The 56825-nt window shown below is 66.3% G+C and carries 51 protein-coding genes, 1 tRNA gene and 1 pseudogene (1 of these 53 running past the window's edge); 11 read left to right on the plus strand and 42 right to left on the minus strand.

Going from position 1 to position 56825, the window contains the following annotated elements:
• From HV783_RS10150 to HV783_RS10185, 8 genes are all read right to left on the minus strand, one after another.
• Positions 1-1139: type IV pilus assembly protein FimV (locus tag HV783_RS10150; RefSeq protein WP_175189074.1), on the minus strand; the 1139-nt coding region annotated here is incomplete at its 3' end.
• A gap of 250 nt (positions 1140-1389) precedes the next feature.
• On the minus strand, positions 1390-2520 hold the full coding sequence (asd, locus tag HV783_RS10155; RefSeq protein ID WP_049075090.1) for an aspartate-semialdehyde dehydrogenase: 1131 nt from the start codon (positions 2518-2520) through the stop codon (positions 1390-1392).
• Positions 2521-2751: 231 nt separating this feature from the next.
• Positions 2752-3828, minus strand: a complete 1077-nt coding sequence (leuB, locus tag HV783_RS10160) for a 3-isopropylmalate dehydrogenase (protein ID WP_144655225.1) — start codon at positions 3826-3828, stop codon at positions 2752-2754.
• Positions 3829-3865: 37 nt separating this feature from the next.
• Positions 3866-4516, minus strand: a complete 651-nt coding sequence (gene leuD / locus HV783_RS10165) for a 3-isopropylmalate dehydratase small subunit (protein WP_054417925.1) — start codon at positions 4514-4516, stop codon at positions 3866-3868.
• 22 nt (positions 4517-4538) lie between these two features.
• A complete protein-coding gene (gene leuC / locus HV783_RS10170) occupies positions 4539-5942 on the minus strand; it encodes a 3-isopropylmalate dehydratase large subunit (RefSeq protein WP_054503887.1) in 1404 nt (467 codons plus the stop codon).
• Positions 5943-6139: 197 nt separating this feature from the next.
• A complete protein-coding gene (locus HV783_RS10175; RefSeq protein WP_144655226.1) occupies positions 6140-6979 on the minus strand; it encodes a M48 family metallopeptidase in 840 nt (279 codons plus the stop codon).
• A 42-nt stretch (positions 6980-7021) separates the two neighbouring features.
• Complete coding sequence (aroC, locus tag HV783_RS10180; protein ID WP_054503889.1) at positions 7022-8089, minus strand: chorismate synthase; 1068 nt, start codon at positions 8087-8089, stop codon at positions 7022-7024.
• 36 nt (positions 8090-8125) lie between these two features.
• Positions 8126-9535 (minus strand): putative bifunctional diguanylate cyclase/phosphodiesterase, encoded by a 1410-nt coding sequence (locus HV783_RS10185; RefSeq protein WP_421420109.1) that lies wholly within the window; start codon positions 9533-9535, stop codon positions 8126-8128.
• Between the two features lie 590 nt (positions 9536-10125).
• On the opposite strand from HV783_RS10185, the gene HV783_RS10190 reads away from it, so the two are divergent.
• On the plus strand, positions 10126-12099 hold the full coding sequence (locus tag HV783_RS10190) for a bifunctional diguanylate cyclase/phosphodiesterase (protein WP_254603861.1): 1974 nt from the start codon (positions 10126-10128) through the stop codon (positions 12097-12099).
• Positions 12100-12263: 164 nt separating this feature from the next.
• Entirely contained in the window at positions 12264-13646 is a 1383-nt protein-coding gene (locus tag HV783_RS10195; RefSeq protein ID WP_244976914.1) for a sensor histidine kinase, read from the plus strand.
• Here HV783_RS10195 and HV783_RS10200 read toward each other — a convergent pair.
• Positions 13628-14284: a response regulator transcription factor gene (locus HV783_RS10200; protein ID WP_240317399.1), complete on the minus strand. Its 657-nt coding sequence runs from the start codon at positions 14282-14284 to the stop codon at positions 13628-13630. The two genes, HV783_RS10195 and HV783_RS10200, sit on opposite strands and share 19 nt — an antisense overlap.
• Here HV783_RS10200 and HV783_RS29435 point away from each other — a divergent pair.
• Positions 14168-14575 (plus strand): hypothetical protein, encoded by a 408-nt coding sequence (locus HV783_RS29435; RefSeq protein ID WP_240317403.1) that lies wholly within the window; start codon positions 14168-14170, stop codon positions 14573-14575. The genes HV783_RS10200 and HV783_RS29435 overlap by 117 nt on opposite strands.
• Here HV783_RS29435 and HV783_RS10205 read toward each other — a convergent pair.
• Both HV783_RS10205 and HV783_RS10210 read right to left on the minus strand, forming a co-directional pair.
• Positions 14567-16054: a protein adenylyltransferase SelO gene (locus HV783_RS10205; RefSeq protein ID WP_064523260.1), complete on the minus strand. Its 1488-nt coding sequence runs from the start codon at positions 16052-16054 to the stop codon at positions 14567-14569. The two genes, HV783_RS29435 and HV783_RS10205, sit on opposite strands and share 9 nt — an antisense overlap.
• A complete protein-coding gene (locus tag HV783_RS10210) occupies positions 16051-16422 on the minus strand; it encodes a DUF2069 domain-containing protein (protein WP_054503895.1) in 372 nt (123 codons plus the stop codon). Before HV783_RS10210 ends, HV783_RS10205 begins: the two co-directional genes overlap by 4 nt.
• A 17-nt stretch (positions 16423-16439) precedes the next feature.
• On the opposite strand from HV783_RS10210, the gene HV783_RS10215 reads away from it, so the two are divergent.
• Positions 16440-17753: a YihY family inner membrane protein gene (locus tag HV783_RS10215; protein WP_054503896.1), complete on the plus strand. Its 1314-nt coding sequence runs from the start codon at positions 16440-16442 to the stop codon at positions 17751-17753.
• 31 nt (positions 17754-17784) lie between these two features.
• Positions 17785-18243: a CBS domain-containing protein gene (locus tag HV783_RS10220; RefSeq protein WP_006387928.1), complete on the plus strand. Its 459-nt coding sequence runs from the start codon at positions 17785-17787 to the stop codon at positions 18241-18243.
• Between the two features lie 108 nt (positions 18244-18351).
• On the opposite strand, the gene dusA is transcribed toward HV783_RS10220, so the two are convergent.
• Positions 18352-19368: a tRNA dihydrouridine(20/20a) synthase DusA gene (dusA, locus tag HV783_RS10225; protein ID WP_081273381.1), complete on the minus strand. Its 1017-nt coding sequence runs from the start codon at positions 19366-19368 to the stop codon at positions 18352-18354.
• Between the two features lie 185 nt (positions 19369-19553).
• Between dusA and HV783_RS10230 the strand changes: the two genes are divergently transcribed.
• Both HV783_RS10230 and HV783_RS29440 read left to right on the plus strand, forming a co-directional pair.
• Positions 19554-20522, plus strand: coding sequence for a homoserine kinase (locus tag HV783_RS10230; protein ID WP_054503898.1), 969 nt, complete (start codon positions 19554-19556; stop codon positions 20520-20522).
• 65 nt (positions 20523-20587) lie between these two features.
• Complete coding sequence (locus HV783_RS29440; protein WP_054503899.1) at positions 20588-21391, plus strand: BPSS1780 family membrane protein; 804 nt, start codon at positions 20588-20590, stop codon at positions 21389-21391.
• Between the two features lie 6 nt (positions 21392-21397).
• Here HV783_RS29440 and HV783_RS29445 read toward each other — a convergent pair.
• The 10 genes and pseudogenes from HV783_RS29445 to HV783_RS10280 all read right to left on the minus strand — a co-directional run.
• Positions 21398-21562, minus strand: a pseudogene (locus HV783_RS29445) (DUF192 domain-containing protein); the annotation flags it as partial.
• A gap of 65 nt (positions 21563-21627) precedes the next feature.
• Positions 21628-22533 (minus strand): type II secretion system F family protein, encoded by a 906-nt coding sequence (locus HV783_RS10240; protein WP_054503900.1) that lies wholly within the window; start codon positions 22531-22533, stop codon positions 21628-21630.
• A 12-nt stretch (positions 22534-22545) separates the two neighbouring features.
• A complete protein-coding gene (locus HV783_RS10245; RefSeq protein WP_175189077.1) occupies positions 22546-23391 on the minus strand; it encodes a type II secretion system F family protein in 846 nt (281 codons plus the stop codon).
• Positions 23388-25049, minus strand: coding sequence for a TadA family conjugal transfer-associated ATPase (locus tag HV783_RS10250; RefSeq protein ID WP_175189078.1), 1662 nt, complete (start codon positions 25047-25049; stop codon positions 23388-23390). Before HV783_RS10250 ends, HV783_RS10245 begins: the two co-directional genes overlap by 4 nt.
• A 4-nt stretch (positions 25050-25053) precedes the next feature.
• Positions 25054-26415 carry a type II and III secretion system protein family protein gene (locus HV783_RS10255; protein WP_054503902.1) on the minus strand — a complete coding sequence of 454 codons (1362 nt, stop codon included), beginning with the start codon at positions 26413-26415 and terminating at the stop codon, positions 25054-25056.
• Positions 26412-27245, minus strand: coding sequence for a Flp pilus assembly protein CpaB (gene cpaB / locus HV783_RS10260; protein WP_254603866.1), 834 nt, complete (start codon positions 27243-27245; stop codon positions 26412-26414). Before cpaB ends, HV783_RS10255 begins: the two co-directional genes overlap by 4 nt.
• Positions 27242-27901: a hypothetical protein gene (locus HV783_RS10265; protein ID WP_254603862.1), complete on the minus strand. Its 660-nt coding sequence runs from the start codon at positions 27899-27901 to the stop codon at positions 27242-27244. The genes cpaB and HV783_RS10265 overlap by 4 nt, the downstream gene beginning before the upstream one ends.
• Before the next feature lie 110 nt (positions 27902-28011).
• Complete coding sequence (locus HV783_RS10270) at positions 28012-28614, minus strand: TadE family protein (protein WP_175189079.1); 603 nt, start codon at positions 28612-28614, stop codon at positions 28012-28014.
• Positions 28611-30029: a hypothetical protein gene (locus tag HV783_RS10275; protein ID WP_175189080.1), complete on the minus strand. Its 1419-nt coding sequence runs from the start codon at positions 30027-30029 to the stop codon at positions 28611-28613. Before HV783_RS10275 ends, HV783_RS10270 begins: the two co-directional genes overlap by 4 nt.
• Positions 30026-30256, minus strand: a complete 231-nt coding sequence (locus HV783_RS10280; RefSeq protein WP_006393994.1) for a hypothetical protein — start codon at positions 30254-30256, stop codon at positions 30026-30028. The genes HV783_RS10275 and HV783_RS10280 overlap by 4 nt, the downstream gene beginning before the upstream one ends.
• 507 nt (positions 30257-30763) lie before the next feature.
• Between HV783_RS10280 and HV783_RS10285 the strand changes: the two genes are divergently transcribed.
• Positions 30764-31900, plus strand: a complete 1137-nt coding sequence (locus HV783_RS10285) for an acyltransferase family protein (protein WP_254603863.1) — start codon at positions 30764-30766, stop codon at positions 31898-31900.
• 13 nt (positions 31901-31913) lie between these two features.
• Here the strand turns inward: HV783_RS10285 and mdtD are convergent, their stop codons facing one another.
• Positions 31914-33302 carry a multidrug transporter subunit MdtD gene (mdtD, locus tag HV783_RS10290; RefSeq protein ID WP_175189082.1) on the minus strand — a complete coding sequence of 463 codons (1389 nt, stop codon included), beginning with the start codon at positions 33300-33302 and terminating at the stop codon, positions 31914-31916.
• Between the two features lie 122 nt (positions 33303-33424).
• On the opposite strand from mdtD, the gene HV783_RS10295 reads away from it, so the two are divergent.
• On the plus strand, positions 33425-34345 hold the full coding sequence (locus HV783_RS10295; protein ID WP_054503907.1) for a glycosyltransferase family 9 protein: 921 nt from the start codon (positions 33425-33427) through the stop codon (positions 34343-34345).
• Positions 34346-34470: 125 nt separating this feature from the next.
• On the opposite strand, the gene HV783_RS10300 is transcribed toward HV783_RS10295, so the two are convergent.
• The 3 genes from HV783_RS10300 to HV783_RS10305 all read right to left on the minus strand — a co-directional run bounded on the left by HV783_RS10300 (position 34471) and on the right by HV783_RS10305 (position 37029).
• Positions 34471-35613, minus strand: a complete 1143-nt coding sequence (locus HV783_RS10300; RefSeq protein WP_064523227.1) for a glycosyltransferase family 4 protein — start codon at positions 35611-35613, stop codon at positions 34471-34473.
• A gap of 535 nt (positions 35614-36148) precedes the next feature.
• A complete protein-coding gene (locus tag HV783_RS29600; protein WP_276608450.1) occupies positions 36149-36283 on the minus strand; it encodes a hypothetical protein in 135 nt (44 codons plus the stop codon).
• A 137-nt stretch (positions 36284-36420) separates the two neighbouring features.
• Positions 36421-37029 carry a hypothetical protein gene (locus HV783_RS10305; protein WP_054503909.1) on the minus strand — a complete coding sequence of 203 codons (609 nt, stop codon included), beginning with the start codon at positions 37027-37029 and terminating at the stop codon, positions 36421-36423.
• 282 nt (positions 37030-37311) lie between these two features.
• Here HV783_RS10305 and HV783_RS10310 point away from each other — a divergent pair, with 282 nt between their 5' ends.
• Together HV783_RS10310 and HV783_RS10315 are read left to right on the plus strand one after the other, a co-directional pair.
• Positions 37312-37593, plus strand: coding sequence for a hypothetical protein (locus tag HV783_RS10310; protein WP_175189083.1), 282 nt, complete (start codon positions 37312-37314; stop codon positions 37591-37593).
• Between the two features lie 3 nt (positions 37594-37596).
• On the plus strand, positions 37597-38439 hold the full coding sequence (locus HV783_RS10315) for a DUF2243 domain-containing protein (protein ID WP_054503911.1): 843 nt from the start codon (positions 37597-37599) through the stop codon (positions 38437-38439).
• An 82-nt stretch (positions 38440-38521) separates the two neighbouring features.
• Here the strand turns inward: HV783_RS10315 and HV783_RS10320 are convergent.
• From HV783_RS10320 to hisS, 16 genes are all read right to left on the minus strand, one after another.
• Positions 38522-38600, minus strand: a tRNA-Ile gene (locus tag HV783_RS10320).
• 7 nt (positions 38601-38607) lie between these two features.
• Positions 38608-40875 (minus strand): RNA polymerase sigma factor RpoD, encoded by a 2268-nt coding sequence (rpoD, locus tag HV783_RS10325; RefSeq protein ID WP_064523216.1) that lies wholly within the window; start codon positions 40873-40875, stop codon positions 38608-38610.
• A gap of 718 nt (positions 40876-41593) precedes the next feature.
• Positions 41594-43660, minus strand: coding sequence for a DNA primase (gene dnaG / locus HV783_RS10330; protein WP_064523213.1), 2067 nt, complete (start codon positions 43658-43660; stop codon positions 41594-41596).
• Positions 43661-43679: 19 nt separating this feature from the next.
• Positions 43680-43892: a 30S ribosomal protein S21 gene (gene rpsU / locus HV783_RS10335; protein ID WP_006218592.1), complete on the minus strand. Its 213-nt coding sequence runs from the start codon at positions 43890-43892 to the stop codon at positions 43680-43682.
• 484 nt (positions 43893-44376) lie between these two features.
• Positions 44377-44919 carry a phosphoribosyltransferase gene (locus HV783_RS10340; protein WP_006387865.1) on the minus strand — a complete coding sequence of 181 codons (543 nt, stop codon included), beginning with the start codon at positions 44917-44919 and terminating at the stop codon, positions 44377-44379.
• A gap of 82 nt (positions 44920-45001) precedes the next feature.
• Complete coding sequence (locus HV783_RS10345; protein WP_054417791.1) at positions 45002-46297, minus strand: adenylosuccinate synthase; 1296 nt, start codon at positions 46295-46297, stop codon at positions 45002-45004.
• Positions 46298-46373: 76 nt separating this feature from the next.
• Positions 46374-47531: an ATP phosphoribosyltransferase regulatory subunit gene (locus HV783_RS10350; protein ID WP_175189084.1), complete on the minus strand. Its 1158-nt coding sequence runs from the start codon at positions 47529-47531 to the stop codon at positions 46374-46376.
• Positions 47532-47800: 269 nt separating this feature from the next.
• Positions 47801-48703, minus strand: a complete 903-nt coding sequence (gene hflC, locus HV783_RS10355) for a protease modulator HflC (protein WP_054434291.1) — start codon at positions 48701-48703, stop codon at positions 47801-47803.
• Positions 48704-48721: 18 nt separating this feature from the next.
• Complete coding sequence (gene hflK / locus HV783_RS10360) at positions 48722-50026, minus strand: FtsH protease activity modulator HflK (RefSeq protein ID WP_064523207.1); 1305 nt, start codon at positions 50024-50026, stop codon at positions 48722-48724.
• The gene (gene hflX / locus HV783_RS10365; protein WP_054503916.1) at positions 49992-51098 is read right to left on the minus strand and encodes a GTPase HflX; all 1107 of its coding nucleotides are present in this window, start codon (positions 51096-51098) and stop codon (positions 49992-49994) included. Before hflX ends, hflK begins: the two co-directional genes overlap by 35 nt.
• Positions 51099-51182: 84 nt before the next feature.
• The gene (hfq, locus tag HV783_RS10370) at positions 51183-51419 is read right to left on the minus strand and encodes an RNA chaperone Hfq (protein ID WP_006218585.1); all 237 of its coding nucleotides are present in this window, start codon (positions 51417-51419) and stop codon (positions 51183-51185) included.
• A gap of 161 nt (positions 51420-51580) precedes the next feature.
• Entirely contained in the window at positions 51581-52648 is a 1068-nt protein-coding gene (gene hisC / locus HV783_RS10375) for a histidinol-phosphate transaminase (RefSeq protein WP_054503917.1), read from the minus strand.
• A 3-nt stretch (positions 52649-52651) separates the two neighbouring features.
• The gene (der, locus tag HV783_RS10380; protein ID WP_054417793.1) at positions 52652-54007 is read right to left on the minus strand and encodes a ribosome biogenesis GTPase Der; all 1356 of its coding nucleotides are present in this window, start codon (positions 54005-54007) and stop codon (positions 52652-52654) included.
• A 25-nt stretch (positions 54008-54032) separates the two neighbouring features.
• Complete coding sequence (bamB, locus tag HV783_RS10385; protein ID WP_054503918.1) at positions 54033-55190, minus strand: outer membrane protein assembly factor BamB; 1158 nt, start codon at positions 55188-55190, stop codon at positions 54033-54035.
• A 5-nt stretch (positions 55191-55195) separates the two neighbouring features.
• Positions 55196-55834, minus strand: coding sequence for a YfgM family protein (locus HV783_RS10390; RefSeq protein ID WP_054503919.1), 639 nt, complete (start codon positions 55832-55834; stop codon positions 55196-55198).
• Between the two features lie 3 nt (positions 55835-55837).
• Positions 55838-56825 carry the 3' portion of a histidine--tRNA ligase gene (gene hisS, locus HV783_RS10395; RefSeq protein WP_116793158.1) on the minus strand. 299 nt of this gene lie beyond the right edge of the window, so 988 of the gene's 1287 nt are visible here — the last part of the coding sequence; its start codon lies beyond the right edge, outside the window — the gene reads right to left on this strand; its stop codon occupies positions 55838-55840.

A 56825-nucleotide genomic window follows, 5' to 3' on the forward strand; every position in this document is an offset into this window, starting at 1 on the left:
CCAGCCGCTCCGGCCGCGCCCGTGGCCCCAGCAGCGCCGGTCGCCCCCGTGGGGCCCGATGCCCCGGCAGCGCCAGAGGCGCCGCCGCCCGACCCGGACGCGCCCTGCCCGCCCACGGCCTTGTTCAATTCATCGACGTTGCTCTGCAACTGATTCACGCGCCCCTCGGCATCCGCCATGGCGCGCTGGTTGGACGTGCGCTGATCCGCCTGCGCATCGGCCTGCGCCGCCGCGCCATCCTGCGCCTGGCCCGAGGACAGGCGCACCCGGTCCTGCGGCGGCGAGGCGCTCGCCACGCCGGTGTCGCCGGGCTTGGTCACCGTGCCGGACGCCGCGTCCTGCCCCTTGACCACCGACGGATTGGCGCCGGCCGCCGCGCCGATGCGCGCGCGGTAGCGGGCGAACGCCTCGGCATGTTCATTGAAGATGCGGCGCGCTTCGGCCGGATCCACCGCGCGGACCGTGGCCGCATCGGGGATCACCAGTTTCTGACCCGCGCGCACCAGATTCATGTTGTTCTGGATGAAGGCGTCGGGATTGGCGCGCCACAGCGCCACCAGCATCTGGTAGATCGAGGCGTTCGGCACCGCATTGCGCTGGGCGATGGCGAACAGCGTATCGCCCGACTTGACGTTGACCGCCCCCGCCGCGCCACCCGCCCGGCCCGGCGTGCCCACGGCGGCCGGCGTGACGTCGGCGCCCGCGCCGCGCAGCGGCACCAGGATGCTGACCTGCACCTGCCGCTGGCCCGAACTGGAACTGATGTCGAGCAGCAGGTCGACCGCGCCGCCGGCCGGCGCCTGCGTCGACCGCACCCGCAGGTTCTTGCGGGTCGGGTCCAGGCCATCCTCGACCCGCACCACCAGACTGGCCAGCGGCGCCGGTGGCTTCAGGCCGGCGCGTTGCCAGGCGGCCTCGTCGGCCACCGACACCCGCAGCGACGACACCTCGTCGGGCGTCAGTTCCTGCAGCCCGACCAGCGCCTGCAACGGCGTGCCCGGCGCCGACACCACCCGCGAATGCCCCACCCGCATCGCCAACGCCGGACTGCAAGCGCCCGCGCCGATCGCCAGCGCGATCGCCCACTGGAGGGCCTTCAAACGGCGGGCATGCTTCACTTGGCGCGAACGCTGGGTCATAAGCTGGAATTCCGTTCTTATCGTCGATTTTCGGGCGGGACCTGTTCGTCGCCATTACGTGAGAACAAGCCTCAATTCACCGGAAAAGTGTAATGGATCGAGCGCGTTTCACAAACCTGAAAGGCGCATCGGCGTTGGCTGGCGGGCACATTGGCGCCCGGTCCGATACGCTGCAAACGACAAAGGCACCCGCGGGTGCCTTTGTCGAAGCGGCCTACGGGGCAGGACGGCATGCGCCGCCCGCCAGGCCTCAGGCTTCGGCCAGCGCGATGCGCAGCATGCGGCGCAGCGGCTCGGCGGCGCCCCATAGCAACTGGTCGCCGACGGTGAAGGCGCTCAGGTATTGCGGGCCCATCGACATCTTGCGCAGGCGGCCCACCGGAATGTCCAGCGTGCCCGTGACCGCGACCGGGGTCAGCTCGCGGATGGTTTCTTCCTTGGTGTTGGGGATCACCTTGGCCCACTGCGTGCCTTGGGCGATCAGCGCTTCGATCTCGTCCAGCGGCAGGTCGCGCTTGAGCTTGATGGTCAGCGCCTGGCTGTGGCAGCGCATCGCGCCGATGCGCACGCACAGGCCGTCGATCGGGGTGGCGGCGGTGCCGAAGGCGGCGCCGCGGCCGAGGATCTTGTTGGTCTCGACCTCGCCCTTCCACTCTTCCTTGGACATGCCGTTGCCCAGGTCCTTGTCGATCCACGGGATCAGGCTGCCGCCCAGCGGCACGCCGAAGTGCTCGTGGGGCAGCGCCGCGTCCTTCTGCTTGGCCAGGATGCCGCGGTCGATTTCCAGGATGGCCGAGGCCGGATCGTCCAGCAGCGGCTTGACGGCGTGGTTCAGCTCGCCGAACTGGGTCAGCAGCTCGCGCATGTGCTGCGCGCCGCCGCCGGAGGCGGCCTGGTAGGTCATGGTGGTCATCCACTCGACCAGGTCGTTGTTGAACAGGCCGGCCAGGCCCATCAGCATGCAACTGACCGTGCAATTGCCGCCGATGAAGTTGCGCACGCCGCGCTTGAGCGCCGCGTCGATCACGGGACGGTTGACCGGGTCCAGCACGATGATGGCGTCATCGGCCATGCGCAGCGTGCTGGCGGCGTCGATCCAGATGCCATTCCAGCCCGCGCCGCGCAGCTTCGGGTAGACCTCGGAGGTGTAGTCGCCGCCTTGCGCCGTCACGATGATCGGCAGTTTTTTCAGAGCGTCGATGTTGTAGGCGTCTTGCAGCGGGCCCGCGCCAGTCGCCCAAGTGGGGGCGGCGCCGCCAGCGTTGCTGGTGGAGAAAAACACCGGTTCGATCAGTGCGAAGTCGTTCTCGTCGCGCATGCGTTGCATGAGCACCGAGCCGACCATACCGCGCCAGCCGACAAGGCCTACTGCTTGATTCATTTCAATCGCTCTTTAAAGGTGGGGACAAGGTGTGGTGAAAAAACGTGCAGGAATCCAACAATTTATCAGAATGCACGCAGGGATGTTGCGGCGCAGCTTGAAAAAACGGGGCCACAATGAAAGCCAACCCGCTTTCGCGGCGCGGCGGCAACACCGGCATGAAAAAAGGGCCGCCCCGCGGGCGGCCCCTGGAATCGGGACCGCGCCGCAAGGGCGCGTCCCTTGCAGGCATCAGGCCAGGGCTTTGAGGACGGCGTCGCCCATGCCCGAGGTGCTGACTTTGGTGGTGCCGGGTTCGAAGATGTCGGCGGTGCGCAGGCCATCGGCCAGCACGCGGCGCACGGCGGCTTCGATACGGTCGGCCTGCGGCGCCAGGTTCAGCGAGTAGCGCAGCAGCATGGCGGCTGACAGGATGGTCGCCAGCGGATTGGCGATGCCCTGCCCGGCGATGTCCGGGGCCGAGCCGTGGCTGGGCTCGTACAGGCCCTGGCCGCCGGCATTCAGCGAGGCCGACGGCAGCATGCCGATGGAGCCGGTCAGCATGGCGGCCTCGTCCGACAGGATGTCGCCGAACAGGTTGCCGGTGACGATCACGTCGAACTGGCGCGGGTTGCGCACCAGTTGCATGGCGGCGTTGTCGACGTACATGTGCGACAGCTCGACGTCCGGATACTCGCGCGCCACTTCGATGACGATGTCGCGCCAGAACTGCGAGGTCTCGAGCACGTTGGCCTTGTCCACGCTGCACAGCTTCTTGTTGCGCTTCTTGGCGGATTCGAAGCCGATGCGGGCGATGCGGCGCACTTCCGATTCAGCGTAGCGCATCGTGTCGTAGCCTTCGCGTTCGCCGCTGAAGGCGCCATCCGGCGACGAGCGCACGCCGCGCGGCGTGCCGAAATAGATGTCGCCGGTCAGTTCGCGGATGATCAGGATGTCCAGCCCGGACACGATCTCGGGCTTGAGCGACGAAGCGCTTGCCAGCTCGGGATACAGGATGGCGGGACGCAGGTTGGCGAACAGGCCGAGCGCCTTGCGCAGGCCCAGGATGGCCTGCTCGGGGCGGAATTCGCGCGGCAGGCTGTCGTACTTCCAGTCGCCGACGGCGCCGAACAGCACGGCGTGCGATTCCTTGGCCAGCTTCAGCGTGGCCGGGGGCAGCGGGTGCTCGAACTCGTCGAACGCCGCGCCGCCGACGGCGGCCTGCTTGATGTCGAACGGCACGTCCAGCGCCTTCAGGACGCGCACGGCCTGCTCGACGATTTCGGGGCCGATGCCGTCGCCCGGCAGGACTGCGATGTTGTGAGTCATGGAAAAAACGATCCTATGGTCGATGGGATGAGTCGGATCAGGCGATCGGACGGCTTTCCAGCCAGGGATGACGGGCCAGGCGCTCGGCCTCGAAGGCGCGGATCTTGTCCGAATGGCGCAGGGTCAGGCCGATGTCGTCGAAACCGTTCAGCAGGCAGTACTTGCGGAACGGCTCGATGTCGAACTTCATGGCGCGGCCGTCGGCCGCCACCACCACCTGGCGATCCAGGTCGATGTTGAGCTTGTAGCCCGGGAAGGCCTTCACTTCGTCGAACAGGCGCGCCACTTCGAGCTCGGACAGCACGATCGGCAGCAGGCCGTTCTTGAAGCTGTTGTTGAAGAAGATGTCGGCGTACGACGGCGCGATGATGGCGCGAAAGCCGAACTGCGTCAGCGCCCAGGGCGCGTGCTCGCGGCTCGAGCCGCAGCCGAAGTTCTTGCGCGCCAGCAGCACCGAGGCGCCCTGGTAGCGCTGCTGGTTCAGCACGAAATCGGGGTTGAGCGGACGCTTGCTGTTGTCCATGCCCGGCTCGCCGTGGTCCAGGTAGCGCAGCTCGTCGAACAGGTTCGGGCCGAAGCCGGTGCGCTTGATGGACTTGAGGAACTGCTTGGGGATGATGAGGTCCGTGTCGACGTTTTCGCGGTCGAGCGGAGCCACCAGGCCTTCGTGAGTGGTGAATGCTTGCATGATGTCGGTACTCGGTGGGCGCTTAACGGAACGTGCGGACGTCGACGAAATGGCCGGCCACGGCGGCGGCGGCGGCCATCGCCGGGCTGACCAGGTGGGTGCGGCCACCCTGGCCCTGGCGGCCTTCGAAGTTGCGGTTCGAGGTCGAGGCGCAGCGCTCGCCCGGCTCGAGCCGGTCGGCGTTCATGGCCAGGCACATCGAGCAGCCCGGCTCGCGCCATTCGAAGCCCGCCTCGATGAAGATCTTGTCCAGGCCTTCGCGTTCGGCCTGCTGCTTGACCAGGCCGGAGCCCGGCACCACCATGGCCTGGCGCACGTTGGAGGCCACGCGCTTGCCGCGCGCCACGACGGCGGCGGCGCGCAGGTCCTCGATGCGCGAGTTGGTGCAGGAGCCGATGAAGACGCGGTCCACGCGGATGTCTGTCAGCGGCGTGTTGGGCTTGAGGCCCATGTATTCCAGCGCGCGCTCCATGCCGCTGCGGCGCACGTCGTCTTTTTCGCGGTCGGGGTCCGGCACGCGCGAATCGACCGGCAGCACCATTTCGGGCGAGGTGCCCCAGGTGACCTGCGGCTTGATGTCGCGGGCGTTGACGTTGACCACGGTGTCGAACCTGGCGCCTTCGTCGGTGTGCAGCGTGCGCCAGTAGGCCACGGCGTGATCCCACAGCACGCCCGACGGCGCGAACGGACGGCCGCGGAAGTATTCGATGGTCTTGTCGTCGACGGCGACCATGCCGGAGCGGGCGCCGGCTTCGATGGCCATGTTGCAGACCGTCATGCGGCCTTCCACCGACAGCGCGCGGATGGTGCTGCCGGCGAACTCGATGGCGTGGCCGGTGCCGCCGGCGGTGCCGATGATGCCGATGATGTGCAGGACGACGTCCTTGGCCGTACAGCCGAACGGCAGCTCGCCTTCGACCTTGATCAGCATGCTCTTGGCTTTCTTCATGAGCAGCGTCTGCGTGGCCAGCACGTGTTCGACTTCGGAGGTGCCGATGCCGAACGCCAGCGCGCCCAGCGCGCCGTGCGTGCTGGTGTGCGAGTCGCCACAGACCACGGTCATGCCCGGCAGGGTGGCGCCCTGCTCCGGCCCGATGACGTGGACGATGCCCTGGCGCAGGTCGTTCATGCGGAATTCGGTGATGCCGTACTTGTCGCAGTTGGCGTCGAGCGTGTCGACCTGCAGGCGCGAGATCGGATCGTCGATGCCCTGGGCGCGGTTCATCGTGGGCACGTTGTGGTCGGCCACCGCCAGGTTGGCGCCGTTGCGCCACGGCTTGCGCCCGGCCATGGCCAGGCCCTCGAACGCCTGCGGGCTGGTCACTTCGTGCAGCAGGTGGCGGTCGATATAGAGCAGACAGGTGCCGTCTGATTCCTGGTGGACGATGTGGGCGTCCCAGAGTTTGTCGTAAAGGGTTTGGGCCATGGATGCGCTCAGCAAATAGACAATCCGGCTCGTGCCTCGCATGGAGCGAATCCCTCGCATCCACGCCGGCCGCTGCGGCATGTGAGGCATTATGCCCAGCCTCTGAACCTAGTACAATCACACCAAATATACTAGTACTGGCAATACCATGGTGAGTCCCCGAGACGGCAGGACGCCGCCCGGGGCGCAACCAATGCCTAGCGCGACGCGCGGCCCTTGGATTGCTCGTACAGCGGCAGCACCTGTTGCGCCGCCGCCTGCAGGTCGGTGATACGCGAGGCGGCCGACGGGTGGGTCGAGAGGATCTCGGGCGGTGCGCTGCCGTTGTCCGCGGCCCCCATCTTCTGCCACAGCGTGACCGCGGCGCGCGGATCGAAGCCGGCCCGAGCGGCCAGTTCCACGCCCATGCGGTCGGCTTCGGTTTCGTGGGTGCGGCTGTTGGGCAACGTGAACATCACGTCGCTGAGCTTGCCGCCCAGGTCCGAGGCGGCGCTCGATCCGGTGGCGATCGACAACACCTGCAACCCGAGGTTGGTGGCCATCTGCTGCGAGACGCGCTCGCGCGCGTGCTCGCGCAGCGCGTGAGAAATCTCGTGGCCCAGCACCGCGGCCAGCTCATCATCCGTCGGCCTGATCTTGTTGATCAGGCCAGTGTAAACGGCGATCTTGCCGCCCGGCATGCACCACGCGTTGATCTCGTCGCTGGTCAGGACGTGCACTTCCCATTTCCAGCCGGACGCGTCGGGGCGGAAAACGCCGGTCTGCGCGATCAGGCGCTGCGAGATCGCTCGCACCCGCGCCACCTGCTGAGCGTCGCGGTCCAGCAGGTTCTTGGCCTGCGCCTGCTTGAGGATGTCGGCGTACTGCTGGTTCGCTTCCTGCTCCAGCGCCTGAGACGGCACCATGCTGGACATGTACTGCGTCCGGTTGACGCCGATGGCGCCCGACTGGGTGGTGTTCATCCCGGTGCAGCCCGCCAGGGCAGCCAGGAACAGCGCCGCCGCCAAGCGGCGCAACGGATAGCGATTACGGCTCATGTCAGCCTCCAACAGTCAGGAACAACGGGACGCGCGCAGGCCTCAACCCTGATCGCCGCACTGGCCGCGGTGGCGCAGGGCGTGGTCGATCAGCACCAGGGCCAGCATGGCCTCGGCGATTGGCGTGGCGCGAATGCCGACGCAGGGGTCGTGGCGACCGAGCGTCTGCACCATCACCGGCTCGTTGGCGCGGTTCACGGAACGGCGCTCGACCCGGATGCTGGACGTGGGCTTGATGGCCAGCGACACCGTCACCGGCTGGCCCGTCGATATGCCGCCCAGCACGCCGCCGGCGTGGTTGGTGACGAAGCCGTCGGGGGTGATCTCGTCGCCATGCTCGGAACCGCGCTGCGCGATGCAGTCGAAACCGGCGCCGATCGACACGCCCTTGACGGCATTCAGGCCCATCATCACGTGCGCGATGTCGGCATCCAGGCGGTCATAGATGGGCTCGCCCCAGCCGGCCGGCAGGTTCTCGGCCACCACCTCGATACGCGCGCCGACCGAATCGCCGTCGCGGCGCAACTGGTCCATGTAGGCCTCGAGCTCCGGCACGATGTCGGCGTTGGGCGCGTAGAAGGGATTGTTCGGCACCTCGTCCCAAGAGACGAAGGGAATCGGGATCGGGCCCAGTTGGCTCATGTAGCCGCGCACTTTCACGCCGTATTGCTCGGCCAGCCACTTCTTGGCCACGGCGCCCGCGGCCACCGTCGGCGCGGTCAGCCGCGCGGACGAACGGCCGCCGCCGCGAGGATCGCGCAGGCCGAACTTGCGCCAGTAGGCGTAGTCGGCGTGGCCCGGCCGGAACGTGTCGGTGATATTGGAATAGTCCTTGCTGCGCGCATCGGTGTTGCGGATCAGCAGCCCGATGGGCGTACCCGTGGTCAGCCCCTCGAACACGCCGGACAGGATCTCGACCTGGTCGGCTTCCTGGCGCTGGGTGACGTGACGCGAGGTGCCGGGGCGGCGGCGGTCCAGTTCGTGCTGGATGTCGGCCGCTTCCAGCGGCAATCCGGGCGGGCAGCCATCGATGACGCAACCGATCGCCGGCCCGTGGGATTCGCCAAAATTCGTGACGGTGAACAGGGTACCGAGGGTATTGCCGGGCATAGGAAATCAACAGGTGGGGTTTGCAAGCAACCCCGATTATGACACCGCCGACGCCAAAGCCTGAATTTCCGCGGCGGGCGCGGGACGTCCCAGCAGGAAACCCTGCATCACGCGGCAACCCAGCGACTTGAGGATCTCGCGCTGCCCTTCGGTCTCGACGCCTTCGGCGACCACCGGCAGGTGCATCGCCTGGCACAATCCGAACAACGCCGACACCACCTCGCGGCTGCCGGCATCGGATTCGAGAGCGGAGATGAAGCTGCGGTCGATCTTGACCCAGTCGATCGGCAGGTGCCGCAGATGGTTCAGGCTGGAATAGCCGCAGCCGAAATCGTCCAGCGCCACGCCGATGCCCTTGGCCCTCAGAGTGTTCAGGATCTTCACGTGGCGCTCGTAGTGCAGGATGAAGATCGATTCGGTGATCTCCAGCACCAGCTTGCGCGGCGCCAGCTTGGTCGCGGCCAGCACGTCGGAGACCAGTTGCACCAGGCCGTCCTCGTTCATCTGCTTGACCGACAGATTCACGTGCACGCGCCACGCCGCCGGCCACAGCGCCGCCTGTGAGCAGGCGCGTTCCAGGATCCAGGCGCCCAGGGGCACGATCAGCCCGCTGCGTTCGGCCAGCTCGATGGTCACGGCCGGCGATACGCTGCCCAGCTCGGGGTGATGCCAGCGCAGCAACGCCTCGCAGCCCTGCACCACCCCGGTGCCGCTGTCGCAGACAGGCTGGTAGTACAACTCGAATTGGTCCATCGAGGCAGTCGTCAAGGCCAGCCGCAGGTCATTCTCCAGACCCTGCTGGTCACGCTGACGCGCCAGCATGCGGAAGTCGAACATGTTCCAGCCGGGGCCGCCACGCTCCTTGAGCGGCACCATGGCCACCTGCACGCAACGTTGTAATTCCTCGACACTGCGACCGTGGTCCGGATACAACGCCGCCCCCACGCGGAACACCGCGATCAGGGGGCGGCCACCCAGCTCGTAAGGCACGGAAAGGTCCTCGAGCAGCTTGGCCGAGACCTGGGCCGCGCCCTCCTCATCGACGTCGGGAATGCACACGGTGAAGGTGTCGGTGCCCGTGCGGGCCACCATGCCGCCCAGCGCGCGGGTCAACAGGCTGAGCCGATCGGCCACCATCACCAGCAGGGCCTGGTCTTCGCCGGCCCGCAGCATCGCGCTGATCTCGGCGTACTGGTCAAAACTGACCAGGAAAAACGCGCCAATGCCGCGCGAGCCCGAACGGGCGCGCGCGATACCCAGGGAGTCCTGGTGGTCCTGCGCCGGTCCGCCAGGGCCGAACACCCCCCGGCCAGCCTGCCGCTCCGACTGGACCAGCCACGCGCGCGCGCGGCGATGCAGCTCCCGCTGGCTCAGGACGCCGGTCAATTCATCACGCGTCAATCGCCCGCGCAGGACGCGTTCCCGGCGGACGAAAAACAAACTTATCGCTGCAAGTGCGCCCACGAGCGTCAGGCACAGTGCGAGCAGGTAACTCTCACGCACGGAGCCCCCTATCTAGAAACCCTTGGCGTTGTGGTCCGGAAAGAAACCCAAGGGCTGTAACATTTTTTAAATTATGCATTATTTTCGCAAAAAAACGCCACACTTCAGGAGCAACGCGCTCCCTTTCCTTCGATTCCTGCCCTGATCTGGTTGCTCGTTGGGGGTCATGACGGTCCTTGGATAGCAGTCGCTGGCCGGTCCTTTGCGCCATGCCGTGCCCTTACTACGACAGCCGAAGCCCGAAAATTAATACGGCCTGTCTCAATAGTTATCATCCGGGCAATTATCACGAGCGAAATAATTGCACAGGTTGTCTGATATCGCAGTTGATTTCGTAATATTCTGTATGTTCTGTGACATACGGAATTACAGCGTGCGCGGCGACACTGAGGTATTAGTAACGTGTGTCACGTTTCTTATCCAGCATTTTTCCCGTCAGGGCACTTGCGCTGCCCGACGTCTCCCCTTTCACTGGCAGGCCGGCATTGCACGGCACCGGCAACGGTGCGGGCCACGAAGGGAACCTCTAATCCATGTCCACACTACGCCGGCTGATCCTCTGCACCGCTCTCCTGACTGCCTTCATCCTGCTTGGCGCACAGGCGCTGGGGATGCTGGCCGCCCACCGTTATCTCAACACCCAGTTGGCCCAGCAGGGCCAGGCCGGCGCCAGCGCGCTGGCCTGGGCGCTGTCGCACGATCCGGGAGGCGTGCAGGACAAGCGTCAGTTGGCCGACGAGCTGTTCGGGGCCGGGATGTATGCGCTGGTGCGCATTTCCGGTGAGAACGGGGACACGGAGGCCGAACGCCGCGAACCCGCGCAGAAAGGGCAAGCGGGGGCTGCGCGCGACTGGCGCGACACCTGGCTATCCATGGACGCCCCCGCGGCCACCCGCCCCTATCTGGGGCCGGATGGCCGGCGCCTGGGCACGGTCACGGTGCAGGCGGACGCGCGGCCGGCGCGCGACACCCTGTGGCAAGGCGGCGTCCGTGTCATCGGCCTGAGCCTGGCCGCTGGCGTGTTCTGGACACTGTTCGCCGCCAACCTGATGCGCTGGCTCGAGGCGAAGACCGGGCGGCACGGCCTGGGCCGCGCCGGCCCACTGGCGCGGGGCGAAGCGGATAACCCGCAACCGCGCGGGCCCGCCGGCATCGACGAGGCGCTGCTCGATGCCCAGCGCAAGGCCGCCGCCACGGTGCAGGAACAGAACGCCCGCATCGAATCGCTCGAAAGCGAAATCCAGCGCGACGCCGTCACCCGGTTGCCAAACCGCAAGTATTTCATCGACCACTTCCGCCAGGCGCTGACCGGCCAGGCGGCCGATACCGGCGGCCACATCCTGATGTTCCGGCAACGCGATCTGGCGCAGATCAACCGGCACCTGTCGCGCGCCTTCACAGACCAGTGGCTGCGCTCATCCGCCGACCGGCTGCGCAGGCTGGTGGACGCCAACGGCGGCGGCGCCATGACGCTGGCGCGGATCGGCGGTTCCGACTTCGCCCTGTTGATGCCGCGCACGTCCGCCCCCCAGGCCGGCCTGCTGGCCGAACGGGTCCGGCATGAACTGCGCTCCTTGCGCGTGCCCATGGACAAGCACGGCTGGTGCCGCTGGGCGCTGGCGATGGCGGCCTTTACGCCCGACGACAACGTCAGCGACACGCTGGCCAGGCTCGATCACGCCCTGATGTGCGCCGAGAGCGCCGACGATGACCAGATCGCCCCCGCCAGCCAGGCGCCCGACAGTACCCGCATCGGCGAATACAGTTGGCACGATGCGCTCTCCACGGCTCTGGAACAGCACCGCTTCTCGTTGACGGTGCAGGCGCTGACGGACGTGCGCGGGGATGTGCTGCATTACGAAGCGAGCCTGACGCTGCACGATAGCCGCGGCGCCGATCCGGTGCCGGCCGCGATCTTCATGCCGCCCGCGGTGCGCCTGGGCCTATCGGCCGAATGCGACATCCAGGCCGTGCGCCTGGGCCTGGACTGGCTCTACACCCACGACGCCGCGCTGACGGTGCACGTATCGCGCGCCTCGCTGGCGCAGGCCGCATTCCTGTCGCGGCTGGAACGCATGCTGGCGGACCGGCCGGCCCTGTCCCCGCGGCTGATCGTCGAAACGGACGCGGGCGCGCTGGTGGAATTGGGCGACGAAATGCGCCAACTGTGCCGCATCGTCACCGCGGCCGGCGGCCGTGTCGGCCTGTCGCGCCTGTCACGGCAATTCGGCGCGATGGAACACCTGCACGAATACCCCCTCTCGTACGTCAAGCTGTGTGGCGGCTTCATTACCGGCATTCTGCACAGCCCGGGCAGCCAGCACCTGGCCGCGACCGTCGTGGCGACCGCCGCCTCGCTCGGCATGTCGGTGTACGCTGAGGACGTTCCCGACGACGCCACCCGCGCCACGCTTGAGAAAATCGGTGTCCACGCGATTCGCGGCGCTGTCGTAAACTTCGCCCGCGCGAACGACCACGCGCCTGACCAACAATGGGTTCCTAGTTGACGGAAGGATTGTTTCTTCGCACCCTTTGGCGCTCGCGCCAATGCCGCGCTGACCGCGCGGCCGCCCAGCGCGCAGCGCGCTCCGCGTGGCCCGTATGGCCGGCAGGCCTGCTCTTGTGGCCCGGCGCGGCACTGGCCGACGCGCCCGGCCACGCATCTGCCGATTTGCTGATCGGCCTTACCGCCGGCATCGCGCTGGCCTGCGCCGTAGCCAGCGCCATCGCCTGGCTCTACACCCGCGCCGCGATCTACGGCGCCGGCCTGGCCTTCGCGCTGGTCGAGGGCATCCTGCGCACCCAACCGACACTGTTCCCGGCGGGCGCGCTGCAGGCGGGCTCGTACGCGGCGTTGCTGGCCATGTCCGTTTCTCTCATCGCTGCGGGCCAGCCGGGCGCCGCGCGCCTGGTCACCGCCTGCCGCTGGACTTGCATCGGGCTGACCGGACTGGCGGCGCTGGCGCTGATCTTCGTCTATGACTCCGATGACGGCATGATGCCCACCCTGATCGCCGGCGCCGGAGCCGCCGCCAGCGTGGTGCTGGCGGCCTGGTTTCTGGCCGTCGCCGCCCGCCCCTGTCCGCGCCGCGCCGCGACGCTGGCGCTGGGCGCGGTACATCTGTCATCGGCCTGGATCCTGGCCCACGACGCCTGGTCCGGGTCGACGGACGGCGGGCCGGTGATGCCGCTGGCGCGGCTGCTCCTGGCGCTGGCCGCCTTGCTGCTGGCGGGACTGGAACGGCGGACGCAGGCGGATCCCGCCCGCCAGCAAACGGACGATGCCCAGCAGTTGGTCCAGGGCGAATTGCGGCTGGTGGAAATGACGGGCGCGCTGGACGCCCAACGGCAGATGAACGCCCTGATCTCCCACGAACTGCGCGCCCCGCTAGCCACCATCAGCGCGGCGGCGCAGTCCCTGGACATGATCCTGTCGGGCAGCGGTGAAGCCGTCGACAACCGGCTGGCGCGGATCCACCGCTCGGTGACCCGCATGACGGAACTGATGGAACAATTGCTGAACCAGGACCGGCTCGGCGAACAGGCCTGGACTCCGCGCGGCGAGCAGACCGACATGTCCGAGCTGGCGGGCGACGTCGTCGCGGCCATGCAACCCGATACCGCCCACGCGCTGCGGCTGCAGGCCGGCGGCGCGCCGCTGCCCGTCTATTGCGACCGCGCGCTGACGAGCGTGGTGGTGCGCAACCTCATCCACAACGCCATCAAGTACTCGCCCGCCAGTGAGCCGATCCGGATCGAGACGGGCGAAACCGAGGCGCAGGGCGTGCCGATGGCCTGGGTGGCCGTGACCGATCGCGGCCCCGGCATTGGCGTGGAGGAACAGGCCCGCATCTTCGAGCCGCGCTTTCGCCGCGCGGCCCATCGCGAAACCCAGGGCATGGGCATCGGCCTGTATCTGGCGCGACGCATCTGCCAGAGCCAGGGCGGCTCGCTGGTCATGCACAGCGAAGTGGGCGTGGGGACGCGTTTCGTCATCACCCTGCCCGCCCGGCCTCCCGAGCCCGATGCGCAGGCTCAGGCCGCGAACACGTAACCCTGGCCGCGCACCGACAGCACCGGCAGCTTCAGCCCGGCGCTCTGCGCCTTGGCGCGCAGCCGGCTCACCAGCACGTCGATACGCCGCAGCTCGAACCCGCCCGGGCTGTCCGGCAGGAACAGCTCGGCCAGGGCCTGTCGGCTGACCGCCGAACCGGCCGCATCCATCAACGCCATGAGAAAGGTCCGTTCCTGGGCGCTCAGGTGCAGCGATGCGCCGTCCGGCGCCACCAGGATCCAGCCGCCATCCTGCAGCGACCAGGAGGTGTCGGCAGCCGCCGCGCGGGTCTCGGCGTCGGCCGGACGCGGCGCCTTGGCCAGGCGCATGCGGCGCGCCAGGCTGCGGATGACGGAACTGAGCTCCAGCAGGTCGACGGGCTTGGTCATGTAGACATCGGCGCCGCCTTCCAGGCCGCGCACCCGATCCTCGAGCGCGCTGCGGCCCGTCAGCATGACGATCCCCACCGGACTCAACGCGCGCAGGCGCGTCGCGACGGAAAAACCGTCCTCTCCAGGAAGATGGGCGTCAAGTATGACGATATCGCAGGGTTGCTCCTGCAAGCGACGGTAGAACGCCGCGGCATTGTCACAGGCGAACGCCACACGGAAACCGTACCCGCCCAGGCCCAACGCCAACTCCTCCCGGAAGTCCGCATCATCCTCAAGCAGGCCGATACACAGCAAACCATCTGCGCCAGGCATATTCAGAGTGCTTTTATATTGAAAATTGTCGACAAATGCCCCAGTGACAGGCATGCCATCCTGAGTGTCCCGCAGGCGACAATCTTACGACTTTTACAATGGAAACGAATGTTTGCAGAGAAAAAAACCGCGATTTTTCGTCTCAATGCGCCAATTTTCTGCGTTTTACGCCCTCAAAATGGCCGCTTTGTCATCAATACGCGCGCGCAGCGAACATCAGGATGAACAGCTGACCTCGATGCCGTTGGCCCAGTCCGGCGGCAGGCTGGCGTACTTTTCGTAGCCAGCGCGGGCCGTGAACGGCTCGCGCAGCAACGTCATCAGCGTCTCGATTTCGCCCGCGTCGCCCGTCTTGGCGGCGCGGATCGCCTCCTCGGCCAGGTGATTGCGCAATACATATAGGGGGTTGACCCGATTCATGGCCTCGGCCACCTCGGTCGCCGGACGTCCGTCCTGCGCGTGGCGCGCCAGCAGGCGATCGAGCCAGCCCGCGGCCGCCTCGCGGTCGATGAACAGATCCTGGAATGGCGCGCGGTTGCCAGACACAGCATCCGCCAGCCGCCGCCAGGCCAGCGTGAAATCGGCCTGGTTGGCGTCCATCAGCTTGAGCAGGTCGTCCAGCAGCGGCTCATCCGCCGGGCGCCAGGCCGCCAGGCCCATCTTGGCGCCCATGCGGTCATGAAACGCGCGCGTGAACACGCCCTCGAATTCGTCCAGCACCGCGCGCAGGGCGTCGACATCCTGCACCAGCGTATGCAGGCTGCCGCCCAGCCGGTAGAGATTCCACAGCGCCACGGACGGCTGGCGGTTCCAGGAATAGCGGCCCTCGGAATCGGAATGGTTGCAGACATGGCCAAGCCGGAAGCCGTCCATGAAACCGTAAGGGCCGTAATCCAGGGTCAGCCCCAGGATGGACATGTTGTCGGTGTTCATGACGCCATGGCAGAACCCCACGGCCTGCCAGTCCGCCATCAGCAGCGCGGTGCGGCGGGTGACCTCGCGCAGCAGGCGCACGTAGGGCGCGGTGTCGCTTGGCGCCTCGCCGGCGGGCACGGCACGGCATTCGGGGTAGTAGCGGTCGATGACATAGTCGGCCAGCGTCTTGAGCAGGTCCGGCTGACGGCGCGAAGACCAGTGCTCGAACGAGCCGAATCGCACGAAGCTGGGCGACATGCGCGTCACGATGGCCGCCGTTTCCACGGTTTCGCGCCAAACCGGGTCGTCCGAGGCCACCAGCGCCAGTGCGCGGGTGGTCGGAATGCCCAGGCCGTGCATCGCTTCGCTGGCGAGGTATTCGCGCACCGACGAGCGCAGCACCGCGCGGCCATCGCCCATCCGCGAATACGGCGTCTTGCCGGCGCCCTTGAGCTGCAATTCCCAAGCCCCCGCCGGCCCCCGCACCTCGCCCAGCAGGTGGGCGCGGCCATCGCCCAACTGTCCGGCCCACACGCCGAACTGGTGGCCGCTGTAGACCGCCGCCAGGGTGTCGCCGCCTGGCAGCGGCTGCGCCCCGGAAAACACCCGCAGGAATTCCGGCGTCCGCAGCGCGGCCGGGTCCAGCCCGATCAACGCGGCGGCCTCGGCATTGGCATGCAGCAGCCGCGGATTGTTCAGCGGTTGCGGCTCCAGCCGCGTATAGAACGCGGCCGGCAGCGCCGCGAACGAGTTGACGGCTTGCAGTTCGGACAGGGAATGGGCGCTCATGCGCGTTGGCTCCTGGCGGCCCGCTTGGCCGGCCGCACGTAGAAAATGGCGCTGACGAAGAACAGCGTCGACAGCAGGATCTCGCCCCACGCCATCAATACCGACAGCGGCGCCGGATCCGACATGGCGCGCACCACGCCCTCCATCAGGTAGAGCAGCGACAGCATTGAGGCCCACTGATACGTATAGAGGTTGCCGCGCACGACGCCGCGCAGCGGCAGCACCAGCGGCAAGGCCTTGAGCAGCATCCAGGAACCGCCCGGGCGCAGCGGCGCCACCAGCGTTTCCCAGGTGACGCACAGCACGATCAGGGCGAACAGCGACACCGAGGCCGCCAGGCGCAAGCGGGGGTTGAGTTCAGGGTTCATGCTGCTATTATCGCCTGATGAACCGCCCCGCCGAGCCTGCCGCCGCCTCGCCGGCGGCCCCCGAGTCCCCGCCCCCGCGCGCATCGTGGGCGGCGCGGGTCGGGCGTGCCTTTGTCTTCACCGCGCAGCGCGCCGACGAGGAAAAGCTGCTGCAGGTCGCCTCCAGCCTCACCTTCACCACGGTGCTGGCGATCGTGCCGATGCTGGCCGTGGTGCTGTCGCTGTTCACGGCCTTCCCGGTGTTCCAGGAGTTCCGGGTAGCGCTCGAGGACTTCCTCGCCAACAGCCTGATGCCGCCGTCCGTCTCGGACAACATCATGGAGTACCTGAACCAGTTCGCCCGCCAGGCCTCGCGCCTGACCGCGATTGGCGGCGCGTTCCTGCTGGTGACCTCGCTGCTGCTGATCATGACGATCGACACGGCTTTCAACGACATCTGGCATGTCACCCGGCAGCGCCCGCTGCCGCAGCGGGCGCTGGTCTACTGGGCCGTCATCACGCTGGGGCCGGTGGTGGCCGGCGCCAGCCTCTGGGCCACCTCGTTCGTGGCGCGCGAATCGCTGGGACTGGTGCGCGACGTGCCGGAAATCGTCAGCGTGGCCATCTCGTTCATTCCGCTGGTGCTGACGGCCCTGGGCTTCGCCGCCCTGTTCATGGTGGTGCCGAACCGCCAGGTGCTGTGGCGCGACGCCCTCATTGGCGGCTGCGTCACGGCGATCGCGCTGGAAGTCATGAAGTCGGCCTTCGCCTACTACCTGACGCGGTTTCCCACCTATACCGTCATCTACGGCGCGTTCGCCACGCTGCCGATCTTCCTGTTGTGGATCTATCTGTCCTGGCTGGCGGTGCTGCTGGGCGCCACCCTGGCGGCCAGCGCGCCGCTGATCCGCCTGGGACGCTGGGAATTCAACCGTTATGCCGGCGCCCCCTTCGTCGATGCGCTGGACGTGCTGCGCGTGTTGCGCCGCGCCCAGTCCCGCACGCCCCCCGGCCTGCCGGCCGGTCAACTGGCCTCGAAACTGAAACTGCACCAGGACGAACTGAACGATGTCCTGGAGACGCTGTGTGACATGAACCTGGTTACACGCACCCCGGACGATCTCTGGGTGCTGACCTGCGACGCCCGCGAGACCTCGCTGGCGCCGGTGGTAGACCGTTTCCTGCTCGATCGCGGCCAGCCGCGGGTGCGCGACGATGGTGAAATCCTGCGGGTCGCGGCAGCCGTGATTTCCCGGGAAAATGCGCCCGTGCTGGAAGAAGTCTGCGGAGAAGCGCAAAATACCGGAAATGGCGTCGCCCCGGTATTGCAGCTGGAAGCGAACAAGAAATAGCAATCAGGGCACCACCGCCCAGGAGAAACCGATGTTGAAGGTCAGCGAGATTCTGCGCGTCAAGGGAGACACGCTTTACACGGCATCGCCGGACATGCCCGTGTCCCAGGCCGTGCAAACCATGAGCGAGCAGGATATCGGCTCGCTCGTCATCATGGAATTCGGCACGCTGGTCGGCATGCTGACGTTCCGCGAGATCATCCGCCACATGCACGCGCATGGCGGCGCGGGCGAAACCACCATCCGTTCCATCATGGACGACGCGCCGGTCAGCGTATCGCCCAACACCAGCGCCGACGAAGTGCAGCGCCTGATGCTCGAAAAGCACGCGCGCTACATCCCGGTCATGGACGGCCCCACGCTGATGGGCGTGATTTCGTTCTACGACATGGCCCAGGCCATCGTGGCGGCCCAGCAGTTCGAAAACAACATGCTCAAGGCCTACATCCGCGACTGGCCCGCCGAAAGCGCGGAGTCGACCCAGTCCTGAGCCACCGGCGGGCGGCGTCATCGCCGGCCCGCGGCGATCGTCCAATGGACAACGCCCAGGCGACCTCGCGGCCGCCTGGGCGTTGTTGCATTCAGGAGGGAGGCGCGTTCAGACGCCCGCCGGCGCCGCCGCCAGCGCGGCGCCGCGTTCCGGCGGAGCATGCCGCTGGCTGCGCCAGGCGTCGTAGATCAGCGCGGGATCGTTCGCGGCCAGCAACGCTGGATCCGACAACATGCGGCGCCAGCGCCGCGCGCCCGACTGGCCATTCACCAGTCCCAGCATGGGCCGCGTCATGACCCGTAGCGGCACGCCCTGCGCCACCTGGCGCGCGGCGTATTCCATCATCGCGTCGACCACCTGGGCATCGCTGGGCAGGCGCACCGACGGCCACAACTGCAGGGATACTTCGGACAACACCCGGGGCGTGTGCCAGGCCGCGCGGCCCAGCATCACGCCGTCGAAATCGGCGGCCGCGCGCACCGACTGCGCGGCATCGGCCAGCCCGCCGTTCAGCACGAACACGCAGTCCGGGAAGTCCCGCTTGAGCTGGCTCACCACGTCGTAGCGCAGCGGCGGAATCTCGCGATTGTCCTTGGGCGAGAGCCCCTTGAGCACGGCGTTGCGCGCATGAGCGATGAACACCCGGCAGCCGGTGTCGTAGATCTTGCCGACGAAATCGCGCACGAAGGCGTACGACTCGTCATAGTCCAGCCCCAGGCGGTGCTTGACCGTCACCGGAATGTCGACCGCATCCTGCATCGCCTTGATGCAGTCGGCGACCAGGGCGGGCTCGGCCATCAGGCAGGCGCCGAAAGCGCCTTTCTGAACCCGTTCCGAAGGACAGCCGCAGTTCAGGTTGATTTCATCGTAGCCCCATTGCCGCCCCAACTTGGCCGACTGCGCCAGGGCGTCAGGCTCGCTGCCGCCCAGTTGCAACGCGACCGGATGCTCGGCCTCGTCGAAGTCCAGGTGACGCGCGACGTTGCCATACAGCAAGGCGCCGGTGGTGATCATTTCGGTGTACAGACGCGCTCGCGGCGCCAGCAGCCGGTGGAAATAGCGGCAATGCCGGTCGGTCACATCGATCATCGGGGCGACGCAAAGCCGCCAGTCGGGGGAGTCCAAGAATCACTCGTCAAAACAAGGGGATGCGGTATTTTACGGTGCTTGGCGGGATTCTGCCCGGCAAGCTGGCCGACGATAGCGCCGCCCCCGCGGGCCATGTGGTCTAAAATTGCGCCGCCGCCGCGCGCAAGCGAGCGCCCGCGCCCGTAGCACACGTCCGCCAACTCCCCTCTTCTCGTAGATCAATGGCCGTATTCACCCCCGTATCCGATGACGACGCACGCGCCCTGCTGGGGCATTTCGACCTGGGTGAGTTCGTCTCGCTGCGGGGGATCACGGCGGGTATCGAGAACACCAATTACTTCCTGTACACCAGCCGCGGCGAATACGTGCTGACGCTGTTCGAAGTGCTGACGCACGCCCAGTTGCCGTTCTATATCGAACTGATGTACCACCTGGCCAGCCGCGGCATTCCGGTGCCGCAGCCGCAGACGCTGCGCAACGGCACCCGCCTGACCACGCTGCACGGCAAGCCCTGCGCGATCGTCACGCGCCTGCCCGGCGGCTACGAACCCGCCCCGGGCGTCGCCCATTGCGCCCTGGCCGGGGCCACCCTGGCCCGTGCCCACCTGGCGGCGCGGGACTTCCCGATCCAGCAGCCCAACCTGCGCGGCCTGTCCTGGTGGACCGAGACGGCACCCAAGGTTCTGCCATTCCTCGAAGCCGGCCAGGCGAAGTTGCTGCAGTCCGAGCTGGCCGCGCAACAGGCCGCGGCCGCCAGTCCCGCGTGGCAGGCACTGCCCGCCGGTCCCGCGCACTGCGACCTATTCCGCGACAACGTGCTGTTTGCCGGCACCTTCGAGGATCCGCTCATGGGCGGCATCATCGACTTCTACTTCGCCGGCTGCGACACCTGGCTGTTCGACGTCGCGGTCGGGGTGAACGACTGGTGCATCGAACGCGATACGGGTGAATTTATCCCCGAACTGGTCGAATCCTGGCTCGATGCCTATGCCAGCGTGCGCCCGTTCACGGACGCCGAGCGCCAGGCATGGCCGCTGATGCTGCGTGGCGCCGCCCTGCGCTTCTGGCTGTCGCGCCTGTACGACTTTTTCCTGCCGCGCCCGGCCCAGACGCTCAAGCCGCACGACCCCCGCCATTTCGAAAGAGTGTTGCAAGAGCGCCACCGCCCCGGCCTGCCGGTATTGCCGTAATCGTTATGCCCCCCATAATTGGGGGTAGCACGTCCCTTATTGAGAGATCACTTCCCAAGAGAGCCATGCAAGCAGCATTCCTACCCGCGTCTTCCGGCTGGCAATGGGTTCGAGACGGCTTCCGTCTGTTCCGCAAGCAACCCCTGGCCATGTACACCTGGGCGCTGGTCAACAGTCTCCTGGTCATTTTTGCCTTCGCGGCGCAGATCGTCGGTCCGATCCTGTTCATTGCCCTCATGCCGTCGGTCACGCTGATGAGCCTGGCGGCCTGCAAACACGTCGAGGCAGACCGCGTCATGCTGCCCTCGATGTGGGCCAAGCCGCTCAAGCAGCCGGGAGTGTTCCGCAAGCTGTTCCTGATGGGCCTGCTGTACGCGGCCGTCAGCCTGGCGGCCGGGCTCGCCACCTTCCTGCCGTTCTCGGCCGCCTTTTCGGAAGGCATGCGCATCGCGTCCATCGAAAACAGCATGGAACCCGTCCTGATGGCCTTGCGCGCCCCGCTCATCGTTTTCACGATTCTCTACATCGTGATCGCGGCGCTTTTCTGGTATGCGCCGGTACTGGTCGCCTGGCACGGCTTGCGACTGACGCAGGCGCTGTTCTTTTCCGGCATCGCCTGCTGGCGCAACAAGTGGGCCTTCCTGGTTTATGCCGCCACCTGGGTCCTGATCGCCCTGTTCCTGGACCTGTGCTCCGGGCTGCTGGTCGCCCTCGGCCTGTCGCCACAATTGGCCGGCACGCTGCAGATTCCCTTCACGATCGCCGCGGCAGGCGTGTTCTATTGCAGCTTCTACCCGTCGTATACCTCCGTGTTCGGCATCAACAGTCCCAGCCCGAATCTCGACAACGGCCACGGCGCCCAGGCATAACGCCACCCGGCAGGGCGCCAGCGCCCTGCACACCTTCACCACCCGCCGATCGCGCGCCACGAACACCACGTCGATGGGATGGCGCATGCCAAAGGTATGCACCGCCCGGCAAGGCGCCAGCAACAGGCCTGAACGCGGCCCCGGGGGCCGGCGCCCCAGCAATCCGCGCATCCGGCCTGGCCAGCTCCCGACCCGCAGCAGCCGCAACCGTGCCCGGGGCCACGGCAGGCGGGCGCTCACCAGGTCCCCTGCAGCAATCGCGCGGCGATGGGAAACGCCAGCACGATGAACGTGCACGGAAAGATGCAGCCTATCAACGGCAACAGCATCTTCACCGGCGCCTGCAGCGCCAGTTGCTCGGCGCGCCACTGGCGCTCGCTGCGGCATTGCCTGCTCTGCGCCCGCAATACCGGCCCCAGGCTGATACCGAGTGCATCCGCCTGGGCCAGGGCCGCGGTCCACTGGCGTACCAGCGGAATGCCGCAGCGATCCGCCATGGCCTGCAGCGCAACGGCCCGGGACACGCCGGCGCGCATGTCCGCCAGCGCCTCGCCCAGGACGTCGCGCAACGGCCCGCGGGGACCGTTCGTGACGGCCATTTGCAAGGCGCCATGCGTGCTCAGGCCGGCCTCGACGCACAAGACCATCAGTTCGAGGACGAACGGCAAACCCTGTTCGATCCGGCGCTGGCGTTCCCGTATCCGGCCTCGGAGCCATATTGCCGGCTGCACGCCCGCCATGAGCGCGCCGGCGACGGCCCCCGCGATGTAGTAGCCAATGGCCCCTGAATCCCTCGGCGACGCTCCGGCCAACATGCCACTGCCTCGCAACCCCAACATCGCCAGGCCCGCGAGCGCGGTCCCCGCCATTGCGGCCGCCAGACTCAGCGCCATGATGTGCTCGCCGTGCACGGTCGCAGGCAGCCCCGCCCGGGCGGCCATCGCGGCCAGGCGTGTCCGCCAGGCTCGCGGACAAAACCGCCCCACCGCTGGCGCCGTCCACGCGAGCCCGGGCCAGGCCAGACGCCACCACTCCGGCAAATTGGCGACGACCGGCATGCCGCGTCCGCTGGAGCGCAAAACCCGCCACGCGCATAGCGCCCCGCCCAGCGCCAGGGCAACCATGTCCAGATATCGCCACATCACTACCCTCTCTTAAAAATCGATCCGAACGATCCGCCGGATCAGCAGGACGCCCGCGGCTTCCAGCGTCGCCAGCAGGGCGAGCACCATCCAGCCTTGTCTCGTATGCCAGAGCAACGCCATGCTGTCCGGCTCCAAGCGGTCCAGCACCGCGAGCAGCAACACCGGCAAACCGCCGACGATCCAGGCCTGCATGCGGCCCTGCGAAGTCAGGGCCCGCACTTTCGCTTGCCACTGCAATCCCGCCCGCACCGCCTGCGCGATACCGTCGAGCGCCTCGGCCAGATCGCCGCCGGATTGCGCGGCGACACGCATTGCCACCACCACGAGTGTGGTCGAATCAGCCGCCATCCGCGTGTTCAGATGCGCCAGCGCCTCGTCCCAAGGCACGCCCAGCCGCTGCTCGCGCAGCACCAGCGCAAACTCCTGCGCCAGCGGCGCATCGCCTTGAGCCACCACCTGCCGCAACGCGGGCGTCAAGGCGATGCCGGCGCGCAGGGCCGAGGCCAGCATCAGCAAGGCCATCGGCAGTTGCTGTTCGAAGCGCCGGATACGCCGTCGTCGCCAGGCGTCCATCAACACGCGCGGCGCCCGCAGGACCAAAGCTGCCGCCAATAACGTGCCTCCGGCGCTGGAGGTGACGATGAAGGCCACCGCCGCCACGAGGACCGACAGCGCCATCGCGCCCGTCCATAGCCATGCCGGGTCGACAAACAGGAACAACTCGCCGAGGCGCCCTTGCGCCTCGTGCGTGTAATGCTCGCGCCAGCGCCGCAATACCGGTGCGAGCCAGCACTGCACGCTCCAGGCCAATGCCGTGCCGCACACCGTCGCCGCCAGAGCGGCGAGCCAGATCACGACGAACGCGCCGCGCAAACGGCGTCCGCGGCCCCCCCGTCAACGGCGAACCAGGAAACATCCAGGCCGTGGCCCGCCTCCTGCCATGCCTGCGCGAAGCTGGGCACGACCCCGCATCCGGTGAACCCGCCATGACGCTCATGCCGGAACAGTTCCTGCAACTGGATGCGCCCGCTCTCCATACCGGTGACTTCGGCGACGGACACCACCACGCGCCGCCCGTCGGACAATCGCGCCTGCTGCACGATGATGTCGATGCTGGCCGCGATGTGCTCACGCACGACGGCCAGTGGCAGATCCAGCCCTGCCATCAGCACCATCGACTCCAGGCGAGCCAGCGCATCCCTGGTGGAATTGGCGTGCAAAGTGGTCAAGGAGCCTTCGTGCCCGGTATTCATGGCCGTCAACATGTCGAAGGCCTCGGCGCCGCGGCACTCCCCGACCACGATCCTGTCCGGCCGCATGCGCAGCGCATTGCGCACCAGTTCGCGGATATCTATGCGCCCGCGCCCCTCCTGATTGGATGGCCTGGCCTCGAGCGACACCAGATGTTCATGGCTCAACCGTAGTTCCGCCGCGTCCTCGATGGTGACGATGCGCTCGCCTTCCGGGATTTCGTTGGACAGAACGTTCAGCAGCGTCGTCTTGCCCGCTCCCGTTCCGCCTGAGACCAGCAGGTTCTTGCGCAGGCGTACGCATCCGGTAAGGAATTGCGCCATGGCCTCGCTGAGCGTGCCAGCCGCCAACAGGTCCGCCATCTCCGGCCGGCGCTTCGGGAATTTGCGGATGGTCAGGCTCGCGCCTTTCAATGCAACCGGGGGAATGATGGCGTGCACCCGGGATCCGTCGGGCAACCGCGCGTCCACCATGGGCGAGCTTTCGTCGATGCGGCGCCCCAACGGAGTAACGATGCGCTCGATGACCCGGCGCACCGACTGTTCGCCGGTGAAGGCTGCGGCATGGCGCCACAGCCGGCCATCGCGCTCGACGTAGATTTCGTCATGCCGATTGACCATGATCTCGGTGACATCCGGCGCCGCCAACAATGGTTCCAACGGCCCCAGCCCGACCGCTTCGTCCAGTACCTCGCGGCACAGGGCCTCCCGGTCGATGGCCAGCGGCAATCCGGCATCCTCGGCCACGATCAGCGTCAACAGGCGCGTGGCTTCGGCGCGCAGCGAGGCGTCGCTCATACCCGCCACATCGCGCCGGCGAAGGTCCAGCGCGCCCAGCAGCGCGGCGTGCAGCCGGCGGCGCCATTGCAGGGAGGGCGACGACGGGACAAGCAGGCGTATCGCTGCTGCCCCCCGCACGGGGGGTGACGGCGGAGGTGACGCCGCAGGCACTGCCGCGTTGCGCTCGTCGTCGTGCGTGACGGGCGCCACCTTCAAGCGGCAGGGACCGATCAGGATCTCGTCGCCCGCCCCCACAGGCACATGGCTCGCCACGCGCAGGCCGTTGACGAAGGTGCCGCCAAGCGCACCGAGATCCTCGAGCACGACCACCGACGCTTCGCGCCGCAGCCGCGCATGCTGGCGGCCTACGCGCCAATTGGCAATGCGCAGGTCGCAGTGGACGCCGCGGCCGATCAGCACGGGCGCCGCAGCCACGATTCGTCGCGTGGCCGCGTCATCAACAGTCATCTGGATTTCAAGCATGGTGCTACTCCTGGTTGGCCGGCGCGGGCTTCGGCTCGTCATCGTCCCACTGCGACCCCGCCCCGGCGCGGGTGTTCCAGCCCGCGGTCGCGCGCGACGCGGTTCCCAACCGGGACGGTTGCGGAAATGCGGCGTCAACCAGCGCGTGCGCACGCCGCACCCGATCCGCCATGGCGGGCTCGTCGCGCGACACGATCCGCGGGGTTACAAAAATCGCCAGCTCGGTCTCGCGCAGTTGGTAACGCCGCGACGAGAACAGCGCGCCCAGAATCGGGATGTCTCTCAAGCCGGGAATGCCACTGGCATCGTCAGCGCGCTCGCGCGACAGGAAGCCGCCGATGACCAGCGTGTCGCCGGAGCGCACGTTGAATTCGGTGGAAGCCCGGCGTGTCCGCAGCGCCGGCCCGCCCGCGGCGGTCAGCGCCATGTCGACGGAACTGGCCTCGACCTCGATCAGCGAGCGAATGACGCCATTGCGATCGATGCGCGGCGTGATCCGCAAAGATACGCCGTAGGGTTTGAACAGCGTCGTCGGATTGCCGCGCGAGTCGGTCGAGACATAAGGCACCTCGCCACCCGCCAGGAACGTTGCGCTGGCGCCGCTGCGAGCCAACAGTTGCGGCTGCGCCAGCATGACGGCCTCGCCGCTCTGGGCCAGCGCGGCAATACGGGCCGACAACAGCGCATTGACGCCGAAGTAGCCTGCGGCGGATGACAACGGCGCCGGCGCTTGGACCACCTGCTCGCCGGGCCGCGCCATGCGGCCAAGCGACCCGGCATCCCATGCCAGCGCGGCGTTCAGGCCACCCTGCGTCGTGCCGTCCCAGCGGACCCCGAGCTCGCGCAACCTCGACGAGGGGATCTCCACTACCTGCACGTCCAGCAGCACCATGCTGTCCCACCCCACCTGGCCCGTGAAATCGACGACCTCGGGATAGCGCTGCGCCAACGCGGCGATACGGTCACGGTCGTCATCGGACAGGTCATCCCCCTCGATCACGATGCGTCCGCCCACCACCGAACTGCGGGCCCTGGGAATGCGCGACAACAGGGATTCGATTTCCGCCCGCAACCGCGGAGCCCCCGCCGGCACCACTTCGACCGCGTAGGTCTTGACGCCGCCGTCGGCCCACACCTGGACCGACGACATACCTTCGGCGCGTGCGAAAACCACAACCTCGCGACCCGCGGTGGCGACGGCGCTGAGCACCTCGCCATTGCCGATGGCCACCTGGGTCACGCCGGGCGCCGCCAACACGCGGCTTTCCCCGACTTGCATGTCGAGCGCCTGCCCGGCGGACCATGCGGGAAATACGACTGTCCACAGGCACACTGCGGACAGCGCCGCGATCATTCCGACGTTCATGGAAATTCCGATTCAAGGTCCGTTGACGAGACGATCGCTGCATCCGCCCCTTCGCCCAGGCGATCGCCATACAGGATGACCACCCGCGGCGCCGGCCGGGACTTGCGACCGCCATCCAGCAGCGACATCAATTCAGATGGCGGCATGGCCTCGCTGGCCACGGCATCGGCCGCGTTCCGCAACACGGCGGTCAACGTGCCAGCCTGTCTGGCCATGAGGTAGCTGGCGATCTGATCCGCCGATGCCGCCAACGTGATCGGAGGGTTTGCATCGACCGCGGAGGCATCGGTCGCGGCCAGCACCCGCACGCCTCGCAACACGGGCACGACCGCGCCCGGGCCGCGGCGCGGCAGCGTCAGATATACATCGATGGCGTCTCCGGCCCGCAACGTCGCGGCCAGGCTTCCGAGATCGGCGGCCTGCGCCACGAAGGCGCGCTGGCCCGCCTCGAGCCGCGACGCCAACGATGGCTTGACCAGGGAATCCGCAGCGGCGAGGCAGCCATTGAGCACCAGTTCGCCGCCAGTGAGCGCTCCCGCCAGCCGCATTCCCAGCACGCTGTCGATGGCGCCAGGCTCGAGGCTGCTCGCCGGCGCCCACTGCCCCGGAATGTCACGCACAGCGAGATGCCGCTCCTCCAGCACCGTGCCGGCTGCCAGATCGTGCGCGGCGACCAGGCGACTGACCAGCGGAACACGTCCCGCTGCTTCCAGGTCTTCGACACGCTGGCGCACATGTTCACGCACTGCCCAGGCGGACAACAGGCCGGCCGCCAACGCCAGCGCGAAGATGGCTATCTGGCGCGCACCAGGCACGACTCGGCGGGTCATGGCGTCCACCGCCGTATCCACAAACCACTGCCGCCATCCAGCGGTGTCAACATCCATTGCAAGCGCTCGCCGCGCTGCTGCCATGATTGCCAGGCGACGGCCCAACCCCTATCGAGCTCCTGCCAACCCGCGCGCAGCAATCCCTGCCGCAACACCGGCGCCAGACGCGACGGCGCAAGAAAATGGCGCCATATCGACTCAACGACAGTCCCCCGCCCTTGCCGCACGGTGAAATCCAGCATCGGCTGCGCATCGGCCGGCAGCCAGTCGGGCACGTCAGTGACGACGGCCGCCACCGGAGTGATCGACGAAACGCTTCCGATGCTGCGACCGCCCTCAGGGCTGCCCAATTGCGCCACCCAAAAGGCGCCGCAGACCCAGCCGGACAGGATCGCCTGTCCCTGCCGTATCTGGAGATCGCTGAATGCGGGTTGCTGGCGCGACAAGACTTTGATCAATTCCGGCACATCGACGGGCGCATCGAATACCAATGCCTGCATCGGCGCGCCATTCAGCCACATGCGATCCGCCAGGGGTTCGACCCGAGAACCGGGAGGGAAGCGCAATCCGGCCAAAGATGCCGGGTTCGATGACGCGAGGCCGGCCTGCGTAGCGGCTCCGGCGAAGGCCACCGGCCACGCCAGCGCCACCCACATGATCAATATCGAGGCGCCCCGTACGCACGGCGTAGAGCGCCGGTGCGCGCCGCGCGACCGCCCGCGGCCTGAAGGGCCATGCCAATGCCCGCCGGGGAATGGCCGCGCACTCATCGGGTCGCCCTCTCGCTTCCTGCCAATCCTTCCGCAGGCACCACGTCGACCCAGGAAGACAGCCAATCCAGGGAAAGCGCCGGCCGCTGCCAGGGGCCATCCGCGATCATCAACTGATCGCTGATCTCGTGGGCCAGCGACCGGGAGCGCTCCGCAGCCTGCGCCCAGGAAATCGCCGCCGCGCCGATACGGCGACGCAAATCGTCGTCGCCGTCCGCGTTGCCGGCGCCTGCTGCGACACGGATGCGCCGCTCGATACGCAGCGCGCGCCAAGGTCCTACGCCCGCCACGTCGGCGTGTGCTGTAACCGACACCGAGCGGGCCTCGGCACCCAGCCACTCAGCCAGCAAAGGCGCCAATCGCGGATCCCCTGCATCGACCGACGGCCCGGCCAGAACGAACGATCCAGATTGCGCGGGAACAATCCCGCCCGCGGCGGCGACCATCGCGGTCGAGCGGCTTGCAACGCCAACCTGTTGCGCGGTGAACAGCAACTGCCCCAGCCACGCCACCGCCATGAAGGAGAGGATCAACACGGGCAGCAAAGCCAACGCCTCGACCAACGCCTGGCCGCTTTGCCATACTGGAAGAGTTTTCATGGCGCCTCCCGGGCCCGCAGGGCCTCTTCAGCCGTCACCGAAGCCAGCCGGGCCTGCCAATACGGGAGAAACAGCGTCGGCGGTTCCTCGGGATCGCCGGGATGCGGCTCGGGTCGCGCGAAGTAGGTCTCGGCAGCACTGGTGACCCTCAACCACGCACCCGGACCGGCGCTCGCGCCGCGAGGCGTGCGCACAGGCGCTGCGAAGTCCACATGCCCGAGCCCACCGCGCGCCGCGCTGACCGCCACGGCAAATCGCAGGTGCTCAGCGCCTCGCGCGCTCGCCACCTCGTAATAACCAGGCAAACCCGATCCGGGCCAAGGCCGCAGTTGTGCGATGGCACGGGAATTGGCCAGAGGATTACCTGTGCCGCCACGGACGTCCCAGGTGGTGGACCGCCTCACCCAGTGCCAGAAGTCCTGGGATGTGAAATTGTCAGGCGGATTCTCGTCATACTCCAGCCCATCCGGGCCCGTGGATCCGGGCGCCGACACCACGCCCCAGCCCATCGCATATTCGCGGTAGTAACACCCCGCCCAACGGTTGAAGCGCTGGGAATGGAACGACTGCGTATCCACCGCGCCCCAGCGCCCGTCTGCACCGAGCCAGGTGGCGCCACGGCGACGCAGTTGATGCCGCGCCAGCGGACACTGCGCATTCACGGTCGCGGAACTGACGCGCGTCGCATCACGGCCCGCGAGAAAGCCGTAACGCCCAACGGCCTGCTCGACGGCCGAACGCAGGGCGCTACCGGGCAACGCCGCGCGACGCTGGAGAAATTGCGGCCAGCCATCGCTCAACAGGCGGATCGTCGGCATGTCGGCCGCGGCCCGCGCCGATCCTGTCCGCGGCGCCGCGCCTGCCGCCGAATAGTTTTCGCGCAGCACAGCCCGCATGAGGCGATCGCGCGCAGCAGGCAACTCCGCCACCGCCGAAGCGGCCCCCGCCTCGAGCACCTGATGCACGACACGGTCATGCTCGGCATAGGCGCGCATCAACGCCGCCTGCGCGCCGGGTGCGGCGCGTGCCGCGCCATAAGCCAGTCCGATGTCACGACCGAACAGCGTGGACAGCAGGCGCGCGGGCGGATTGTTACGCCTGCGTTGGTCGGCAAGCGTATGCGCGAACGACAGCGACGCCCCCAGCGTGACCAGATGCGCCATCGCGATCTGATGGGCGATCTGCGTGCGATTCGCATAAGCCAGGAAATTCATCTGACGGGCCTGCTCCAGCGCGCCGCTGTAGGCCGCAGCATCCGCGGCGTGGATCAAGTGCGCCCGCGCCTCGACGGTGCGCCCCAGCGTATACAGCATGACCAGCGCCGCCGAGACCGTGGCCGCGAGCATCACGCCCAGCATCAACGCCTGGCCTCGTTGAACGGTGCGCGGCGCCGCGCGCGTCGCCAGGCCCGTCATTGATCCGCCGCCGCATTGCCCGTGAAGGACTTGAGCGAACGCGCCTTGGTCTGGCCCGCCGCCTTTTGCACCGCCAGTCTCGCGGCGTTCGACTGCGCGCTGCCGTCCTCGCCCGCCAGCTCCCGCGCCATGGCCGCCGTCTGCGACCGCACCACCTGGCCAAGCGACTGGTAGACGGCGATCGCCGCAACCGCCACCAGGGCCACGACCACGATGTACTCCGTCATGCCTTGTCCGGCTTGCCGCTTCAGGTATCCCCACACTGTCGATCTCCGCTCGCGATGAATTGAGGGATCCAGTGTCGGTGGATGGGGAAAGCGCAACAATTCGCGGATGCCGAGCTGGATGAATTCGTCCCAAGTCCTTGACGATCCGCCAGGCAACGGTCATTGCCGTGTCTCTCTCGCGAATGGCGCGGAGAAAATGTTGTAACCCTCTAATTTGTATCGGGTTTTCCCTATTGCCGCCCCTCTGGAGCGGCAGTAGATTGGACTTGCCGGGCTGTCTGACACCCATCGCGTGCGAAGCCGGGCAGGAGCGCCCCAGACTCATCTCGAGCTGGGGCGCTCTTCCATTGGCGGGCTGCGGCGCATCGCGGAGATTGCTTCCCCGCCATTACAAAATCTATACACAGTCGCCCAATCCCCTCACAGTGCGCTGGCTAGCATGGCGTCTTTCCGTATCCAGACTGATCGATGCCTGCTTTCGCCCCACCGCCCAGGGCCGAGCGCCCCGTGCGGGGCGCCTCCCGCAATCCCGCCATCGATGCCCTGCGGGGCATCTCGATCCTGAGCGTCGTGCTGCTGCACGTGCAGATCCACATCCCGCAGGAACAAAGCCTGCTGGGCAAGGTGCTACCCGCCGCCCTCTTCAATATCGTCTATCGCAGCGGCTATTACGGCGTCATCATCTTCTTCGTGATCTCGGGCTATCTCATCACCGGCGCGGCCATCGAGCGCTGGGGCTGCCTCGAAGCCGTCCGCTGGGGCGAGTTCCTGCGCCGCCGTTTCGCCCGCATCTATCCCTGCCTGCTGTTGCTGCTGGCATTGCTGGCCATACTGCATGCGATCGAGATGCCGGGATTCGTCATCGAGAACACCAGCCTGGCGCGCGCCATCATCAGCGCGCTGACGTTGCACCTGAATTGGCTGGAGGCGCAGGTAGGCTACCTGCCGGCGGCCTGGAACGTGCTGTGGTCGCTGTCCATCGAGGAAGTCTTCTACCTGGCCTTTCCCGCGATCTGCCTGCTGTCGCTGGCGGCGGGCCAGCGCGCGCTGGTCATGGTCTTACTGCTGTTCGTCGCGCTCGGGCCGTTCGCCCGCGTCGCCTTCACCAGCAACGCGATCTGGGCCGACCACGCCTACCTGGCCGGCATGGACGGCATTGCCATCGGTTGCCTGGCCGCACTGTATGCCGCGCGGCCCGCCGCCCGCGGCCGACCAGCCCGCAAGCTGTTACTGGTCGGCGCCACGCTGTTCGTGCTGGTTTTCTTCCTGCGCAAGGCCACCGGCATGCTGGGGCTCACCGCGCTGGGCCTGAATGTGACCGCGTTGGAAATCGGCGTGGCCTGCCTGCTGATCGGCTGGACCCGCAACCCTCGCCCGACGCGTCCCAACCCGCTTCTCGCCGCATTGCGATGGGCCGGCCAGAACAGCTACGAGATCTATCTGACGCACATGTTCCCGGTCCTGCTGCTGGCGGCGGCGTCCTGCCGCAACTCGGGAGGCGTCGTGTCGACCTGGTGGCGCGCCGGCGCGCTGACCGCCGCCAGCGTGCTGGCGATCCTGCTCTCGGCGATGCTGGGTGGGCTGGTGGCGCGCTATTACTCGACGCCTCTGCGCCGTTGGATCGCGGGAGCCAGAACGCCATGAGCGGGGCGACGCGCTAGCCCGCCGCGCGCCGGCCCGAGCCATTCAGGCTCTCGGCGTCCAGGCGCCGGAACACCAGAGCCGATAACAGCGTGATGGCGCCGACACACAGGAACGCCAGCGTGAACGCGCGGGCCGGCAGGGCATCATCCGCGCCCGAGAACACGCCGACCAGCCCCCCGCCAATGGTCACCCCCAAGCCGATGGCCAGCATCTGCACCATCGAGAACAGACTATTGCCACTGCCCGCGTCGCGTGCGTTCAGGCCCTTGAGGGTGACGCTGTTCATGGCCGCGAACTGCATGGAATTGGCCGCGCCGAACAACGCCAGTTGCGCGATCTGCAGCGGCAATGGCCAATCGTGCGAGATCGCGGCGAACGACATGATGGCGGCGCCGACCAGCACGGTATTGGCGAGCAGGAACGCGTCGTAGCCGAAGCGCCGCACCAGCGGCGCGATCCAGGACTTCGAGATGGCGCCCGCGATGGCGGCGGGCAGCATCATCAGCCCGGACTGCAGCGGCGTGTAGCCCAACTGCAGTTGCAACAGCAGGGGCAGCAGGAAAGGCACCGCACTGCTGCCAACCCGACACACCAGGTTGCCGACCAACCCGACGCTGAAATTGGGCTCACGGAACAGGCGTAGCTCGAACAGCGGGTTGTCGCGCCGCCGCGCATGCGCCACATACAGCAGCACGGTCAACAGGCTCAACGCGAACAGCGCAGACGACCAGCCCGTGCGGCCCTCGCCAGCGGGCAGGTCCAGCGCCAGGGAGAAGGACACCATGCAAAGCGACAGCAGCCCGCAGCCCAGCACGTCGAACGGCGCCACATCGGCCAGCGCATCCTCGGGTAGATAGCGCCGCACGGCCATCACCCCCAACAGGCCGATCGGCACGTTGATCATGAAGATCCAATGCCAACTGGCCACCTGCACCAGCAGCCCGCCCAACGTCGGCCCGAAAATCGGCCCGATCTGGCCCGCGATCGAGACAAACGCCAGGGCCGAGATGTACTGGTCGCCCGGCACCCGCCGCAGCACTGCCAGGCGTCCGATGGGCAGCAACATTGAGCCGCCCACGCCCTGCACCACGCGAGCGATCGTCAACTGCGCCAGGGTCTGGGCCAGTCCGCAGAACACCGAACCGACCGCGAACACAAGGATCGCGGCCAGGTAGACGCGGCGCGTGCCGAACCGGTCGGCCAGCCAGCCCGATGCCGGCGTGAGCATCGCCATCGTCAACGTATAGGCCACCACCACCGGCTTGAGAGCCAGCACGTCCTCCCCCAGGCTGCGCGCCATTGCGGGCAAGGCGGTATTGACGATGGTCGTGTCCAGCGTCTGCATGAAGAAACAGGCGGCGACGACCCAGAGCAGGGCTCGCTGGGGGGGAGGCGTAGGCATGCCTGAAATCGTACTCCCGCCCAGCCCACGCGCCGCTGACACGCCGGCCGGGGCCCGGCCGGCGCAAACCTGAGAAACAATCGGTTATTCTCCGCAGCGAAAACAACGAGGATGAACCGCAAGTGAGCACCGCCCCTTCCCTACAGACCGGCAATGTGGCGCTGGTCCTCTCCAACCGCCTTGGCGACTCGCTGTACCAGATGACGCTCGCCAACAACCTGCGCAAGGCCGGCCGCGACATCACCGTCTACGGCGTGCACGGCTACGCCCTGCGCGAATGGTTTCCCGATTTCGACATCCAGCCCTTGCCGGCGGACATCACCAGCCTGGCGGGCTACGACACCATCGTGCAGATGGATCCGGACAGCCCGTTCGACGGCCTCACCCGCGTCTGTCGCCGCTTCCTGAGCACCAAGGAATGGGGCAAGATCCGCGCGGCGCCACGCAAGCACGCTTCGCCCAATGGCATCCTCGATGAATTCCGGCGTTTCTCGGTCGATGCCTTCGGCCTGACGGAATGGAGCGACGACAACGGCCTGCGGGCCCCGGCCCGCCTCAAGGCCCGGCGCCACGACAAGCGCGTGATCCTGCATCCGACCTCGAGCGAAGCGGAGCGCTGCTGGACGCCAGGCAAATACGTGGTCGTCGCCCGCCGGCTGCGTGCCATGGGCTACGAGCCGGTCTTCGTGCTGGCGCCGGCGGAACGCGCCCACTGGCTACCCCTGCTGGAACAGGCCCATGCCGGCCTTGTGGAAGCGCCGTCAATCGACGGCGTCGCCGCCGAGGTCTACGAGTCCGGTTGGTTCATCGGCACCGATTCCGGCATCGGCCATCTGGCCTCATGCTGTGGATTGTCGACGGTCACCATCGTCGACCGCCCCCGCAACATGCCCCGCTGGCGCCCGGCCTGGGCCGACAACGTGGTGGTCCAACCCTGGTGGCTGCCGCTGCGTTCCCTGCGCCGCAAATACTGGCGCGAAGCCACCACGGTCGCCGCGGTCATGCGCTGCTTCGGCCGGATGGTGCGGCGACGCGATCGCTGACGGGAAAATTCCTGGGCGCAAGCGACACGGGCCGGTTGCCGATCTATCGGCAACCGGCCCGCTTACATGAAACGGCGGCCGCAACCAGGAGCCGCCCTCCAGACGCGCGTTTTCCGCGCGCGATCTCAGGCCATCACTTCCACGTTCCTGGCCGAGCGCGCATCCTCCATGGCGATCTGGTAGGCGTCGAGCGTCTCCGCCATTTTCTGGGACAGCATCAGATGCCGGTCGGCGAACGTGCGGGCCTGCTCGGCGATCCTGGCGGCCTGCTCGGGATGCGACCAGATCCAGGCCAGGTGCTCGGCGAAACCCGCGACATCCTGCGCCGGCGCCAGCCAGCCGGTGTCGCCGGGACGCACAATCTCAGGCAGGCCGCCGACTGCGCTGGCCACCACCGGACACCGGGACGCATAGGCTTCCGGCACAACGCGCGACCAGGCTTCGTTGATCGATGGCACCAGCATCGCGTCGGCGGCATGGATGATGTTCGAAATGTCTTCCCGATGCCCGGCAAAGGTCACGGAGTCGCCGATCCCGAGTTCCGCGACCAGGTCATGCAGCTTCTGCCCGTAGGCAGCCGTCGCGCGCGTGGGCATGCCGACCACCAGCGCCCGCGCGGGCACGCCGCGCTGGCGCAGGGCGTGTACCACGCGCAGCAGATCCTCCTGCCGCTTGTCGGGCCGAAGCATGCCGATGGTGGCCACCACGAACGAGGCGGGATCCAGGCCCAGCTCCTGCCGCATGGCGCGGCGCATCGCCCGCTTGTCGACGTCGGCGAAGAATCCATGGTCGGCCCACTCGCCCACCACGCTGATCCGCTTATGCCCGGCAAAGCCCGCCGCGACGATATCCTGGGCGCCGCCCTGACTGGTGGTGATAACGCGATGACAACCCAGGCGCCACTCCAGCCGTCGCCGCCACGACGTGCGCAGCGGGCGGGAGAAATGCCAGGTCCGCACCAGGGAACACAGGTCGCGGCAGAGTGCGCTGGCTTTCGCATCAGGCGTGCCATGCGCGTCAATGATCTGGATGCGCAGGTCCTTCACGAGTTGGCGCAGCTTGAGCACACCCGACCACGAATAAGGGGCACTGAAATTCATGCCAATCGTGGCCAACCCCCAGCTACGCGCCAGCTTGAGGGTGTCACTCCCAGGCGGCGCGGCAATTGCCACGGCGTGGCCTTGCTCTTGCAGCCAACGCGACTGGTCCAGGACCCGAAACTCCAATCCCCCCAGATTGGGGCCAGAGAGCGTGTGCAGAATTTGCATGGGAATCAACAGCAGAGAAACGCGAACCGCCGTGCCGCGCGGGCCAAAACCGCAGGCATGGCAAGCCGGATCCCTGTTACATCAGGCGCGGCGTGCGGCGGCGGGAGCGACGAGGAAACAAAAACGGGGGGCATCGCAGGGGCGGCTTGGTAAGATCGGCTCTAATTGTTTGCCGGACGGGGGCTATCGCATCGCCGAAACCGACTGAAACGCCATTTTTGTGAAATTTAGCTACGAGTCAGGAATATAGGCGCGCGGTATGGCAAGAGTTGGAGAGAACTTTTAACCATTGTGAATATTTTTGCTTTTTATGTAACCAAATAAATCAATCCTGCTGTACCGCCAGCCCCCGCTTCAACAGTACGTTCGCCTCGCGCGCCAATATCGGCCGACAGCCGCTGACGGCCGCAAGAACGCCCGCCAGCCGTCGGGCAGGCGAAATCGGGAAAGGGAAAGGGGCGCCACGAGCCTTCGGCACCAGGCGGGCGCGCTGAACGCGCCGGATCAGGTCATCCGACAGGACTGGAAACCCGGTTCAGAAGATGCAATACCGTCCCAACCCCAGCGTCAGCCAGTCAACCCGCGTCAGCAGGAGGGCCACCGCGGCAAAAATCGTGACGAGGAGAATCGTCAGACGATTGCCGGGCTTGATGAACGGGTTAGCGGTCATGGATGTCGTTTGAAACGGAACGAACGATTCGGCGCAACCGCCTGAAAACCGACGATACACTACGGAGCCGTGAGATTTCCCGCGGCGGCGCCCGCACGCCTGCGAGCACGCTGGCGCGGGACGCGCCACCCGGGACGTCAAAGCATCTTGTCTCGCGCCTGCTCTGCCCTCGACGCACCTATCGCCGTCTCCACGTTCCTGGCCTCCTCTGGAGGAGGCAGCACCGCCGGGAACCCGAGCGATTGAATCCAGAGCTCACGGGCCCACCCCTTCGTGTGATAGAGATGGTGGTCTTCATCTTTTTCCACCGCGTCATAAGCGCGCTGCAGCACTTTCGCCTGCGGCCCGGACAGCTTTTCCGCCACCAGGCCAATCAGCTCCCAGTTTTGGTGGTCCTTGGTCTCGGCGAGCACGACGCACTCCGCCGCCACCAGTTGAGCCGCCTCAGGATTTCCCTGCGACTTCGCCAATTCGATCGCAACAACAAGGCTCTCGCCATGGTGCTTGACCACAGCGCGGCTGGGCACCGCCGCGTTCGGGTCAAGGTTGAGCTCCTCGAATACGGTCAGCAACACGCGCTGGTGCGTCTTCGTTTCGTCTAAATACCCCTGCCACTCCTCGCGCAGGTCGTCGTTGACCGCACATTCGAGCGCCGCCTTGTAAACAAGCTCTCCGCCCAGTTCAGTTTCAAGCGCTTGGTACAGAAGGTCGTGGATTTGCTCGAGGTTGCCAGCTTTCTTCGCCATATTGCCCTCCCGGGGGTGACGTCCATTGGGACCACCTGTGGAGCAAGTTCCGTTCCTGCCGAGCCCCTTCCGCTGACGGCTACCGCACTACATCAGTCGGCCGATTGGGCCAGGATTGCGAACGTGTTAATTATTGGAACCGTCCAGCGGCCACAGAGCCGGACGTGCAAACCCACCCTGGTCCCTGGACTGTCACTCCTGGAGAAGCCATATGGCCGCCGGCAGAATTCGGATGGGCATGCCGCTTGCCGATGATGCCACGAGCTATCAACGGAGACAGCCATGGACCAATCACCCAACCGCGACCCGCGCAAGCCGGTTCAACCCGCCCCCGAACCCAGCGACGAAGACCAAGTCGATATTGCATCCGATGTACAACGAGGATTGGAGAAAGCGAATAGCAAATCCGAAAGCGATCGGCAAACCCCTCCCGATGGCCATAAGGCTACCGAGTTCGATGGATCGCCGAACCCGCGCGCAGATGAGGGCGCCCGGGTATTCAAACCCGCCGATGACACGCCCGCCGTGATGCCCAAACGCCAAGGGCCAAAGAACCCGGAGTAGGACATGCCTATTCCCGCCACTACTTTGTCAACTTCCGACCGCCGAATGCGACGTGCGGGCGGCCTCCTCGGCTTTGCAATGGGCGGCTTCTTCGACGGCATCCTGCTGCATCAGATATTGCAATGGCACCACCTTTTGTCGGCTGTCCGTACCGGAGTCTTCGGGGACCTACGGGTTCAGGTTGCGGCCGACGGGTTCTTTCATGCTCTGATGTACGTCATTGCCGCGGCCGGCTTGTGGACGCTCTATCATGCGCGCGCCAACACACCAGTGGCGTCGATGCGGCCGCTCTGGCCGACGTTCTGGATGGGCTTCGGAGGCTGGCATATTGTCGACGCGCTGTTCTCGCATTGGATCACCGGCATTCACCGAATTCGGATGGATTCGGATATGCCCCTGTTCTGGGACCTGACCTGGTTGGCGGTGTTCGGATTGATACCGTTTATCCTGGGCTGGCGCAGCCGTTCTGCGGGGGGAAGCCCGCCGCAACGCGGACAACACGCGTCGATACGATTGCTGCTTGTTGCACTGGTCGGGGCTGCGGCGGCGAACCTGTTTCCGCCACGTGGCGATAACGACACAACTGTCGTGGCACTGATGCCGAACGCGTCAGCCGCCAGACTATTGCTGGCCCTGAACGGTACGCAGGCCCGTATTCTCTGGGCTGACACGGCCGGCGGCGTATGGGTGATGAAGGGCCTTTCAATGCGCCAGGGCCTCGCGCTGTACCGTTCCGGCGCGCTCTTCGTCAGCGGCACGGCCTCGCCGGCAGGTTGTGCCGCGTGGGTGCGGTCAACGCAGGAAGCGCCAACCCGACCGGCAACCGCTTTCACGGAACCGACATGACCTTGCGCCGATTTGCGGAAAAGACCCGGGATTGCGGAAAAGACAACGGGTCTTGGATTGCTCCAAGACCCGCATGTTTCTTTGGTAGGCCCCCCGAGAGTCGAACTCGGCACCAACGGATTATGAGTCCGCTGCTCTAACCAGGCATGAGCTAGAGGCCCAGGAAACTTATTGCCCTTCCAGGAAGCTCTTCAGCTTGTCGGCCCGGCTCGGGTGACGCAGCTTGCGCAGCGCTTTGGCCTCTATTTGGCGGATGCGCTCACGCGTGACGTCGAACTGCTTGCCCACTTCTTCCAGGGTCTGGTCGGTGCTCATTTCGATACCGAAACGCATGCGCAGCACCTTGGCCTCCCGCGGGGTCAGAGAGTCTAGCACTTCCTTGACCACGTCGCGCATGGAACCATGCAGCGCGGCGTCCGAAGGCGCGAGGGTCGAGGTGTCCTCGATGAAATCGCCCAGGTGCGAATCGTCGTCGTCGCCGATCGGCGTTTCCATGGAGATCGGTTCCTTGGCGATCTTCAGGATCTTGCGGATCTTGTCCTCGGGCATGTCCATCTTCTGCGCCAGGGTCGCGGGATCCGGCTCGGCGCCGGTTTCCTGCAGGATCTGGCGGCTGATCCGGTTCATCTTGTTGATCGTTTCGATCATGTGGACCGGGATACGGATGGTGCGCGCCTGGTCGGCGATGGAGCGGGTGATGGCCTGACGGATCCACCACGTCGCGTAGGTCGAGAACTTGTAGCCGCGACGGTACTCGAACTTGTCCACGGCCTTCATCAGGCCGATGTTGCCTTCCTGGATCAGGTCCAGGAACTGCAGGCCGCGGTTCGTGTACTTCTTGGCGATCGAGATCACCAGGCGCAGGTTGGCCTCGGTCATTTCGCGCTTGGCCTTGCGGGCCTTGGCTTCGCCGGTGGCCATGCGCTTGTTGACGTCCTTGAGGTCCTTGAGCGGCAGCACCACGCGGGTCTGCAGATCGATCAGCTTCTGCTGCAGTTCCTGCACGGCGGGAATCTGGCGCTCCAGCGTTTCGGCGTACGGATGGCCCGCGGCCACTTCGTCGACGACCCACTGCAGGTTGGTTTCGTTGCCCGGGAACACCTTGATGAAATGCGTGCGCGGCATGCCGGCACGGTCCACACACGTGTGCAGGACGGCGCGCTCGAGCTGGCGCACTTCTTCCACCTGGTTGCGCAGCGTGTCGGCCAGCTTCTCGACCATCTTGGCGGTGAAGCGGATGCCCATCAGTTCGTTCTGGATCGACTCTTGCGCGCGCACGTAGACGTCCGACTTGTAGCCGTCCTTCTCGTACGACAGGCGCATCTTGTCGAACTGCTTGCCGACCTCGTCGAACTTGGCCAGCGCCTTCACGCGCAGGTCTTCCAACTGCTTGCTGGACATGCCGCCGGCGGGGCCGTCGTCGCTCTCGTCTTCGTCGGCGGTGACACCGGCGCCGGCGTACTCTTCGCCGTCTTCCGGATCGACCAGGCCGTCGACCACTTCGTCGATCTGCGCCTGGCCTTCACGCACGCGCAGGACGTGGGCGAGGATTTCGTTGATGGTGGTCGGGCAGGCCGAGATGGCCATGACCATGTGCTTCAGGCCGTCTTCGATGCGCTTGGCAATCTCGATTTCGCCTTCGCGCGTCAGCAGCTCCACCGAGCCCATTTCGCGCATGTACATACGCACGGGGTCGGTGGTGCGGCCAAAATCGGAGTCCACGGTGGTCAGCGCGGCTTCGGCTTCGTCTTCGACGTCATCGTCGTTGGACGCGACCGGCGCGTTTTCGCTCATCAGCAGCGTTTCGGCATCGGGCGCCTGGTCGTAGACCGCGATGCCCATGTCGCTGAACGTGCTGATGATGCCGTCGATGGCTTCGGCGTCGACCAGGTCGTCAGGCAGATGGTCGTTGATTTCGCCGTAGGTCAGGTAGCCGCGATCCTTGCCCAGCTTGATCAACTGCTTGAGGCGGTTGCGGCGGGCTTCGTATTCTTCGGCCGAGACGGGGCCGCGGGCAATCAGATCCTTGGGATCGGCCTTGCCGCGCTTGCCGCCACGCTTGGGCGGCTTCAGATCCGGCAGGACTTCGCCTTCGCCGTCCATGGTGTCGTCGAAACCGTCGGAATCGTTGTTGGCATTCTTGGCCGGGCGGCCGGGGCGGCGGCCGCTGGGGACCGGACGCGCGCTGCCGACCAGATCGGCGAGCTTGTCCTCGGCCTTCTTGGCACGCGCCTTGGTCACCTTCTCGGGCTTGTCTGCCGCCGCCGTCTTGGCAGCCGCCTTCTTGGCGGCCGTCTTCGCGGCAGGCTTGGCGACCTTCACCGCCGTCTTGGCGGGCGCTTTTTCCGCCGCCATGCTGACGACACGCTTGGCCTTGGTGGCCAGGGTGTCGGTCGCATCAATTGCAGAGGAGGATTTGCCGGTGGATTTGGTCATAGTCGCTTCCGTGGTCGTCGCAACCCGTTCGGGCATGTGCACCGCATGAAACCGCTGCCGGGCAAAGGCCCATCGCGGCATCCATGCGGGTAAAACTGGTGAATCGGCGGAACCCCTGCGGCTGCGTTGTTCGCGGCACAAGCTCTTGCGAGCCCGCTTGGCGTCATTGCGGTCCGTGACCGGCTGAACGCCTGGCGTGCATGGTTTCATCCAGCCGCGGACTCCCGGCATCGAGGGGGGCTGTCTGCCTATAAATAGGCGTTGCTTGCCTGGCGGGCCTTGCCCTTGGCAGCTAGATAGACACAGCACCCAAACCTCAGACGCGACGCGAAGATAACCGCCGCCGAACTGCGTGATTCACCACTCAGCTATAGTAATTAACTATGTAACAAATTTGATGCGCACGTCCGCTTTTTTTCGCGCTGGCGCTTGGGGCTCATCCACCCCAGACCGACCCGTTCAACCGGTATCCGCCTTGCCCGCCAGCCCGGCATCGCTTCAGCCGACCTGCCCATCAAACCCTAAAACTATTAGATTCCAGCAACGGAAATAGATTCCGTCCGCCGTTCTTTTTCCTGCCGCTTGCGCAGTCGTTTTCGCACAACCGTGCCCCAACACTGGCGCGATAGCGAAGATTCATCGCAATACAGCCAACAACTACAGCCACACAACGGTTTGCGGCAATGCCGCGGCGGGAAAACCCTTGATTTTACCGCATTTAGCGTATGCCGGCACCTTTGAGCACCAGCATCCGACTCGACAGCTCCAGGTAGCGCTTGCGCGCCTCCTCGGTCGCCAGGCCGGCCGCGGCCAGCTTGGCCATTTCCGCCTTCGCCGAATCGAATTCGATGCGCCGCAGCGCATCGTCCCATTCGGTTTGCGGATCCGGCAGATCTTCCTGGGACAAAATGTCGACCCGCAGCCCCTTGAGCACCGTGGCGAGATCCGAGTCCGGCTCGGCCGCTTCCAGCAAGGCGCCCACATGGCGGGCGCCGCTGGATTGGGCCAGCATGATCAGATCCCTTACCAATCCTAGATGGGGGCCGTGGTCGATGACTTCAAGCTGCTGGTCGCCCATGGAGTCGACCAGTTCCGGATGGGCCAGCAACAGACTCAACAGCCGCTTGGCCAGGGACGGCATGGTGCGGCGCCCTTCGAAGCCGCCGACGTCATCGCGCTTGCCCTTCCAGTTGCCCTTGCCGCCCTTCCAGTCGCCTTTGCCCTTCCAGTCGCTCTTGCCCTTCCAATCGCCCTTGCCTTTCCAGTCCTGCTTGCCACCGCCGCCACTCCAGCCACCGCCTGATTCGCCGCCTGGCGACGAGAATTGGCCATAGTCCACGTACTCGCCATCGTCGGCGGGAATGTCGTGAAAATCGTGGCCAGCGAAGTCGTAGCCGCCTTCGTGCGGCACGCTACCCTCTTGCGGCGCCGGTGCGCCGGCGTTGCCCGCCTCGCCCGCGGCCGGCTTGGCCGGCGCGCCGAACGGCTTGGCGGGTTGCTGCGCCAGCACCTGCGCCATTTCCTCCGGCGTCAGTTGCACCAGCTTGGCCATCTCGCGTTCGATCTGCACGCGCAGCGCACATTCCGGAATCGACGCCAGCAGGGGCTTGGCCTCATGCAGGCAACTGGCGCGCCCTTCGGCTTCGTCCATGTTATGGCGCGAGGCCAGCTCGTCCAGCAGGAAGCGCGACAACGCCACCGCCTCGCCCAGGCAAGCACGGAACGCTTCGGCGCCCAGTTCGCGCACATACGAATCCGGGTCATGCTCGGTTGGCAGGAACAGGAAGCGGATGGCGATGTCGTCGCGCAGCACCGGCAGGCACGCCTGCAGCGCGCGCCACGCGGCCCGGCGGCCGGCGCCATCACCATCGAAGCTGAAGATCACCTTGTCGCTGGTGCGCAGCAGCTTCTTGACGTGATCCGGGGTGGTCGCGGTGCCTAGCGTGGCAACGGCATTGGCGATACCCTGCTGCGCCAGGCCGACCACATCCATATAGCCTTCGACCACGATGACCTGACCTTCCTGGCGGATCGCCTGACGCGCTTCCCACAGCCCGTACAGCTCCTGACCCTTGGAAAACAGCGGGGTTTCCGGCGAATTCAGGTACTTGGGCTCGCCCTTGCCGATGATGCGGCCGCCAAAGCCGATCAGGCTGCCGCGCGCATTGCGGATCGGGAACATGATCCGTTCGCGGAAGCGGTCGTAGCGCCGGCCGTCCTCGGACTCGATGACCAGGCCCGACTCCACCAGGGTCGGATCCTCGTAATTCGGAAAAACCTGCGACAGCCCATGCCGGTCCGTGCCGGACCAGCCCAGGCCGAAATGCGCGGCGATCTCGCCGGTCAGGCCACGTTGCTTCAGATAGCGGATCGCGGCGGGCGATGCGCGCAACTGCTTCAGGTAATGGGCTTGAGCGGCATCCAGCACCTGCGTATGGCGGGACTCCTCGGCCTTGCGGCGCGCGGTTTCCTGCTGCTGGCGGGGACTGCGATTTTCTTCGGGGACCGTCATTCCCGCCGAAGCCGCGAGCGTGCGCACGGCCTCGGGGAAACTGGCGCCCGTATGTTCCATCAGGAAGGTGATGGCACTGCCGTGGGCGCCGCAACCGAAGCAGTGATAGAACTGCTTGGTGGGGCTGACAGTGAACGACGGACTTTTTTCGTTATGAAAGGGGCACAGGCCAAGCAAGTTGGCCCCACCCTTTCGCAACTGCACGTATCGCCCGACAACATCGACAACGTCGACCCGGGCGAGTAGTTCCTGGATGAATGATTCTGGAATCAATAGATTCGGGAATCAGAAATCAATACAGGCGCGGGGGCAGTTGCTGGCTACGGATGCGCTTGTAGTGGCGCTTCACAGCGGCGGCGTGCTTGCGCTTGCGCTCGGCCGTGGGCTTCTCATAGAACTCGCGCGAACGCAGTTCGGTGAGCAAACCGGTCTTTTCGATGGTGCGCTTGAAGCGGCGCAGAGCGGCTTCAAACGGTTCGTTTTCCTTCAGTCGAACGATAGGCATAAAGTGATTGGCCTGCTTGTAGGGTAACAAAAGTTGATGACAAACCTGGCTTGCTTACCAGCAACGCCACGTGGTTCCGGACGGCGAACCGCCTGTACGCTCAGGCCGCAGACTATGCACGCGTCAATAGTAATCGCGCATGCTGTCCGGACCAAGAGTTCAAGAGCCCCGCGTACAGGATTCCCTGCCCGCCGACCTCTTTGCTTCCAGGCGCCAGCGCCAAGAGCCTTGCAGCGCTAAAGTCCTAAAATCGGCTGGCTCTAGGGCCGGCTGGCTGCTGACTGGCAAAAGTCTCCAGGGCCGGTTGCGTTACCCAAAGACTACCTAAAGAGTAACAAGCCAAGTTCGGTTTAGCGATAACCAGCGATTCTAGCATGGTCATGGCTATTTTGACTACCCGGGGAACCGTCTGGCGCCCTGCCCTCGCACGGTCGTGCCGCGCATCGGTGGCGGGGATCGCCAGACTATCCGTCCCCATATGATTTCAGCCCTTGGAACCCTTGCGGATCCAGGCTTCCAGCTGGTGCGGACGCAGGCTGTCGTAATCCTCGAACGGCTGATGGATCCAGGGGTTGGTCGGCAGCTTGTCGACGTAATAGTCGGGCTGCGCCTGGGAGTGCCCCTTCCACCACAGCACGGCGCTGCGCAATTCGGTGATGTCGGCGAACTGGCTCTTGAGGTGGTCGTACACCTTCATGAACGTCTTGCCGGTATCCACCATGTCGTCCACCAGCAACACCCGCCCGGACAGCGTGCCGCGCGTGATGGTGATGAACTGCGCGATATCCATGTCGCCCTGTTTGGTGCCCGCGGCCTCGCGGTAGCTGCTGGTCGCCAGAATGCCCAACGGCACATCAAAAATACGGGACATGACGTCGCCCACGCGCATACCGCCACGCGCCAGGCACAGAATCTTGTCGAACTCCCAGCCGGACTGATGCACCTGCAAGGCCAGGCGCTCGATCAAGCGGTTGTAGTCGTCCCACGTCACCCACAGATGGCTATCGTCACTGGTTGGCGCGCTCATAGGCAAGGATCTCCTGCGTGAAAATACGAAAAGGCCGCCGCCGGTATGAGCCGGCGGCGGCCTTGCGAATAATAACCCGATGTCAGCCCTTCAGGGGATGACGCAGCACGATGGTTTCGTTGCGGTCGGGACCGGTCGACACCAGGTCGATCGGCACGCCGCAGACTTCGGCCACACGCTCCAGGTAGCGACGGGCGGCCTCGGGCAGCTTGTCGTACTCGGTGATGCCGACCGTGGATTCGCTCCAGCCCGGCAGCTCTTCCAGCACCGGCTGGGCTTGCGCCACGGCATGGGCGCCGTAGGGCAGCACGTCGCGGAACTCGCCATTGACGCGATAGCCGACGCCCAACTGGATGGTTTCCAGGCCGTCGAGCACGTCCAGCTTGGTGATGCACAGGCCGGTGATGCCGTTCAGGCGGACCGAGCGCTTGAGCGCGGCGCCATCGAACCAGCCGCAACGGCGCGGACGGCCGGTGACCGAACCGAATTCCTTGCCAATGGTGGCCAGGCGGGTGCCGATCTCGTCGACCAGCTCCGTGGGGAACGGGCCCGAGCCGACGCGCGTGGTGTAGGCCTTGGTGATGCCCAGGACGTAGTCCAGCGACTGCGGACCGACGCCCGCGCCCGCCGAAGCGGCGCCTGCGACGCAGTTGCTGCTGGTGACGAACGGATAGGTGCCGTGGTCGACATCCAGCAACGCGCCCTGCGCGCCTTCGAACAGCAGGCGCTTGCCTTCCTGCTGCATGGCGAACAGCGTGCTGGAGACGTCCGCGACCATCGGAGCGATCGCCGGCGCCAGCGCCATGGCCTGATCGCGCACTTCGTTGGCCGACACGGCTTCGGCGCCAAGATATTGGGTCAGCACGAAGTTGTGGTAGTCCAGCACTTCGGCGAGTTTTTCGTCGAACAGCGCGGGATTGAACAGGTCCTGCACGCGCAGCGCGCGGCGGGCGACTTTGTCCTCGTAGGCCGGGCCGATGCCGCGACCGGTCGTGCCGATCTTGCCATCGCCCTTGCGCGCTTCGCGGGCCTTGTCGACGGCCACGTGGTACGGCAGGATCAGCGGGCAGATCTCGGAGATGCGCAGACGCGAGCGCACGTCCAGGCCGGCGGCCTCGAGCTCTTCGATTTCCTTGAGCAGGGCCTCGGGCGACAGCACCACGCCATTGCCGATGAAGCAGGTGACGCCGGGATGCATGATGCCCGACGGGATCAGGCGAAGAATCGTCTTCTTGCCATTGATCCACAGCGTGTGGCCGGCGTTGTGGCCGCCCTGGAAGCGAACCACGCCCTGGACGGATTCCGCCAGCCAGTCGACGATCTTACCCTTGCCCTCGTCACCCCACTGGGTGCCGATTACGACTACGTTCTTGCTCATGTTACGAATCAATATCGAGTTTCTCGGGAAATCCGGAAATCTCCCCGCGGCCCTCTCGTTAACGAGAGGGAGTTAGTCACAGCGTTCTGACCGTCCAGGCGCCATCCAGCAGCGCCAGCTCGCGATCGCAAACGAATTCGTCCTGATCCTGCTCGTGACCGGGCAATACCTGAACGACGATTTCCCCTGACCGGCGCAGACGGCGGACCGCCTCGACCAGGGCGGGGGCTTGCCCCCAGGGCGCGCGAACCGCACGCGCCCGTTCCGCCGGCGGCAAACCCGCCGCCAGCTTGCGTAAATCCAGACTGAAGCCAGTGGCCGGACGGGCGCGCCCGAACGCCAGGCTGACGTCGTCATAGCGGCCGCCGCGCACCAGCGCGTCGCGCCAGCCTTCGGCATACAGCGCGAACTTGACGCCGGAGTGGTAGCCGTAGCCGTCCACGTCCGCGAGATCGACACCGAAATCGACGTTCGGCTGGCCGTCCACCAGCACCTGCAGCGCATCCAGTGCGGCGACGACGCCCGGCAGCAGCGGCAGGTCGTGGCGGGCCCGCTTCAGCACCTCGGGACCGCCATAAAGCTTGGGCAGCAACTGCAACGCCTTCAACGTTTCAGCGCGCATGCCGGGGGTGCGGGCGGCCAGTTCGGTCAGGCCCGGCACGTCTTTCTCGCGCATCAGGCGGATGACGTCCTGCGAGACCGCGGCAGCGGCCGGATCGGCTTCGACGATGCCGCGCAGCACGCCCGGATGGCACAACACCAGGCGCGGATTGCGCACGCCGGCAATGGCCACCGTTTCCAGCACTAGCTGGATGATTTCGAGGTCGGCCTCGAAACCGGCATGACCGTAGATTTCGGCGCCGATCTGCAGCAGCTCGCGGCTGGACAGCAGGTCCGCCGGGCGGGCATGCAGCACGTTGCCGCAGTAGCACAGGCGGGTCACGCCAGCGCGGTTCAACAAGTGCGCGTCGATGCGCGTGACCTGGGGCGTCATGTCGGCGCGAACGCCCAGCGTGCGGCCCGACAATTGATCCACCAGCTTGCAGGTACGCAGATCCAGATCGCTGCCGGTGCCGGACAGCAATGAATCAATGTATTCGACCAGCGGCGGCGCGACCAGCTCGAAACCGTAAGTGCGGTACAGATCGAGAAGTTCGCGGCGCACTTCCTCGATGCGCCGGGCCTCTGCCGGAAGTACGTCGGCAAGGCTCTCGGGCAGCAACCAGTTACCCATGAATGTTTACCTGAATAACGCCTAGAGATGCGTGGGCGTCGCCCAAACGAAAAAGCGGCTGAGGGGGCGTAAGCCCGCTCAGCCGCTGCGGAATGTTTTCTAGCTTACGGGGTATTGTACATGGTTCAGGCGGCAGCGCCAGCCGGGAAAGCCAGCGGCGCAACACCGTCCCCGATTGCGGAGGCGGCCACCGGACCCTGCCTGGCACGCCAGGAAAAAGCCCCTTGGCGCAGGCCAAGGGGCTTCGGGATACCGCAAGCGGTGCCGCCTTACTTGGCGGGCACGGTCACCGGCGCCAGCGCCTGGCCGGCGGGATCCTTCATGAACTGGAAGAAGCTGGAACTGGGGTCGACCACCAGCACGTCGCCCGGCTTCGAGAACGAAGCGCGATAGGCTTCCAGGCTCTTGTAGTACGTGTAGAACTGAGGGTTCTTGCCGTAGGCCTGCGAGTAGATCGCGGCGGCCGCGGCGTCACCCTCGCCCATGATCGTCTGGGCCTTGGCGTAGGCCTGGGCCACGATCACTTCGCGCTGGCGGTCGGCTTCGGCGCGGATCTTCTCGCCCTCGGCGGCGCCGATCGAGCGCAGCTCGTTGGCGACACGGGTACGTTCGGCTTCCATGCGGCGGTACACCGATTCCGAGATCTCGGGCGCGAACTCGATGCGGCGCAGGCGCACGTCGACGATCTGCACGCCCAACGGCTCGGCGCGCTTGGCGACGTTGGTCAGGATTTCGGCCATGATCTTGTCGCGCTCGGTCGAGACCACGTCACGCACCGTGCGCACGTTGACCGAGGCGTTGAGCGCGTCGCGGATCTGCGCTTGCAGGCGTTCCTGCGCGGCGCGTTCGTTGCCGCCGAAGGTCACGTAGTACAGGCGGGGATCCGCGATGCGCCACTTGACGTACGAGTCGATCAGCAGGTTCTTCTTTTCGGAAGTCTGGATGCGCTCGGCTTCGTTGGTTTCGATCGTCAGGATGCGCTTGTCCAGCGTCACCACGTTCTGGAATGGCGGCGGCGCCTTGAAGTACAGGCCGGGCTCGTTGATGACCTTGCGCACTTCACCCAGTGAGAACACCAGGGCGTAGTCGCGCTCGCGCACCACGAACACGCAGGAAGAAAGGGCGGCCAGCACGATGAGCAGGCCAACCAGGATGGGCATAAGACGTTGCATGATCAAGAATCCTCCGGGTTAGCGCGACTGGCGGTCGCGGGGCAGCGCGTTGCTATTGCTGCTGCCGGAGGGTTGCGGCGCCGGCGCCGCGCCGCCACGCAGTGGCGCTTGGAGCGGCGGACTGACCAATGCGGGCGATCCGGGGTTGCCTACCGCGGACTTGCTGGCATCCTGGGCGGCCAGATGCATGATCTTGTCCAAGGGCAGATACAACATGTTGTTGTTGCTCTTGGTGTCGACCATGACCTTGCTGGCGCGCGTGAAGATGTCCTGCATGCTCTCCAGATACATGCGCTGGCGCATGACCACCGGGGATTTCTCGTACTCGCCGAGGATGCTGGTGAAGCGCGCGGTATTACCCTGCGCGTCGCCCGTCACCTTGGCGCGGTAGCCTTCGGCCTGCTCCAGCATGCGCGAGGCCTGGCCGCTGGCCAGCGGCACGACCTGGTTGGCGTAGGCCTGGCCTTCGTTGATCTGGCGCTCGCGATCCTGGCCCGCCTTGACGGCATCGTCGAAGGCGGCCTGCACCTGCTCGGGCGGCTGCACGTTCTGAATGGCGACGGTGCTGACCTGCACGCCGGTCTGGTAGCGGTCGAGGATCTGCTGCATCAGCGCCTGGACCTGGGTGGCGACCGTGGTACGACCTTCGTACAGCACGAAGTCCATGGACTGCTTGCCGACCACTTCGCGCATGGCGGTTTCAGACGCCTGGCGCACGGAATCGTCCGGGTCGCGCGTCATGAAGAGGTAGTCGGGCGCGCCATCGGCACGCAGGCGGTACTGCACGACGAACTGCATGTCGACGATGTTCTCGTCCGTCGTGAGCATCAACGCCTCGGGCAGCACCTTGTTGCGGGCGCCGCCACGGAAACCGACTTCGAACGTGCGCAGTTGCGACACGTTGACCATTTCATGGCTCTGGATGGGGTACGGCAGGCGCCACTGGAAGCCGGCTTGTGAGGTGCTCTTGTATTTGCCGAACTGCGTGACGACCGCGACCTGGCCTTCCTGGACGATATAGAAGCCGCTGGCCGCCCAGATGCCGACCGCGACCAGGGCGATCACTCCCAGTCCGATGCGCGCGCCACGCGGCGACGGCGGCGTCATGCCACCGCGATTGCCACCCGGGCGGTTGTTGCCGCCCCCGCCCTTGCGGCCGAATAACGATCCGATGCGATTATTGAAATCGCGCCAGACCTCGTCGAGGTCGGGCGGACCGTCTCCGTTGCCTTGGGGCCGCTTGGGCGGCGGCTCGGAGCCATTATTGTTTCCACGACCCCAACCGGGGTCATTCAGATTGAAGAGTTTGATAATTCGAGGCATTGTTTCCCACAATCTGTCCGGTCTCCGCAATTGCCCCGCGCAACGCGTCCAAACCGGCGCGCTCGGTGGCGCTTACAAATACTCGCGCAATCGTACCATGGGCATCGCGCTCCGCCCGGGGTTCCAGGCCAGCGCGATCGATCTTGTTGTATACCAGAATGGTGGGAATCGCGGCAGCCCCGATTTCGGCCAGAACCTTGTTGACCTCGAAGATCTGCTCGTCACGCTGCGGACTGGCGGCGTCGACCACGTGCAGCAGCAGATCGGCGTGCACGGTCTCTTCGAGCGTGGCGCGGAACGCGGCGATCAGGTCGTGAGGCAGGTCGCGGATGAAGCCCACCGTATCCGACACCACCACATTGCCCGCCCCTTCAATCCAGATGCGGCGCGTCGTGGTGTCGAGCGTGGCGAACAACTGGTCCGCCGCGTAGGTGTCGGCGCGGGTCAAGGCATTGAACAGGGTCGACTTGCCCGCGTTGGTATACCCCACCAGCGACACCGACAATGCGCCGCCGCGCGCCCGCGCGCGCCGCTGCGTGACGCGCTGGCGCTCGACGCGGTCAAGGCGCTCGCGCAGCGTCTTGACCTTGGCGCCGATCATGCGGCGGTCCATTTCGAGCTGCGATTCGCCGGGACCGCGCATGCCGATGCCGCCGCGCTGGCGCTCCAGGTGGCTCCACATGCGGGTCAGGCGCGTGGCCAGATGCTGCAACTGGGCCAGTTCGACCTGCAGCTTGCCTTCGTGGCTCTTGGCGCGCAGCGCGAAGATGTCCAGGATCAACGCCACGCGATCCACCACGCGCAGGTTGAAGACCCGTTCCAGGTTGCGCTGCTGGGCCGGCGACAGCGGCTGGTCGAACAGCACGATGTCGGCCAGCAGCGCCTGGGCCATGCCCACGCCTTCGTCGGCCTTGCCGGAACCGATGAAGAACTTGGCGTCGGGGCGGTCGCGCCGGGCCGTGAGCGTGCCGACGATTTCCGCGCCGGCGCCCTTGGCCAGCATGGCGAATTCCTCGGCGTGGGCGGCGAAGTCGGGATCACCCAGATCCACGCTGATGATCAGTGCGCGCATACATGCACCATTTTGGAGCCAAAGCGAAAATGCCCGCCGACGTGGAACGCCTGGCGGGCAATAAAAGGTACTGCGGGAGCGAGATTACTCAGCAGGGACTTCCACCTGGAAATTCACGGCGCGGGCGGGAACGACGGTGGAAATGGCGTGCTTGTAGACCATTTGCGTGACCGTGTTACGCAGCAGCACCACGTATTGGTCGAAAGATTCGATTTGCCCTTGAAGCTTGATACCGTTCACCAGGTAGATCGACACCGGCACATGATCCTTGCGCAGCGTGTTCAGGAACGGATCTTGCAGAGTTTGCCCTTTATTGCTCATTGGCCAGGCTCCATTTGTTTGTTATTGAGTGGTGACGCGCTTTTTACAGGTGGGGCACGCCGAAGCATGTACTCTACAGGGTTTTCCCGGCCCGTGCTACTTGTGTCGGATGCAAAAGATGACACCAGAGTTTTCCGCCGGAAAGGCCCTGGCGCTGGGGTTCAGACGAGCTCGGCGAGCGCTTTCAGGAGCAATTCGCACTGCTCGTCCGTGCCCACTGTAATACGCAGAAACTGGTCGATGCGCGGCAGGCGGAAATGGCGCACGATGATGCTGCGTTCGCGCAGGCCGGCGGCCAGCGCGGCGGCATCGCGCGAGGCGTGCCGGGCGAACACGAAATTGGCGCTGGACGGCAGCACCTCGAAGCCCAGGGCCTCCAGGCCGGCTGTCATCCGCACGCGAGTCTGGATCACCGCCTGGCGGGTCCGTTCGAAATACTCGACATCCTCGAGCGCCGCGACCGCGCCGGCCGAAGCCAGGCGATCCACCGGATAGGAATTGAAGCTGTTCTTGACGCGTTCCAGGCCGTCGATCAGCGCCGGGCTGCCGACCGCGAAGCCGACGCGCAGGCCCGCCAGCGAACGCGATTTGGACAAGGTCTGGATGACCAGCAGGTTGTCGTAACGCGCGGTCAGCGCAATAGCCGATTCGGCGCCGAAATCGACGTAGGCCTCGTCCACCACCACCACGCAATCCGGATTGCCCGCCAGCACGCGCTCGATCTCCGCCAGCGTCAACGCACGGCCGGTCGGCGCGTTGGGATTGGGGAAAATGATGGCGCCTGCCTGGCCATGACGGCCAGGCAGGTAGTCTTCGACGTCGATGCGGAAATCGTCCGTCAGCGGCAGCGTTTCGTAGTCGATGCCGTACAGGCCGCAGTAGACGGGATAGAAGCTATAGGTGATGTCCGGAAAACGCAGGGGACGCTCGTGCTTGAGCAACGCCAGGAAGGCATGCGCCAGCACCTCATCCGAACCGTTGCCGACGAAGACACTGGCCGGCGCCACGCCGACGGCCGTCGCCACCGCCTGGCGCAGGCGGTCGGACGACGGATCGGGATAGAGCTTGAGCGTGTCGTCGCACGCCGCGCGGATCGCCTCGAGCACCTTGGGCGACGGCCCGTAGGGGTGCTCGTTGGTGTTCAGCTTGACCAGGTTCTGAAGCTTGGGCTGCTCGCCCGGCACATACGGACTGAGCGTCCCGACCACGGGACTCCAGAAACGGCTCATGGATCAGCTTTCCTGCGCGTAGGGGTTGTGCGAAGACTTGAATTCGATCCGCAGCGGCGTGCCGGCCAGATCGAAAGCGTTGCGGAAACGGGTTTCCAGGTAGCGGCGGTACGAATCGGGCACCGCGTCCAGCGCGTTGCCGTGGATGACCACCAGCGGGGGATTCTGCCCGCCCTGGTGCGCATAGCGCATCTTGGGACGGAAGATGCCCTTGCGCGGAGGCGGCTGCTGCTCGACGGCGGCTTGCAGCTCGCGCGTCAGCTTGGGCGTGGACAGCTTGGCGAAGGCCGCGGCGTGGGCGGCATTGACCGACTTGAGCAGCGGCTTGATGCCCTGGCCGCGCAGGGCCGAAATGGTGTGCACGCGAGCGAACGACAGGAAGCGCAGTTTGCGCATGAACTCGCGCTCGATGCGTTCCTTTTCCTCGCCGTCCAGGCCATCCCACTTGTTGACGGCCACGACCACGGCGCGCCCGGTTTCCAGCACGAAGCCGGCGATGTGGGCGTCCTGCTCGGAGATTTCGGTCTGCGCGTCCAGCATCAGCAGCACGACGTTGCTGGCCTCGATGGCCTGCAGCGTCTTGATGACCGAGAACTTCTCGACCGCCTCGAACACCTTGCCGCGCTTGCGCAGGCCGGCGGTGTCGATCAGCGTGTAGCGGCGGCCATCGCGTTCGAAGTCGATCTCGATGGCGTCGCGCGTGGTGCCGGGCATGTCGAACGCGATCACGCGCTCTTCGCCCATCAGGGTGTTGATCAGCGTCGACTTGCCGACGTTGGGACGGCCGACGATGGCCAGCTTGATGCGGTGGTCGTGCTCGCCCTCTTCGGCCGGCTCTTCTTCCTCGGCCGGCGGCTCGGCCAGGTCCTGCAGCGCGAGTTCGATCAGGTCGACGATGCCGTCACCGTGCGCCGCCGAGATGGGATAGGGTTGCCCCAGACCCAGCTCGTGGAATTCGGCGATGGCGGCGCCCGCCCCCATGCCTTCGGCCTTGTTCACCGCCAGCAGCACGCGCTGCTGTCCCGACTTGCGCAGCAGCGTCGCGATCTCGTGGTCATGCGCGTTCAGGCCGGCGCGGGCGTCCACCAGGAACACCACGACGTCGGCCTCGGCGATGGCCTGCCGGGTCTGGCGCGCCATCTCCAGCAGGATGCCGTCCTTGGCGACCGGCTCGAAACCGCCCGTGTCGATGACGATGAAGGGGATATCGCCCACCCTGCCCTCGCCGTAGTGGCGATCGCGGGTCAGGCCGGAAAAATCGGCCACCAGCGCGGCGCGCGATCGCGTCAGGCGATTGAATAGGGTCGATTTCCCCACATTGGGGCGGCCGACCAGGGCAACGACAGGCTTGAAAGACACGGTGTAAGGCTTTGTTCTTGAGGGTTTAGTTGGTGCCGATCAGGACGAGATTGCCATTGCCCGTCTGGACCAGCACACCTTGGGAAGTCGTCTGCGGCGGCGAAACGATGGCACCGCCGCCCACCGACAGGCGCGCCATCAGGCTGCCGTCGCTGCGCGACAGGAAATGCACGTAGCCGTCCAGGTCGCCGACCGCGAGCGCGCCGCCCAGCAGGGCCGGCGCGGTGAGCTGGCGATTCTTCAGCGCAGCCTGCTTCCAGACATTGCCGCCGTTGTCCAGCGCAAAGGCGTTGACCACGCTGTTCTGGTCGGCAGAGTAGGCAAAACGCTGATCCAGGGTCATGCCACTGACGCTGGAGAAGTCCTTCGCCCAGATCGGACGGCCGCCGGCCGTGACGTCAAAGCACACGATACGCCCTTGGTAGGCCACCGCGCAAAGCAGATTGCCGGCGATGCGTGGCGCGCCGACCACGTCGGTCAGGCGTTCCAGGTCGCTGGCGCCGCGCGGGGTGGCGACGGTGCCTTCCCATTGCACGTTGCCGCTGTCGGAGGCGATGGCCATCATCTTGCCGCCGGGCAGGCCAGTGATGACGAGGCCTTCGGCCAGCACCATCTGCGCGGCGCTGCGCAGGGCCAGCGCCGGGCCGGGCCGCTGCACGCTCCAGAGACGCTCGCCGTTATTGGCGTCGAAGGCCTGGATGCGGTAGTCGCCGCTGCGGACCACGACGATGCCATAACCCACCACTGGCGGGATGTTGACGTCGCTGGTGGCGCGCACCTTCCATTTGACCTTGCCGCTGTCGTCGAAGGCGACCACGTCGCCGTCGGGGGAGGCCACGGCCGTGGTGGTGCCGTCGCTGCCCGCGCCCGCGGTCAGCTTCACGCCGGCCTGCGACTTCCAGATGGGACGACCGCTCTGCAGGTCGAACTTGCCGACCGAGCCATCGGGCGTGGCGGCGTAGACCGCGTTCTCGAGCACCGTAGGCGCAAAGCCAAGGCCGGAGCCGCTGCCGATCGAGGTCGACCAGACCTGGCGCACCGACATGCCGGCCTTGTATTCGGTCAGGGGAGCAGGGTCGTAACGGCCGTCGTCATGGGAAAACAGGCCGCAACCGCCCAGGGCGAGCAAGCTCGTCAGGCAAACAGCGCCACGCCACGTCCGGCCAAAGGCAAATTTACGCATTACAGTCACGCTCCGCTCAGGGCATCCAGTTTCAGTTGCACAACCTGGGTCAGCGGATTCGCCGTGCCCAGGCCATCAATGGCGCTTTGCCATGCCGCACGCGCGTCCTCGCGCTTGCCTTGCGCCGCGAGGATATCGCCACGGCGGTCGGCGAACAAGGCGGCGAACGCGGCCGGGGCGTTGTTCAGTTGGCCCAGCGCGGCGTCGTATTGCTTCTGATCGAGCAACAGACCCGCCAGGCGCAGCCGGGCGACGGCCTGCATGGACGGGTTCTTGGATTGACTGGCCAGCCACTCGAGCTGCTGGCGGGCGCCGTCGACGTCCTTTTGGGCCTGCAGCGCCTGGGCCGCCACCAGCGCGCCGCGGGCGGCGTAGCCGGTCGAGCCGTATTGGTCGCGCAAGGTCGCCGCGGCGGCCTTGATGCGCACCGACGAATCGGCGCCACCCAGGCGGGCGGCGTCTTCGAGCGCCTCGAAATAACCCATGGCCTGGTTGGCCTTGTGCGACTGGTAGGCCTTGGCGCCCCACCAGCCGCCCCATGCCACCGCCACGGCGGCCACCAGCGACAGCACCAGCGTGCCGTAACGAGCCCACCACGCCTTGATCGCGTCGAGTTTTTCCTGTTCTTCCAGATCGTATGCCATGCCCTAACCCTTGATATTCAATACGTCGGCCAAGCCCGCCAACGGGACTTGCTGCTGCGCGGCATCGCCTTGGGCGTCGGCGCGCAGGAATTTGATGCTGGCGGTCTGCGAAGCCACTTCATCGGCGCCAAGGATAACCGCAACCCGGGCGCCGCTGGCGTCCGCGCGCTTGAATTGGGACTTGAAGCTGGCGGCGCCGGCATGCACCACCACCGACAGGCCGGCGTCGCGCAGGTCTTCGCCGACCCGGGCGGCCAGGCGCTGCGCCGCTTCGCCCTGGTGCACGACATAGACCTCGCATTCGGCAGGCGACTCGATCTGCACGCTCTGCTCCCACAGGTCCAGCAGGCGTTCCATGCCGATGGCGAAACCGACGGCCGGCGCGGGCTTGCCGCCCAGCAGCTCGATCAGGCCGTCATAGCGGCCGCCGCCGCAGACGGTGCCCTGGGAGCCGAGGCGGTCGGTCACCCATTCGAAGACGGTCAGGTTGTAGTAGTCCAGCCCGCGCACCAGGCGCGGGTTGAGGCGGTATTCGATGCCGGCGTCGGTCAGGCGCTGGCACACGCCCTCGAAGTGCGCGCGCGATTCCTCGCCCAGGAAGTCGAACAGGCGCGGGGCGCTGTCGGCCATTTCCTGCATGGCGGGGTTCTTGGTGTCCAGCACGCGCAGCGGATTGGTATACAGGCGGCGCTTGCCATCCTCATCGAGGATGTCGACGTGCTTTTCCAGGTGCGCGATCAGGGCGGCGCGGTGCGCGGCGCGCTCGGCCGGCTGGCCCAGCGAATTCAGTTCGAGGCGCACGTCGGTCAGGCCCAGCAGCTTCCACAGGCGGGCCAGCATGACGATCAGCTCGGCGTCCACATCGGGGCCGGCGAAGCCCAGGGCCTCGACGTCGATCTGGTGGAACTGGCGGTAGCGGCCGCGCTGCGGGCGCTCGTGGCGGAACACCGGGCCGATCGAGTAGACGCGCTGCGGGCGGTCGTACAGCAGG

Source organism: Achromobacter dolens (genome assembly GCF_902859745.1).
Taxonomy (GTDB): domain Bacteria; phylum Pseudomonadota; class Gammaproteobacteria; order Burkholderiales; family Burkholderiaceae_B; genus Achromobacter; species Achromobacter dolens.

What these genes read in the sequence shown, in the direction of transcription:
- asd (WP_049075090.1), bottom strand. Translation starts at nt 2,520, where the DNA reads ATGAATCAAGCAGTAGGCCTTGTCGGCTGGCGCGGTATGGTCGGCTCG.
- HV783_RS10175 (WP_144655226.1), bottom strand. Translation starts at nt 6,979, where the DNA reads ATGAGCCGTAATCGCTATCCGTTGCGCCGCTTGGCGGCGGCGCTGTTC.
- hflK (WP_064523207.1), bottom strand. Translation starts at nt 50,026, where the DNA reads ATGCCTCGAATTATCAAACTCTTCAATCTGAATGACCCCGGTTGGGGT.
- cpaB (WP_254603866.1), bottom strand. Translation starts at nt 27,245, where the DNA reads ATGACCCGCCGAGTCGTGCCTGGTGCGCGCCAGATAGCCATCTTCGCG.
- HV783_RS29600 (WP_276608450.1), bottom strand. Translation starts at nt 36,283, where the DNA reads ATGACCGCTAACCCGTTCATCAAGCCCGGCAATCGTCTGACGATTCTC.
- HV783_RS10215 (WP_054503896.1), top strand. Translation starts at nt 16,440, where the DNA reads ATGAACCGCCCCGCCGAGCCTGCCGCCGCCTCGCCGGCGGCCCCCGAG.
- HV783_RS10350 (WP_175189084.1), bottom strand. Translation starts at nt 47,531, where the DNA reads ATGGGTAACTGGTTGCTGCCCGAGAGCCTTGCCGACGTACTTCCGGCA.
- HV783_RS10265 (WP_254603862.1), bottom strand. Translation starts at nt 27,901, where the DNA reads ATGTGGGTGGCGCTGGCGTGGCCGGTGGCCTTCGCCGGAGCCGCTACG.
- hflC (WP_054434291.1), bottom strand. Translation starts at nt 48,703, where the DNA reads ATGCAACGTCTTATGCCCATCCTGGTTGGCCTGCTCATCGTGCTGGCC.
- HV783_RS10310 (WP_175189083.1), top strand. Translation starts at nt 37,312, where the DNA reads ATGGACCAATCACCCAACCGCGACCCGCGCAAGCCGGTTCAACCCGCC.
- hfq (WP_006218585.1), bottom strand. Translation starts at nt 51,419, where the DNA reads ATGAGCAATAAAGGGCAAACTCTGCAAGATCCGTTCCTGAACACGCTG.
- HV783_RS10300 (WP_064523227.1), bottom strand. Translation starts at nt 35,613, where the DNA reads ATGCAAATTCTGCACACGCTCTCTGGCCCCAATCTGGGGGGATTGGAG.
- HV783_RS10305 (WP_054503909.1), bottom strand. Translation starts at nt 37,029, where the DNA reads ATGGCGAAGAAAGCTGGCAACCTCGAGCAAATCCACGACCTTCTGTAC.
- HV783_RS10390 (WP_054503919.1), bottom strand. Translation starts at nt 55,834, where the DNA reads ATGGCATACGATCTGGAAGAACAGGAAAAACTCGACGCGATCAAGGCG.
- HV783_RS10275 (WP_175189080.1), bottom strand. Translation starts at nt 30,029, where the DNA reads ATGACGGGCCTGGCGACGCGCGCGGCGCCGCGCACCGTTCAACGAGGC.
- HV783_RS10345 (WP_054417791.1), bottom strand. Translation starts at nt 46,297, where the DNA reads ATGAGCAAGAACGTAGTCGTAATCGGCACCCAGTGGGGTGACGAGGGC.
- rpoD (WP_064523216.1), bottom strand. Translation starts at nt 40,875, where the DNA reads ATGACCAAATCCACCGGCAAATCCTCCTCTGCAATTGATGCGACCGAC.
- HV783_RS10220 (WP_006387928.1), top strand. Translation starts at nt 17,785, where the DNA reads ATGTTGAAGGTCAGCGAGATTCTGCGCGTCAAGGGAGACACGCTTTAC.
- hisC (WP_054503917.1), bottom strand. Translation starts at nt 52,648, where the DNA reads ATGAGCCGTTTCTGGAGTCCCGTGGTCGGGACGCTCAGTCCGTATGTG.
- hflX (WP_054503916.1), bottom strand. Translation starts at nt 51,098, where the DNA reads ATGCGCGCACTGATCATCAGCGTGGATCTGGGTGATCCCGACTTCGCC.
- HV783_RS29440 (WP_054503899.1), top strand. Translation starts at nt 20,588, where the DNA reads ATGCAAGCAGCATTCCTACCCGCGTCTTCCGGCTGGCAATGGGTTCGA.
- HV783_RS10250 (WP_175189078.1), bottom strand. Translation starts at nt 25,049, where the DNA reads ATGCTTGAAATCCAGATGACTGTTGATGACGCGGCCACGCGACGAATC.
- aroC (WP_054503889.1), bottom strand. Translation starts at nt 8,089, where the DNA reads ATGCCCGGCAATACCCTCGGTACCCTGTTCACCGTCACGAATTTTGGC.
- leuC (WP_054503887.1), bottom strand. Translation starts at nt 5,942, where the DNA reads ATGGCCCAAACCCTTTACGACAAACTCTGGGACGCCCACATCGTCCAC.
- HV783_RS10270 (WP_175189079.1), bottom strand. Translation starts at nt 28,614, where the DNA reads ATGAAAACTCTTCCAGTATGGCAAAGCGGCCAGGCGTTGGTCGAGGCG.
- mdtD (WP_175189082.1), bottom strand. Translation starts at nt 33,302, where the DNA reads ATGCCTACGCCTCCCCCCCAGCGAGCCCTGCTCTGGGTCGTCGCCGCC.
- HV783_RS10230 (WP_054503898.1), top strand. Translation starts at nt 19,554, where the DNA reads ATGGCCGTATTCACCCCCGTATCCGATGACGACGCACGCGCCCTGCTG.
- HV783_RS10255 (WP_054503902.1), bottom strand. Translation starts at nt 26,415, where the DNA reads ATGAACGTCGGAATGATCGCGGCGCTGTCCGCAGTGTGCCTGTGGACA.
- HV783_RS10240 (WP_054503900.1), bottom strand. Translation starts at nt 22,533, where the DNA reads ATGTGGCGATATCTGGACATGGTTGCCCTGGCGCTGGGCGGGGCGCTA.
- HV783_RS10280 (WP_006393994.1), bottom strand. Translation starts at nt 30,256, where the DNA reads ATGACGGAGTACATCGTGGTCGTGGCCCTGGTGGCGGTTGCGGCGATC.
- leuD (WP_054417925.1), bottom strand. Translation starts at nt 4,516, where the DNA reads ATGCAAGCATTCACCACTCACGAAGGCCTGGTGGCTCCGCTCGACCGC.
- HV783_RS10340 (WP_006387865.1), bottom strand. Translation starts at nt 44,919, where the DNA reads ATGAGCGCGCCAACCAGTGACGATAGCCATCTGTGGGTGACGTGGGAC.
- leuB (WP_144655225.1), bottom strand. Translation starts at nt 3,828, where the DNA reads ATGACTCACAACATCGCAGTCCTGCCGGGCGACGGCATCGGCCCCGAA.
- bamB (WP_054503918.1), bottom strand. Translation starts at nt 55,190, where the DNA reads ATGCGTAAATTTGCCTTTGGCCGGACGTGGCGTGGCGCTGTTTGCCTG.
- HV783_RS29435 (WP_240317403.1), top strand. Translation starts at nt 14,168, where the DNA reads ATGGGCGTCAAGTATGACGATATCGCAGGGTTGCTCCTGCAAGCGACG.
- rpsU (WP_006218592.1), bottom strand. Translation starts at nt 43,892, where the DNA reads ATGCCTATCGTTCGACTGAAGGAAAACGAACCGTTTGAAGCCGCTCTG.
- HV783_RS10190 (WP_254603861.1), top strand. Translation starts at nt 10,126, where the DNA reads ATGTCCACACTACGCCGGCTGATCCTCTGCACCGCTCTCCTGACTGCC.
- HV783_RS10315 (WP_054503911.1), top strand. Translation starts at nt 37,597, where the DNA reads ATGCCTATTCCCGCCACTACTTTGTCAACTTCCGACCGCCGAATGCGA.
- HV783_RS10205 (WP_064523260.1), bottom strand. Translation starts at nt 16,054, where the DNA reads ATGAGCGCCCATTCCCTGTCCGAACTGCAAGCCGTCAACTCGTTCGCG.
- HV783_RS10210 (WP_054503895.1), bottom strand. Translation starts at nt 16,422, where the DNA reads ATGAACCCTGAACTCAACCCCCGCTTGCGCCTGGCGGCCTCGGTGTCG.